This window comes from Rhodococcus sp. IEGM 1406 (assembly GCF_030056745.1).
GTDB lineage: Bacteria > Actinomycetota > Actinomycetes > Mycobacteriales > Mycobacteriaceae > Rhodococcus_F > Rhodococcus_F erythropolis.
The window spans coordinates 634,385-690,039 of sequence record NZ_JASHKO010000004.1 but is presented as its reverse complement, the minus strand read 5'-3'; the positions used below and the strand labels follow the sequence as shown (position 1 = coordinate 690,039).

At 63.9% G+C, this 55,655-nt stretch carries 44 protein-coding genes and 4 tRNA genes; 22 read left to right on the top strand and 26 right to left on the bottom strand.

Features of this window, described 5'->3' with window-relative positions; genetic code table 11:
* Positions 1-176 precede the first annotated feature (176 nt).
* Both QM596_RS21960 and QM596_RS21955 read left to right on the top strand, forming a co-directional pair.
* Positions 177-539 (top strand): DUF3817 domain-containing protein, encoded by a 363-nt coding sequence (locus QM596_RS21960; RefSeq protein ID WP_020908283.1) that lies wholly within the window; start codon positions 177-179, stop codon positions 537-539.
* Between the two features lie 105 nt (positions 540-644).
* Positions 645-1,541: a co-chaperone YbbN gene (locus QM596_RS21955; RefSeq protein ID WP_060939690.1), complete on the top strand. Its 897-nt coding sequence runs from the start codon at positions 645-647 to the stop codon at positions 1,539-1,541.
* Positions 1,542-1,559: 18 nt separating this feature from the next.
* On the opposite strand, the gene QM596_RS21950 is transcribed toward QM596_RS21955, so the two are convergent.
* The 3 genes from QM596_RS21950 to QM596_RS21940 are packed head-to-tail and all read right to left on the bottom strand — an operon-like array spanning position 1,560 to position 7,233.
* Positions 1,560-3,008, bottom strand: coding sequence for a neutral zinc metallopeptidase (locus QM596_RS21950; RefSeq protein WP_283309924.1), 1,449 nt, complete (start codon positions 3,006-3,008; stop codon positions 1,560-1,562).
* Complete coding sequence (gene glgB / locus QM596_RS21945; RefSeq protein WP_031331511.1) at positions 3,008-5,209, bottom strand: 1,4-alpha-glucan branching protein GlgB; 2,202 nt, start codon at positions 5,207-5,209, stop codon at positions 3,008-3,010. Before glgB ends, QM596_RS21950 begins: the two co-directional genes overlap by 1 nt.
* On the bottom strand, positions 5,209-7,233 hold the full coding sequence (locus tag QM596_RS21940; protein ID WP_020970040.1) for an alpha-1,4-glucan--maltose-1-phosphate maltosyltransferase: 2,025 nt from the start codon (positions 7,231-7,233) through the stop codon (positions 5,209-5,211). The genes glgB and QM596_RS21940 overlap by 1 nt, the downstream gene beginning before the upstream one ends.
* Before the next feature lie 177 nt (positions 7,234-7,410).
* Here QM596_RS21940 and glgP point away from each other — a divergent pair, with 177 nt between their 5' ends.
* Positions 7,411-10,011, top strand: a complete 2,601-nt coding sequence (glgP, locus tag QM596_RS21935) for an alpha-glucan family phosphorylase (RefSeq protein WP_283309923.1) — start codon at positions 7,411-7,413, stop codon at positions 10,009-10,011.
* A 68-nt stretch (positions 10,012-10,079) separates the two neighbouring features.
* Here glgP and QM596_RS21930 read toward each other — a convergent pair whose 3' ends face one another.
* The 3 genes from QM596_RS21930 to QM596_RS21920 are packed head-to-tail and all read right to left on the bottom strand — an operon-like array spanning position 10,080 to position 14,122.
* A complete protein-coding gene (locus QM596_RS21930; protein WP_019749155.1) occupies positions 10,080-12,128 on the bottom strand; it encodes an ATP-dependent DNA helicase in 2,049 nt (682 codons plus the stop codon).
* 9 nt (positions 12,129-12,137) lie between these two features.
* A complete protein-coding gene (locus QM596_RS21925; protein ID WP_021333460.1) occupies positions 12,138-12,785 on the bottom strand; it encodes an isochorismatase family protein in 648 nt (215 codons plus the stop codon).
* Entirely contained in the window at positions 12,782-14,122 is a 1,341-nt protein-coding gene (locus QM596_RS21920) for a nicotinate phosphoribosyltransferase (protein WP_021344775.1), read from the bottom strand. Before QM596_RS21920 ends, QM596_RS21925 begins: the two co-directional genes overlap by 4 nt.
* A gap of 121 nt (positions 14,123-14,243) precedes the next feature.
* On the opposite strand from QM596_RS21920, the gene clpS reads away from it, so the two are divergent.
* The 7 genes from clpS to rdgB all read left to right on the top strand — a co-directional run bounded on the left by clpS (position 14,244) and on the right by rdgB (position 19,325).
* Positions 14,244-14,555: an ATP-dependent Clp protease adapter ClpS gene (gene clpS, locus QM596_RS21915; RefSeq protein ID WP_029255695.1), complete on the top strand. Its 312-nt coding sequence runs from the start codon at positions 14,244-14,246 to the stop codon at positions 14,553-14,555.
* Positions 14,556-14,612: 57 nt separating this feature from the next.
* On the top strand, positions 14,613-15,203 hold the full coding sequence (gene aosR, locus QM596_RS21910; RefSeq protein ID WP_003945318.1) for an oxidative stress transcriptional regulator AosR: 591 nt from the start codon (positions 14,613-14,615) through the stop codon (positions 15,201-15,203).
* Positions 15,200-16,267, top strand: a complete 1,068-nt coding sequence (locus QM596_RS21905; protein WP_020970034.1) for a P1 family peptidase — start codon at positions 15,200-15,202, stop codon at positions 16,265-16,267. Before aosR ends, QM596_RS21905 begins: the two co-directional genes overlap by 4 nt.
* Positions 16,268-16,359: 92 nt before the next feature.
* The gene (locus QM596_RS21900) at positions 16,360-17,019 is read left to right on the top strand and encodes a rhomboid family intramembrane serine protease (RefSeq protein WP_283309922.1); all 660 of its coding nucleotides are present in this window, start codon (positions 16,360-16,362) and stop codon (positions 17,017-17,019) included.
* Between the two features lie 97 nt (positions 17,020-17,116).
* Positions 17,117-17,875 (top strand): cyclic nucleotide-degrading phosphodiesterase, encoded by a 759-nt coding sequence (locus tag QM596_RS21895; RefSeq protein ID WP_007733274.1) that lies wholly within the window; start codon positions 17,117-17,119, stop codon positions 17,873-17,875.
* A gap of 52 nt (positions 17,876-17,927) precedes the next feature.
* The gene (rph, locus tag QM596_RS21890) at positions 17,928-18,713 is read left to right on the top strand and encodes a ribonuclease PH (protein ID WP_003945332.1); all 786 of its coding nucleotides are present in this window, start codon (positions 17,928-17,930) and stop codon (positions 18,711-18,713) included.
* Between the two features lie 3 nt (positions 18,714-18,716).
* Positions 18,717-19,325: an RdgB/HAM1 family non-canonical purine NTP pyrophosphatase gene (gene rdgB / locus QM596_RS21885; RefSeq protein WP_019749148.1), complete on the top strand. Its 609-nt coding sequence runs from the start codon at positions 18,717-18,719 to the stop codon at positions 19,323-19,325.
* A gap of 61 nt (positions 19,326-19,386) precedes the next feature.
* On the opposite strand, the gene QM596_RS21880 is transcribed toward rdgB, so the two are convergent.
* Both QM596_RS21880 and QM596_RS21875 read right to left on the bottom strand, forming a co-directional pair.
* Complete coding sequence (locus QM596_RS21880) at positions 19,387-19,767, bottom strand: DUF3817 domain-containing protein (protein WP_003945334.1); 381 nt, start codon at positions 19,765-19,767, stop codon at positions 19,387-19,389.
* Positions 19,764-20,171, bottom strand: coding sequence for a hypothetical protein (locus QM596_RS21875; RefSeq protein ID WP_021333455.1), 408 nt, complete (start codon positions 20,169-20,171; stop codon positions 19,764-19,766). Before QM596_RS21875 ends, QM596_RS21880 begins: the two co-directional genes overlap by 4 nt.
* A gap of 232 nt (positions 20,172-20,403) precedes the next feature.
* On the opposite strand from QM596_RS21875, the gene QM596_RS21870 reads away from it, so the two are divergent.
* Positions 20,404-21,123, top strand: a complete 720-nt coding sequence (locus QM596_RS21870) for an aspartate/glutamate racemase family protein (RefSeq protein WP_019749146.1) — start codon at positions 20,404-20,406, stop codon at positions 21,121-21,123.
* Positions 21,124-21,181: 58 nt separating this feature from the next.
* Here QM596_RS21870 and QM596_RS21865 read toward each other — a convergent pair.
* A tRNA-Leu gene (locus QM596_RS21865) sits at positions 21,182-21,263 on the bottom strand.
* A gap of 73 nt (positions 21,264-21,336) precedes the next feature.
* Complete coding sequence (locus QM596_RS21860; protein WP_283309920.1) at positions 21,337-22,053, bottom strand: DUF8548 family protein; 717 nt, start codon at positions 22,051-22,053, stop codon at positions 21,337-21,339.
* Between the two features lie 419 nt (positions 22,054-22,472).
* Here QM596_RS21860 and QM596_RS21855 point away from each other — a divergent pair, with 419 nt between their 5' ends.
* Both QM596_RS21855 and acpS read left to right on the top strand, forming a co-directional pair.
* Entirely contained in the window at positions 22,473-31,784 is a 9,312-nt protein-coding gene (locus QM596_RS21855) for a type I polyketide synthase (protein ID WP_283309919.1), read from the top strand.
* A gap of 10 nt (positions 31,785-31,794) precedes the next feature.
* Positions 31,795-32,193 carry a holo-ACP synthase AcpS gene (gene acpS, locus QM596_RS21850; RefSeq protein ID WP_021333452.1) on the top strand — a complete coding sequence of 133 codons (399 nt, stop codon included), beginning with the start codon at positions 31,795-31,797 and terminating at the stop codon, positions 32,191-32,193.
* A 58-nt stretch (positions 32,194-32,251) separates the two neighbouring features.
* Here the strand turns inward: acpS and QM596_RS21845 are convergent, their stop codons facing one another.
* A complete protein-coding gene (locus QM596_RS21845) occupies positions 32,252-32,953 on the bottom strand; it encodes a TetR family transcriptional regulator (RefSeq protein ID WP_019749142.1) in 702 nt (233 codons plus the stop codon).
* A 290-nt stretch (positions 32,954-33,243) separates the two neighbouring features.
* Between QM596_RS21845 and QM596_RS21840 the strand changes: the two genes are divergently transcribed.
* Complete coding sequence (locus QM596_RS21840; protein WP_060939700.1) at positions 33,244-34,593, top strand: dipeptidase; 1,350 nt, start codon at positions 33,244-33,246, stop codon at positions 34,591-34,593.
* Here QM596_RS21840 and bcp read toward each other — a convergent pair.
* Positions 34,590-35,063 (bottom strand): thioredoxin-dependent thiol peroxidase, encoded by a 474-nt coding sequence (gene bcp / locus QM596_RS21835; protein WP_019749140.1) that lies wholly within the window; start codon positions 35,061-35,063, stop codon positions 34,590-34,592. The two genes, QM596_RS21840 and bcp, sit on opposite strands and share 4 nt — an antisense overlap.
* A 145-nt stretch (positions 35,064-35,208) precedes the next feature.
* On the opposite strand from bcp, the gene QM596_RS21830 reads away from it, so the two are divergent.
* A complete protein-coding gene (locus QM596_RS21830) occupies positions 35,209-35,430 on the top strand; it encodes a DUF3618 domain-containing protein (protein ID WP_003945299.1) in 222 nt (73 codons plus the stop codon).
* A 66-nt stretch (positions 35,431-35,496) separates the two neighbouring features.
* Here the strand turns inward: QM596_RS21830 and QM596_RS21825 are convergent.
* From QM596_RS21825 to QM596_RS21815, 3 genes are all read right to left on the bottom strand, one after another.
* A tRNA-Lys gene (locus QM596_RS21825) sits at positions 35,497-35,569 on the bottom strand.
* A 93-nt stretch (positions 35,570-35,662) separates the two neighbouring features.
* Complete coding sequence (locus tag QM596_RS21820; protein WP_283309918.1) at positions 35,663-37,093, bottom strand: amidase; 1,431 nt, start codon at positions 37,091-37,093, stop codon at positions 35,663-35,665.
* A gap of 111 nt (positions 37,094-37,204) precedes the next feature.
* Positions 37,205-37,277: transfer RNA gene (locus tag QM596_RS21815), tRNA-Lys, on the bottom strand.
* Between the two features lie 329 nt (positions 37,278-37,606).
* Here QM596_RS21815 and QM596_RS21810 point away from each other — a divergent pair.
* Positions 37,607-38,815, top strand: a complete 1,209-nt coding sequence (locus QM596_RS21810) for a L,D-transpeptidase (RefSeq protein WP_019749139.1) — start codon at positions 37,607-37,609, stop codon at positions 38,813-38,815.
* Positions 38,816-38,949: 134 nt separating this feature from the next.
* Here the strand turns inward: QM596_RS21810 and QM596_RS21805 are convergent, their stop codons facing one another.
* A complete protein-coding gene (locus QM596_RS21805; protein WP_195791256.1) occupies positions 38,950-39,912 on the bottom strand; it encodes an oxidoreductase in 963 nt (320 codons plus the stop codon).
* A 55-nt stretch (positions 39,913-39,967) separates the two neighbouring features.
* Here QM596_RS21805 and QM596_RS21800 point away from each other — a divergent pair, with 55 nt between their 5' ends.
* Positions 39,968-40,378 carry a MerR family transcriptional regulator gene (locus tag QM596_RS21800; RefSeq protein WP_019749137.1) on the top strand — a complete coding sequence of 137 codons (411 nt, stop codon included), beginning with the start codon at positions 39,968-39,970 and terminating at the stop codon, positions 40,376-40,378.
* Between the two features lie 221 nt (positions 40,379-40,599).
* Here QM596_RS21800 and QM596_RS21795 read toward each other — a convergent pair.
* Together QM596_RS21795 and orn are read right to left on the bottom strand one after the other, a co-directional pair.
* A tRNA-His gene (locus QM596_RS21795) sits at positions 40,600-40,672 on the bottom strand.
* An 84-nt stretch (positions 40,673-40,756) separates the two neighbouring features.
* Positions 40,757-41,356, bottom strand: coding sequence for an oligoribonuclease (gene orn / locus QM596_RS21790; protein ID WP_024487359.1), 600 nt, complete (start codon positions 41,354-41,356; stop codon positions 40,757-40,759).
* Between the two features lie 120 nt (positions 41,357-41,476).
* Between orn and QM596_RS21785 the strand changes: the two genes are divergently transcribed.
* The gene (locus QM596_RS21785) at positions 41,477-43,216 is read left to right on the top strand and encodes a helicase HerA-like domain-containing protein (RefSeq protein WP_020970020.1); all 1,740 of its coding nucleotides are present in this window, start codon (positions 41,477-41,479) and stop codon (positions 43,214-43,216) included.
* 19 nt (positions 43,217-43,235) lie between these two features.
* Here QM596_RS21785 and lysA read toward each other — a convergent pair whose 3' ends face one another.
* The 5 genes from lysA to QM596_RS21760 all read right to left on the bottom strand — a co-directional run bounded on the left by lysA (position 43,236) and on the right by QM596_RS21760 (position 48,807).
* Positions 43,236-44,579, bottom strand: coding sequence for a diaminopimelate decarboxylase (gene lysA / locus QM596_RS21780; protein WP_046378789.1), 1,344 nt, complete (start codon positions 44,577-44,579; stop codon positions 43,236-43,238).
* Between the two features lie 153 nt (positions 44,580-44,732).
* A complete protein-coding gene (locus tag QM596_RS21775) occupies positions 44,733-45,170 on the bottom strand; it encodes a hypothetical protein (protein ID WP_283309916.1) in 438 nt (145 codons plus the stop codon).
* Between the two features lie 172 nt (positions 45,171-45,342).
* Positions 45,343-46,146 carry a mycolate reductase gene (cmrA, locus tag QM596_RS21770; RefSeq protein WP_020970018.1) on the bottom strand — a complete coding sequence of 268 codons (804 nt, stop codon included), beginning with the start codon at positions 46,144-46,146 and terminating at the stop codon, positions 45,343-45,345.
* A 19-nt stretch (positions 46,147-46,165) separates the two neighbouring features.
* The gene (locus QM596_RS21765) at positions 46,166-48,196 is read right to left on the bottom strand and encodes an NADPH-dependent 2,4-dienoyl-CoA reductase (protein ID WP_021333446.1); all 2,031 of its coding nucleotides are present in this window, start codon (positions 48,194-48,196) and stop codon (positions 46,166-46,168) included.
* Complete coding sequence (locus tag QM596_RS21760; RefSeq protein WP_283309914.1) at positions 48,193-48,807, bottom strand: PadR family transcriptional regulator; 615 nt, start codon at positions 48,805-48,807, stop codon at positions 48,193-48,195. The genes QM596_RS21765 and QM596_RS21760 overlap by 4 nt, the downstream gene beginning before the upstream one ends.
* Positions 48,808-48,936: 129 nt before the next feature.
* On the opposite strand from QM596_RS21760, the gene QM596_RS21755 reads away from it, so the two are divergent.
* Entirely contained in the window at positions 48,937-50,298 is a 1,362-nt protein-coding gene (locus QM596_RS21755) for an MFS transporter (protein WP_283309913.1), read from the top strand.
* On the opposite strand, the gene QM596_RS21750 is transcribed toward QM596_RS21755, so the two are convergent.
* From QM596_RS21750 to QM596_RS21740, 3 genes are all read right to left on the bottom strand, one after another.
* Positions 50,288-51,109, bottom strand: coding sequence for an acyl-CoA thioesterase (locus QM596_RS21750; protein WP_283309912.1), 822 nt, complete (start codon positions 51,107-51,109; stop codon positions 50,288-50,290). The two genes, QM596_RS21755 and QM596_RS21750, sit on opposite strands and share 11 nt — an antisense overlap.
* Before the next feature lie 75 nt (positions 51,110-51,184).
* Positions 51,185-52,024, bottom strand: coding sequence for an alpha/beta fold hydrolase (locus QM596_RS21745; protein ID WP_003945355.1), 840 nt, complete (start codon positions 52,022-52,024; stop codon positions 51,185-51,187).
* 35 nt (positions 52,025-52,059) lie between these two features.
* Positions 52,060-52,755: a TetR family transcriptional regulator gene (locus tag QM596_RS21740; protein ID WP_003945327.1), complete on the bottom strand. Its 696-nt coding sequence runs from the start codon at positions 52,753-52,755 to the stop codon at positions 52,060-52,062.
* A gap of 168 nt (positions 52,756-52,923) precedes the next feature.
* On the opposite strand from QM596_RS21740, the gene QM596_RS21735 reads away from it, so the two are divergent.
* From QM596_RS21735 to QM596_RS21725, 3 genes are read left to right on the top strand one after another with little or no spacing between them, the layout of a single operon-like run.
* Positions 52,924-54,057, top strand: a complete 1,134-nt coding sequence (locus tag QM596_RS21735) for a ferredoxin reductase (protein ID WP_283309910.1) — start codon at positions 52,924-52,926, stop codon at positions 54,055-54,057.
* A gap of 35 nt (positions 54,058-54,092) precedes the next feature.
* Positions 54,093-55,265 carry a fatty acid desaturase family protein gene (locus QM596_RS21730; RefSeq protein ID WP_020908255.1) on the top strand — a complete coding sequence of 391 codons (1,173 nt, stop codon included), beginning with the start codon at positions 54,093-54,095 and terminating at the stop codon, positions 55,263-55,265.
* Between the two features lie 13 nt (positions 55,266-55,278).
* A complete protein-coding gene (locus tag QM596_RS21725) occupies positions 55,279-55,524 on the top strand; it encodes a hypothetical protein (RefSeq protein WP_019749125.1) in 246 nt (81 codons plus the stop codon).
* The last annotated feature ends 131 nt before the right edge of the window (positions 55,525-55,655 follow it).

Sequence of the window (55,655 nt, the reverse complement as noted above, 5' to 3'; positions counted from 1 at the left end):
CGGCATCGGCGCAGCCGCACTCTGCGGCGGCGGCGGACAAGGCGACGCACTCATCGTCCGCGTCCCCAAGGCTTGAGTGTCTAAATACACCTGAACGAGCGCTCTCGCTCTGCGACGCCCCGTGGTTTTGCTCACACAACTACGGGGCGTCGTAGTTGTTCGGGCACAATGGCCTCATGGCGAACATCTTTGACGTATCCACTCCCGCGAAACGCTTCCGTCTGGTGGCGTGGTGGGAAGCTGTGACCTGGGCGGCCTTGCTGGTTGCCATGTTCTTCAAGTGGGTCCTCGGACACGAAGAAGCGATTCGCATCCCCGGAATGGTCCACGGCACCGCGGGCTTCCTGGTGTTCATCGTTGTTGCTCTGCTGACTGCGTGGTCGCTCAAGTGGGATATCAAGACCACGATCCTTGCGCTGATCTCGAGCGTTCCCCCGTTCGGCACCGTCATATTCGAACGCTGGGCAGTGCGAAACGGCAAGCTCGGTGAGCTGTCCACGGAGTTCGAGGCGTCCAAGGGCAACGCGGCGCTCGTCTGAGTGCTGCATCCCTCTACGTAGCTTCGCGCAACTCGTGACAAACTGGGAGCCGTGACTCGACCAGGTTCCAGGCCCCCCGCGCGTTCGTCCGCAGTTGCTGCCGCCATGAGCGGCGCAGTCGACTTGTCCGCCTTCAAAGAGCGGGCCACGGCCCCACCACCGCCGCGTAACACCAGCGGCGACGGGGCCGTTTCTGCTGTCTCCGGGGCAGTGATCGAGGTGACCGAGGAGAACTTCGAAAGCGAAGTCCTGCTCAAGTCGAGCCAGGTGCCGGTCATCGTCAACATCGGTGGCCGCGCATACGAGCCCTCGGTCGTGTTCACCGAAGTTCTCGAATCATTGGCGGCGCGCGCCGGCGGCAAGTGGATTCTTGCCAACGTCGACGTCGACGTGAGTCCTCGCATCGCGCAGGCATTCGGTGTCCAGTCGGTGCCGACGGTTGTTGCCGTCGCAGCTGGTCAGCCGTTGGCCGATTTTCAGGGCGCTCAGCCAGAGGCGCAGCTCAGCCAGTGGTTCGACGCAGTGCTCCAAGCTGTCGAGGGCAAGTTGAGTGGGCCGGTGTCCGACGGGGACGAACCGGTGGAGGAGGTCGAGGATCCACGCTTCGTGGCCGCTGAAACCGCGCTGGACGGGGGCGATCTCGACGCCGCCATCGCTGCGTACCAGATGATTCTCGACGCCGAACCCAACAATGCGGAGGCCAAGAGCGCTGTCCGCCAGGTGAAGTTCATGGCTCGGGTTCAGGGCGTCGATCCCGAGTCGATCGCGGCCGCGGATGCTGATCCGTCCAATCTCGAACTGCAGTTCGCTGCGGCCGACCTGGAAATGTTCGCCCAGCAACCCGAGGCGGCGTTCGCGCGCTTGATCTCGGTGGTTTCGCGAACTGCCGGCGACGACAAGGCCGCAGCGCGGACGCGCCTGCTCGAGCTGTTCGAACTGTTCGACCCGGCAGAACCGATCGTCATCGCGGCCCGGCGTAAGTTGGCTTCCGCTCTCTACTGACGTGTGGACCGGCAGCCGCTACTCCGTGTAGCGGCTGTCGCACACTTCCCGGCCACCCAGTACGCCGGTCCGGAACGCGTCTACGCGTGCAAACCCGCTCGGCACCGTCTCACCGTTGACGTCACTGGCGGCGAGGCCATCGGTCAGCAGCCCCGATACGGCTTCGTCGAGGTCGCCGGGGGAGAGTGTGACTTGAGCTCCGGACGCCGCAGCGTTGGTGGGACTGAGCGCTGCGGTGATGACGCCGGACAGGCAGGCGGCGCGCAAGGCAGTCTGCGGAGTGTCGAGCGATTGGCCGTTCTCCTTCTGCATCGCGAGGGTGTACCTCGACGCGAGCAGGACGTAGGCGTTGTAGTCGCCGGTGATGTTGGTCTGGATCAACTCACGTCGACCGACGCGACCCGGCGTGCCGCGCTCGGCCAGGTCGTCGACGCTGATTCCGATGGTGTTCGTCGACGGGCAGTACGAGACGGGCTCGGTCGCAACGGCGTCGCTGCACCCGGTGTCTGCGCCGGTGAACACGACCTTCGGCGGCTCGGGTAGATCGAAGATCGCTTGGAATGTCTTCACGAACTCGTCGAGCGTTGCCTCGGTGACAGGCAGTTCTCCGGAGTCGTTGCCTTCGGCGAATTGCTGCGGGAGGTCTGCGCGTCGTGACTCGATTTCGTCGGCGTCCATCTTCGCGCAGGCGCCGGCGCCGTCGGTGAAGCCGATCTGAGTGGCGGTGACGCGCTCGAACGCCGAACCATGGTGGCTCTCAGGATCATTAGGGTCTTCGTCGCGGATGGCGACCGCCGAGGCCAACACCTTGTTGAGGCCGTCGGAGGTGTTCATCGTGAAGTGTGCGGCCTTGTCCTCGGCGACGTGCCGCAAGAAGGCGCCACCGAAACAGTCGGCTTGCTGTTCTCGCACCAGGGCCGCATCTCGTTTGCCGCCGACGATCCCGGCTTTGCGTTGAACGGCGTGGCCGTACTCGTGCGCGAAAATGAAGGCGACGGCCACTTCGCCGAACTTCTCTCGTACCTCGGGCAGTAGCAGTTCGCGATCCCAACCGATGGTGTGATCGATGCTGCAGTACCCGGCGTTGATGAGTTCTTCGGTGGTCTCTTCGCAGAAGTCCGGGCCGTTCGATTCGGTGGGGTCCCACGAGATCAGCTCGTCGACCGGCTCGAAGGGGTTGTCGAACAGAGCCGGGTACTCGGTGGCCCAGTAGGTTTCGATGTCGGTGATGGCGTTGGCCGCCAGGGCGTCGATGTCCCCGCCGTCGGTACCGGTGATTGCTCGGTCGGCATTGGGGGCTCCCGGGCGCAATCCGCTGGGGCCTGCTGTTGCGTCGAGTCCGGCGACGCGGAACGGATCGTGATAGATCGAGACGGCGTGCCCGTTCGTTCCGCTGGCACAACCGGCGAGCAGTGCGGCCACTGCGAACAGTGACGACGTGACAATGACTACTCGCCGGCCGACCATCAACGCTCCAGACTTATCCAAATCGCTCCAGCAGCTGGCAGCGCCACCTGTGCGGAGGCTGGCCGACCGTGCCACGAACGCGACGTTGCCGTGACCGCTCCGAGGTTCCCGACTCCGGAGCCGCCATACACCTCGGCATCGGTGTTGAGAATTTCCACCCATCGGCCGGGCTCTGGTAGCCCGACGCGGTAGCTCGAGTGCTCACTGCCCGAAAAGTTGAACAGGCAGGCGACAATCGAACCGTCAGTACCGTAACGCAGAAAACTGAGGACGTTGTTCTCGGTGTCGTTGGCGTCGATCCAGGAGTATCCGCCGGGGGAGGTGTCGAGGGTCCACATCGCCGGATGGCGTCGGTACGCGGAGTTGAGATCTCCGACCAGTCGCTGGACGCCGCGGTGGAGAGTGCCGGTGTACTGATCGTCGAGTTGCCACCAGTCGAGGCCGCGTTCTTCGGACCATTCCGCGCTCTGACCGAACTCCTGTCCCATGAACAGCAGTTGCTTGCCCGGATGCGCCCACATGTACGCAAGCAGTGAGCGCAGGCCGGAAGCCTTGGCGAAGTCGTTGCCGGGCATCCGGGTCCACAGAGTTCCCTTGCCGTGCACCACTTCGTCATGGCTGATCGGTAGCAGGTAGTTCTCACTCCACGCGTACATCAGCGAGAAAGTGATCTCGTGATGGTGGTAAGTCCGGTGCACCGGGTCGTGACCGAGGAACCCGAGGGTGTCGTGCATCCACCCCATGTTCCACTTCATGTTGAACCCGAGGCCACCGACATTGGTCGCCCGAGTGACTCCGGGCCACGCCGTCGACTCCTCGGCGACGGTGACGACTCCTCGGTGGTTCTTGTGGACGGTGGCGTTCATCTCCTGCAGGAACGCAACAGCTTCGAGATTCTCGCGGCCACCGTGAATGTTGGGAGTCCATCCACCTTCCGGACGTGAGTAGTCCAGGTACAGCATCGATGCGACGGCGTCGACGCGCAGTCCGTCGATGTGGAACTCCTCGAGCCAGAAGAGCGCGTTGGCGACGAGGAAGTTCCGGACCTCGCGGCGACCGAAGTCGAATACGTATGTGCCCCAGTCCAACTGCTCGCCGCGACGCGGATCGGCGTGCTCGTACAACGGCGTTCCGTCGAAACGGGCAAGCGCCCATTCGTCTTTGGGGAAGTGTGCAGGAACCCAGTCGACGATGACGCCTATCCCTGCGGCGTGCAGGTGGTCGACGAACCAGCGGAAGTCATCCGGGGTGCCGAAGCGGGAGGTCGGTGCGTAGTACGAGGTGACCTGGTACCCCCACGATCCACCGAACGGATGCTCGGAGACGGGCAGCAGTTCGACGTGGGTGAATCCGGTTTCGGTGACGTATACGGCGAGTTGCTCGGCCATCTGCCGGTAGTCGAGTCCCGGACGCCACGATCCGAGGTGCACCTCGTACACGCTCATCGGGGACTGCGAAGGGTCGACACCAGCGCGGGTTTCCAGCCAGGCCGCGTCGTTCCATTCGTGCGAACTGGTGGTCACTCGCGACGCCGTCGCCGGCGGTACCTCGGTACCGAATGCCATGGGATCGGCCTTGTCGCGAACCGAGCCGTCGTGGCCGTGGACCCGGAACTTGTACAGCGAACCGACTGCGATGTCGGGCAGGAAGAGTTCCCAGACCCCGGTGGAGCCGAGGACTCGCATGGGGGCGAATTGCCCACTCCACCCGTCGAAGTCGCCGACGACGGTCACGCCGCGGGCGGCCGGAGCCCAGACGGCGAACGAGGTGCCGTCGACGGGTCCGTCCGGTGTCTCGTACGAACGCGGATGTGCGCCGAGGATGTCCCACAGTCGTTCGTGCCGACCTTCGCCGAACAGGTGAAGGTCGAGTTCACCGAGAGTCGGCAGGAATCGGTAAGGGTCGGCTGCGAGAACTGTGTGGCCACCCGGGTACGTCACGGAATAGCGATAGTCGATCAGGTCTGGGTAGGGGACCAGGGCCGCGAATATTCCGTTCGAAACATGTTCGAGAGGAAAGGTTTTGCCGCCGATGACGGCACTGACGGACTCGGCGTTGGGACGCAACGCTCGGAGAACGGTGCCGTCGGCGTGGGGATGGGCGCCGAGGACACTGTGCGGATCGTGATGTTCACCGCGCGCCAACAGTTCCAGATCGTGATTGTCCGGCGCGATACCCGAAGGGGACTTTTCGGTTGGCATCACTTGCCTCCACCTGCGCGGTGCGCATTGCGAGCTTGGTAGGCCAGAGAGATCCGGGCCGGATACGGAACGGGTGGGAGCGCGAGGATGTGCGCCACCGAACGCCAGGGCTCGAGCCGGACGAAATTGGCCTGGCCCCAATTGAACTGCTCACCGGTAACCTCGTCGAGCACGGTCATGTGGTCGTGCCATTCGCGTCCGAGCGCCGGCATGTCCAACCAGACGGTGCCCTCTTCTGCCGCGAACGGGTTGAGGTTGATCACCGTCAGGACGGCGTCACCGGTCGAGGCGTCGAACTTCGAGTAGGCGATCAACGCGTCGTTGTCGATGTGGTGAAAGTGCAGGTTCCGCAACTGCTGCAGGGCCGGGTGTGCACGCCGGATGCGATTGAGTGCGGTGATCCACGGCTCGAGAGATTCGCCTCGCGCTGCCGCTTCGGCGAAACGGCGCGGACGAAGTTCGTACTTCTCGGAGTCGAGGTATTCCTCGCTGCCGGGGCGAACGGCTTGATGTTCGTAGAGTTCGTAACCGGAGTAGACGCCCCACGTCGGCGCCAGGGTGGCGGCGAGAGCTGCTCGCAGTGCAAACATTCCGGGCCCACCGTGCTGGAGGGACTCGTGCAGGATGTCCGGTGTGTTCACGAAGAGGTTCGGTCGGGCCTCGTCGGCCTTTGCCGCCAGCTCGTTACCGAATTCGGTGAGCTCCCACTTTGCAACTCGCCAGGTGAAGTACGTGTACGACTGCGTGAACCCGCGCCTGGCAAGGCCGTACATGCGCGCCGGACGAGTGAAAGCCTCGGCGAGGAACAAGACGTCGGGGTCGGTTTTCTTGACCTCCGAGATGAGTGTTTCCCAGAAGTTGGGCGGCTTGGTGTGCGGGTTGTCGACACGAAAGATCTTGACTCCGGCGTTGATCCAGTGACGGACCACGCGCAGGATTTCCTTGTCCAGACCGCGAGGATCGGTGTCGAAGTTGATCGGGTAGATGTCCTGATACTTCTTGGGCGGGTTCTCGGCGTAGGCGATGGTGCCGTCGGGAAGGACGTTGAACCACTCCGGATGCTTCTGAGCCCATGGATGATCCGGGGCGCACTGCAGCGCGAGATCCAGTGCCACTTCGAGATCCAGCTTGCGGGCCGCAGCGACGAAGGCCTTGAAGTCCTTGAGCGTGCCGAGTTGGGGGTGAACAGCGTCGTGCCCGCCGTCGGCAGAGCCGATCGCCCACGGCGAACCAACGTCGCCGGGTTCGGGGGTGAGGGTGTTGTTGCGTCCCTTGCGGTTGATCTCGCCGATGGGATGGATCGGCGGAAGGTAGACGACGTCGAAACCCATTGCGGCGATGCGGGGCAGATCTTCGGCCGAGGTACGGAACGTGCCGTGCTGCGGTACTCCGTTCTCGTCCCATCCACCGGTCGAACGGGGGAAGAACTCGTACCAGGAGCCGAACAGTGCACGGCTGCGATCGACGACGACAGGGTGGGACTCGCCCTTGGTGACCAGCTCGCGAAGCGGAGTGGCGCGGAGCAGTTCGGCGACGTCGGAGGCGAAGGCCGGAGCGACGCGAGCAGTCAGCGCCTGATCGCTGCGCAGCGACGCCGTGACGGCCTCGAGCCTGGACCTGTTGCCCCGCGGCACTTCGTGCGCGGCCTTTTCGAACAGGCGCGCACCGATTTCCAGGTCGTTGGCCAACTCGGCCGCCCCTTGCCCGACGGCGAGCTTTGCTTCCACGGCGTGCTTCCAGGTGGCGATGGGATCGCTCCACGCCTCGATCCGGAACGACCACATACCTTCGGCGGACGGCGTGAACACCGCGTCGACGGTGTCCGGTTCGGTCCCGGGATCCATCGGAATGCGCAGCGGCTTGGTACCGCGCGGACCACGCACGACAAGAGTGGCGGAAATGGCGTCGTGGCCTTCTCGCCACACGGTGGCGTGCACCGGGAAGACTTCACCGACCACGGCCTTTGCCGGATAGTTACCCGAGATCTCGGGTACCACGTCGTCGATACCGAGGCGTCCTGACACGGGAAGCTCCATTTCTGATGATGGATCGCGGTAAAACTTTCTTTCGCCGGGTTCAACCGTAGTGGGTGCGACGCTGGAGTGCTGATAACGACGAATTCGGGTCTGTCGGTGGTCAGGTCGGCTCGGGCGTTCGGTTCCACCGGACAGAGTGCAAGGAACTCGACTAGGGTTCGCGGGGTGAAAGCCTTGCGTCGGTTCACTGTCCGAGCCCACATTCCGGAGCGCCTCGCCGCGCTCGGCCCCCTGTCCACCAACCTTCGGTGGTCGTGGCATCCCGAGACACAGGATCTGTTCTCGCGACTCGACCCCGAACTCTGGCAAGCAGTCCAGTTCGATCCGGTCCGCATGCTCGGGGAAGTCAACCCCACCCGTCTCGACGAACTCAGCAGTGACGAGGCATTTCTCGGTGACCTCGACACTGCAGCAGCCGATCTCGATGCCTATCTGAGCACGCCGCGCTGGTATCAGTCCCAGCAGGCCAAGGGCACATCGTTGGCTGGCGGAATTGCGTACTTCTCCATGGAGTTCGGAGTCAGCGAAGTTCTGCCCAACTACTCCGGCGGATTGGGCATCCTCGCGGGCGATCACCTCAAGGCCGCGTCCGACCTCGGGCTGCCGCTCATCGGCGTCGGACTGCTCTACCGATCCGGCTACTTCCGCCAGTCACTGACTGCCGACGGTTGGCAGGCCGAGCACTACCCGCCGCACGACCCTCAAGGGTTGCCTCTTCGTTTGCTGACGGACGCAGGTCCGGCGTCCGACGACGGATCACCGGTTGTCATTCACGTCGCGATGCCCGGTGGACGAGTGCTGCGAGCGCGAGTGTGGATCGCTCAGGTCGGACGAGTGCCGTTGCTGCTGCTCGATTCCGACATCTCCGAGAACGACGCGGATCTGCGCGGCGTCACTGACCGTCTTTACGGTGGGGACCAGGATCACCGCATCAAGCAGGAGATCCTCGCAGGTATCGGCGGCGTCCGCGCGGTGCGTGCCTACACCGCGGCGTACGGATTGCCCGATCCCGAGGTTTTCCACATGAACGAGGGGCATGCCGGATTCCTCGGCATCGAACGGATTCGGGAACTTGTGACCACCAGCGGTCTGGACTTCGATTCGGCTCTGGCCGCGGTCCGCGCCGGAACGGTCTTCACGACGCATACTCCGGTTCCCGCCGGAATCGACCGCTTCCCGGCGGATCTGGTCCGTCACTACTTCGGCGGAGCGAACGGCGAGAACGAATCGAGTTTGCTTCCCGGACTGACCGTCGACCGCATAGTCGGGATGGGGCGCGAATCCGATCCGTCGATCTTCAACATGGCGCACATGGGTCTTCGCCTGGGCCAGCGAGCCAATGGCGTCTCGAAGTTGCACGGCATCGTCAGTCGCGACATGTTCAACGGACTCTGGCCGGGATTCGACGCCGACGAGGTGCCGATCGGATCGGTCACCAACGGTGTCCACGCTCCGACGTGGGCTGCGCCGGAGTGGATGGACGTGGCCAGGCGGATCGTGGGGCAGGAGCAACTCGAAGAAGCGCGAGGTTGGGAGCGCCTACACGAGTTGTCGGCCAACGAACTGTGGGAGACACGTAATGCGTTGCGCGGCAAGTTGGTCGACGAAGTCCGTCGTCGCGTCCGAGCGTCGTGGCTCGAACGCGGCGCGACCGAAGCTGAACTCGGCTGGACTACTGGAGTTTTCGATCCCAACGTCTTGACTGTCGGATTCGCCAGGCGCGTGCCTACGTACAAGCGGTTGACGCTGATGCTCCGTGATCCCGAGCGTCTGCGTGCGATGTTGCTCGACGAGAAGCGTGCGGTGCAGTTGGTGGTGGCCGGTAAGTCGCACCCCGCCGACGACGGCGGTAAGGCACTCATCCAGCAGGTCGTACGGTTCGCCGACGAAGCGGATGTGCGTCACCGCATCGTCTTCCTGCCCGACTACGACATGTCGATGGCCCGGTACCTCTACTGGGGCTGCGACGTGTGGCTCAACAACCCACTTCGCCCACTCGAGGCGTGCGGCACTTCCGGCATGAAGTCCGCGCTCAACGGTGGACTCAACCTCTCCATTCGCGACGGATGGTGGGACGAGATGTACGACGGCGAGAACGGGTGGGCCATTCCGACGGCCGACGGTGTTCTCGACGACGTGCGGCGTGACGATCTGGAAGCCAGCGCGCTCTACGAACTTCTCGAGCACGCGGTACTGCCGACGTTCTACGACCGTGATGCAGCCGATCTGCCGACGCGCTGGGTCGAGAGGGTTCGCCACACTCTCGAGAATCTGGGCCCGAAGGTGTTGGCATCACGCATGGTTCGTGACTACGCCGTCGACTACTACGCCCCTTCGGCGGAATCAGCTCGAGCGGTAGTGGCGGACGATTTTGCCGGCGCGCGTGAGGTGGCCGAGTTCCGTCGTCGCATCGAATCACAGTGGCCGTCGGTCGCCGTCGAGCAGGTGGACGGTTCCGGCTTGCCGGACACTCCGGAGATCGGTGCGACCATCTCGTTGAAGGCCAAGGTCCGCCTCGGCGGCTTGTCGGTCTCGGATGTCCAGGTCCAGGCAGTCCTGGGACGCGTCAGTCCGGGCGAGGAACTCACCGACGTGGTGACGTTCCCGATGACACACTTCGGCGCCGAGGAAGGAACCGAGATCTTCGAAGCCGAGGTTGCGCTTCCGGTCTCCGGTTCCGTGGGATACACCGTGCGGGTGCTGCCGCATCACCGGTTGTTGGTCGATGCGTCCGAACTCGGGTTGGTGACCACTCCGAGCGTCTGACGTATTGCATTCTGCCCCGGTCCGTTCGGTCGGTACCGGGGCAGAATTGTGTCCGCGTGAGAACTGGCTCAGGGACGTGAGTCGCGGATGCGGGTGAGCGCCTTGCGGACGACTTCGGGGTTGGTCGTCTCCCAGAAGGGCGGCAGCGATGCGCGAAGGTAACCCGCGTATCTCGCCGTGGCCAGACGCGGATCGAGCACGGCCACCACGCCCTTGTCGTCGGTGCTGCGAAGCAGGCGACCCACGCCCTGTGCCAGGAGCAGCGCCGCGTGATTGGCCGAGACGCTGAGAAAGCCGTTACCGCCATGGGATTCGATGGCTTGTTGGCGAGCCATCAACAGTGGATCGTCCGGGCGCGGGAACGGAATCCGGTCCAAGATGACGAGGCTCAGCGATGGGCCAGGGACATCGACGCCCTGCCACAGGGACAACGTGCCGAACAGTGACGTGGGTTCGTCCTTGGCGAAGGCCTTGACGAGGGTGCCGGTGGCGTCGTCGCCCTGGCACAGGATCGGGGTGTCGAGGCGTTCGCGCATCGCCTCCGACGCGGCTTTGGCGGCGCGCATCGAGGAGAACAAGCCGAGGGTGCGTCCGCCGGCGGCCTCGACGAGTTCGGCGATCTCGTCGAGATAGACCGGGGAGAGGCCGTCTCGGCCGGGCGTGGGCAGGTGGCGGGCGATGTAGATGATGCCGGCCTTGGCATGGTCGAAGGGCGACCCGACGTCGAGTGAGTTCCAGCGGAAAGCCGAAGCGTCAGAAGGTGCTTCGGTGCCGATGGCCGTACCCGAGTCAGGGCGCACCGACGATTCCGCAGGAAGGCCCCAGTTGACGGCGAGACCGTCGAACGATCCGCCGACGGTCAGCGTCGCGGAGGTGAGAACGACGGTGGATTCGGCGAACAGTCGCGAGCGCAGCAATCCGCCGACGGAGAGCGGAGCCATCCGGACGGAGCGCCGAACCGATCCGCGGAACTCGTCCGAGGACAGCCAGACGACGTCCTTGCGCTTGGCCGGGTCTGGTTCGTCGAAGGCGGTGAGAATACGCACGGCACTGTCGTGGACGTCGTCGACGGACGAGAGCGCAGCGTTGCGGGCTGCAGCGGCTTCGGGGTCTGCGGCTGCCATGCCCGGTTTGGCCGGACCGATCGCGGTGCGCAGCGACCAGGCCGCATCGCGTATCGCGGCCAGTGCGGGGGCTGCCCCGTCCGGGAGGCCTTCCCATCGACCTGGACGCAATTCCTCGAGGAGTCCCGCCCAACCCTCGCCGGCAGCTTCGAGTCGGTCGGCGTCCTGCTCTTCGGCGATCTTGCCGCAACGCCTGGCCGCGGCACTGATCGACGAAGCTGTGAGATCGGCCGTGGCAACGCCGGTGACGCGGTCGACCAACTCGTGGGCTTCGTCGATCACCACGACGTCATGGTCAGGGAGGATCTGGATGCCGGTGATGGCGTCGATAGCGAGCAGTGCGTGGTTGGTGACGACGACGTCGGCCTTAGACGCCTCGACGCGGGCGCGCTCGGCGAAGCAGTCCTCACCGACCGGGCACTGGTTCTTTCCGATGCACTCGCGGGAGGTGACGCTGACCTGCCGCCACGCCTGATCGGATACGCCCGGTACCAATTCGTCACGATCACCGGTTTCGGTGTCGGAGGACCATTCGGTGAGGCGGACGACCTCCCGGCCGAGACGCGAGACCGTGAACGGATCGAACAACTCGTCCTCGGGTGGCTGTTCGGACGCGCCGGTGTGGATCTTGTTCATGCACAGGTAGTTGTTGCGGCCCTTGAGGATTGCGAACTCGGCGCGCCGGCCGAGTGGCTTCTTCAGTGCATCGGCCAGCCGTGGCAGATCTCGATCGACGAGCTGGCGCTGAAGCGCGATGGTGGCGGTGGACACGACCACAGTGCGCCCAGACTCGACCGCATGGCGCAGGCTCGGAACGAGGTAGGCGAGTGACTTACCGGTACCGGTGCCGGCCTGGACGGCCAGATGCTCGCCCGTGTCGATCGAGTGCGCCACGGCCGACGCCATCGTCAGCTGACTGGTTCGTTCGGCACCGCCGAGCGACCGCACCGCTGTCTGGAGCAGTTCGGGAACGTTCGGGAGTTGATCGGCCACCCACGAAGGTTAATGGATCCCTACGTCAGAAACGTCCACGGATGATTCCCGGGGTAGTTCCCCGGCATTCGAGTCTTCTTCCGACGACGCCTCGTCTCGCCCGATCAGCTGCACTCCCGCCTCCTGCATCTGTACCAATGCCGACTCGATCGTGGCAGTCGACACACCTGCGGTGAAGGGGAGAAGGACCGTCGTGGCGAATCCCGCGCGCGCCGCGTCGATGGCCGTGGCCTTGACACAGTGATCTGTGGCAATGCCGATCACGTCGACGTCGGTGATCTTGTGGGCGCGGAGCCAGTCCTCGAGCGTCGTGCCGTCCTCGGCTGCTCCTTCGAAACCGGAATAGGCCGCGCTGTAGGCGCCCTTGGAGAAGATCGCCGAACCGGCGACGGAAGCGTCGAACGCCGGGTGGAACTCGGCGCCGGCCGTCCCGACGACGCAGTGAATCGGCCAACTGTCGACGAAGTCTGGGGTCTCGGAGAAATGCGCCCCAGGATCGATGTGGAAATCGCGAGTCGCGACTACGGCGTCGTACTCGTGGGAGTTGACGAAATCGTTGACGGCCGCCGCAACCGCAGCGCCGCCGTCGACCGCGAGAGCGCCACCTTCACAGAAATCGTTCTGAACGTCGACGACGATCAGTGCTTTAGCACTCACTGGTGCTCACCTCCGGAGAATCGAACGGGCACAGCCGAGTCTCCGCGCGAGAGCTTGAGTCCTTCCCACGGCAGGCTCACGAGCCCGGCCTTCAGAACTGCGCGGCTCTCTTCGAGCGTCGGTGCGCTCTCGACGACCTTGCCTTCGCGAACCAACGGGATCAGCAGTTCGGTCGCGCCGTCCGCCTCGGAAACCGGAGCGGGCGAGCCGGCAGGGTAGATGACTTCTTCGACGATCGTTCCGGTCGGGCGAACCACGCGCAGTGCTTTCTTGGCGCCGCCGCGAGATGCCTTGTTGGTACTTCTCTTCTCGACCGCGATTCCGTCGACCTCGACCAGCTTGTAAACCATGCCTGCCGTGGGCGCGCCCGATCCGGTGACCAGTGAAGTACCCACGCCGTACGAGTCGACGGGTTCGGCGCGCAGAGCCGCGATCGCGTACTCGTCCAGGTCGCCGGAGACGACGATGCGTGTCTTGGTAGCACCGAGATCGTCGAGTTGTTGGCGTACCTGACGAGCAAGAACGCCGAGATCGCCGGAGTCGATGCGAACCCCACCCAGCTCGGGACCGGCAACGGCGACAGCCGTTTTCACACCCTCGGTGATGTCGTAGGTATCGACGAGCAACGTGGTGGATACGCCGAGTGCCGCGACCTGACCGCGGAATGCCGCTGCCTCGTCCGGACCGTCTTCGGTGGTGTGCAGGAGAGTGAAGGCGTGCGCACTGGTACCTGCGCTGGGTACGTCGTGACGCCGCGCGGCTTCGAGGTTGGAGGTGGCGTCGAAGCCGGCGAGATACGCGGCACGTGAAGCGGCGACGGCGGCCTGTTCGTGTGTACGACGCGAGCCCATCTCGATCATCCGTCGACCGCCCGCTGCGCTCACCATGCGGGCTGCGGCCGAAGCGATCGCGCTGTCGTGGTTGAGGATCGAGAGAATCAAGGTTTCGAGGATGACGCACTCGGCGAACGTTCCGCGGACCGAGAGGATCGGTGAGCCGGGGAAGTAGAAGTCGCCCTCGCGGTAGCCGTCGATGTCACCGGAGAATCGATAGTTGCGCAGCCACTCGACGGTCGTGTCGTCGAGGAATCTCGCAACGATCGCCAGTTCCGGTTCACCGAACCGGAACTGCTCGAGTGCGTCGAGAAGGCGTTCGGTACCGGCGACGACGCCGTAGCGACGACCGTCTGGCAGCCGCCGTGCGAATACCTCGAAACTGCAGTTGCGGAAGGCAGATCCGTCGGCGAGAGCCGCCGAGAGCATGGTCAGTTCGTACTGATCGGTGAGCAGTGCGGTGCTGGCACCGGCGTCGCGGATGTCGGAAATTTGCGTAGGCACGCACACAACTCTATGCGCGAGACGACGTGGGTGGGTGTTGTCGCCTCTCGTCGCGCCGTACCCTGGATACATGGTTTTCGGCGGCGCGACCGTGTCCGGCACTTACTCGGCGAACGTAACGATGAGAGGCGCTACGGCTTCTTCTCCTCAAGCCACGCCCGAGCAGTCGGAGGCTGTTGCGACCATCGAAGCCGCAGATCGGCCCTGGGTGACCATCGTCTGGGACGACCCGGTCAATCTCATGCATTACGTGACTTACGTGTTCCAGAAGTTGTTCGGTTACAGCAAAGCCAAGGCCACCGACCTGATGATGCAGGTCCATTCGGAGGGCAAGGCCGTGGTCTCGAGCGGTTCGCGCGACAAGATGGAGGCCGATGTTCGTCGCCTCCACGCTGCCGGTCTATGGGCCACGATGCAACGCGACGACACCTGAGAAAAGCACTTTTTCGACCGATTTGTTCGCCTAAACTCGTAGACGGGAGTCCGACGCGTGCGGACGTGGAGTAGGAAGAGTTCACTCGGCGGAGTGAAGTTCAAGTCCGAGATGGACGGCCACGAGGCGGCGGTTCTGCGCTCGCTCGTGGAGTCGGTGACCGGGCTTCTCGACGAGCGCGCGTCTTCGGCGCCGCAAGACGAGCTCGCTGCCCTGACGGGCCTTCGTACCGGAAACTCGGAGACGCCCGACAATCCGGTGTTGGCGCGTTTGCTTCCCGACTTCCAGCGCACCGATCCGGACAAGGTCGCTCCGGACAGTGACGATCTCGACGACGCCGGCGCCAATGTCAACGGCGCGCTGCGTAGTTTGCACGAACCCGAGATCATCGACGCCAAGCGTGAGTCCGCTCGCATGTTGTTGGCTTCGCTTCCGGAGGCCGGCGGCAAGGTCGTTCTCACGCAGGAACAGGCCGATGCGTGGCTGTCCTCGCTCAACGACGTCCGTCTCGCGCTCGGAACCAATCTCGGCATCGACGCCGACACCCCGGAGAGCCTCGAACCCGACGACCCGCGCGCCCCGCATCTCGACGTCTATCACTGGTTGACGTGGATGCAGGACTCCCTCGTCCAGGCGCTCATGCCATGACCACGACGCGGACCGGGCCCACTGATTCACTGACAGATGTCGCCGGCCTCGCTGTCGGTCATCACCACAAGCTCGACGAGGGAGCCACTCTCGGAAGCGGCGCAGCCACCGGCTGCACGGTCGTGCTCGCGTCGGCCGGTGTGGTTGCCGGAGTCGACGTCCGCGGCGGCGGTCCGGGTACCCGCGAGACCGACCTACTCGACCCGAGCCATTCGGTCCAGCAGGTCAATGCCGTGCTGTTGACCGGCGGTAGTGCCTACGGACTTGCCGCGGCCGATGGAGTGATGCGCTGGCTCGAGGAACACGATCGCGGGATCGCGATGGGTGCTCCTGGTCAGGTGGTACCGATCGTGCCCGGCGCCGTGATCTTCGATCTGCCGGTGGGGGACTGGACCGTTCGTCCGACCGGAGACTTCGGATTCCTCGCTGCCGACACCGCTTCGCGCGAATTCGCCACGGGCACGGTCGGCGCCGGGGTAGGTGCCAGAGCCGGAGCGCTCAAGGGTGGGGTGGGAACGGCCAGCGTCGTGATCGCCGACGGCCCGGCCGAGGGTACGACGGTCTCCGCGTTGATCGTGGCGAACCCGGTGGGTTCGGTCTTCGATCCGAGAACAGGCTTGCCGTGGGGCGTCGGCTCGGACGGGGCGGAGTCGTTCGGGCTCAGGCTTCCCGACGCGTCCGAACTCGCGGCGGCCAACGCCGTTGCAGCCAAGGGAACAGTCCTCAACACCACGATCGGTGTGGTCGCCACTGACGCCGCCTTGACAAAAGCCGGGTGCCGACGCGTCGCCGTCGCAGGGCATGACGGTCTGGCTCGTGCGATTCGGCCCGCGCATTCGCCACTCGACGGCGACACGATCTTTGCGCTCGCCACCGGCGATCACACTCCGAATTCGGAGATCGCAGTTCCGGCCGCTTTCCCGAACGATCTGCCGATACTCGACGCGGTGTGTGCCGCCTCGGCGCAGGTTGTCGAACGTGCGATCGTCACAGCGATTCTCGACGCCACGTCAGTAGCCGGAATCCCGAGCTACCGCGAGCTCTTTCCGTCGGCATTTCTCTAGGCAGCACTCCTGGAATCGGCGGTAATCTCGAATTGAGCCTGGTCGCGAGTGACCGAATCAGAAAACCGGATCGACCGTGGAGGACGCACACGATGACGATGGATTTCAACAATCCGGACTTCGGCACCCGGACGCCGGCACCGAAATCCGGTCCGCCCTCGGTGTGGAAGCAGTCGGCCGTGTTGGTGGGCGGCTTCGCGATCCTGCTCTACGTGATCGAGATCGTGGATGTCATCTCCGGTCAGAACGCCCAGAACGCCGGCGTCACCCCGCGCACGCTCGACGGCCTGTGGGGAATCCTGTTCGCCCCGGTCCTGCACGACGACTGGGCTCACCTGATTGCCAACACCATTCCGGTCCTGATCCTCGGGTTCCTCGTGCTGGTGTCGGGAATTGCGCGCGGACTCGCGGCGACCGGCATCATCTGGGTGATCGGCGGTGTCGGGACCTGGTTGTTCGCCGGCTCGAACTCGAACCACGTCGGTGCGTCCGTGCTGATCTTCGGCTGGGTCACCTACTTGCTGGTGCGCGGGTTCTTCACGCGGAGCTTCACACAGATCCTGATCGGCGTTGCCGTCTTCGTCGTGTACGGCGGAGTGCTGTGGGGCGTTCTCCCGAGCGATCCACGGGTTTCCTGGCAAGGACATCTGTTCGGAGCGATCGGCGGCGTGGTGGCCGCCTGGGCGCTGACGTCGGGGGAGAGGGCCAAGCGCGCAGGGTCGGCGCCGGCCGTCCGACCACCGAGTTTCTGAACGGACGTGGGTCACACCCTCGCTGCGGTGTGACTTCGACGCGCCAAAACCACCAAGAGCTTTTTTCCAGACGGGTAGACGTGGCAGCATGACCGGTATGCGCATGACCGTCCTGGGGTGTTCCGGCAGCGTCACGGGTCCGGATTCACCGGCTTCGGGATACCTGCTCACGGCACCGGGAACTCCGCCGCTCGTGATCGACTTCGGCCCGGGAGTTCTTGGGGCGTTGCAGCGATACGCCGATCCGGGCGAGGTGACGATCCTGCTTTCGCACCTTCATGCGGACCACTGTCTCGACATGCCCGGCCTGCTCGTCTGGCGTCGCTATCACCCCAACCCACCGGTCGGGCGGGCTCTGGTTTACGGCCCCACCGACACGGCCTGCCGCATCGGAGTGTCCTCCGCCGAGTGCGCCGGCGAGATGGATGACATCTCCGACACCATCGACGTCCGGCTCTGGGCCGAGAACGAGCCGGTGACGTTCGGAGAACTGAGCGTCGTCGCCCGTCGGATGAATCATCCTCCCGAGGCTTACGGTTTCCGGATCACCGGCGCCGACGGCCGCGTGCTCGTCTACACCGGTGACACGGGTATGTGTGACAACGTCGTCGAACTCGCCCGTGGAGCGGACGTGTTGCTCTCCGAAGCTTCGTGGACCGACAGTCCGGATCGCCCCGAGGGAGTTCACCTCTCCGGTAAGGAAGCCGGCCGTGTGGCTGCCCTCGCCGGCGTCAAGGAACTTCTCCTCACGCACATCCCGCCGTGGACCTCCCGCGAAGACGTGATCGCCGAAGCGAAATCCGAATTCTCCGGACCAGTCCATGCCGTCTCCGCCGGAAGCGTCTACGACATCTGATTCCCCTCACATTCGATGCAGTGCCGACCGGGCGACCGCTAGGCTCACGAAGGTGACTACACGAGAAGACGGTAGGGCGGACGACGAGCTCCGCACGGTCAAGATCACCCGCGGGTTCACCAGTCATCCGGCCGGATCCGTTCTGGTCGAGTTCGGGAACACTCGCGTCATGTGCACGGCCAGCGTCGAAGAGGGTGTACCCCGCTGGCGCAAGGGCTCCGGCTTGGGTTGGCTGACAGCCGAATACGCGATGCTTCCCGCCGCCACGCACACACGCAGTGGCCGCGAATCGGTCAAGGGCAAGGTCGGCGGCCGTACGCAGGAGATCAGTCGACTCATCGGCCGATCACTTCGGGCCTGCATCGATCTCGCCGCGATCGGCGAGAACACCATCGCCCTGGACTGTGATGTCCTCCAGGCCGACGGCGGCACCCGCACCGCGGCAGTGACGGGGGCGTACGTGGCCCTGGTCGACGCCGTGACGTACCTGCGCGCCGCCGACCTGCTCTCCGACCCTCAGCCCATCTCGTGTGGCATAGCGGCCGTCAGCGTCGGCGTCGTGGACGGACGAGTGCGCCTCGATCTTCCGTACGAAGAGGATTCGCGCGCCGAGGTCGACATGAATGTCGTGGCCACCGATACCGGCACGCTGGTGGAAATCCAGGGAACCGGTGAGGGCGCCACGTTCCCACGCTCGACGCTGGACAAGCTGCTCGACTCCGCTCTGGCTGGTTGTGAGCAACTTTTCGAGATCCAGCGTCAAGCGTTGGCCGAGCCGTATCCCGGGGTGCTACCCGAACCGAAGAATCCGGAACCCAAAAAGAAGTTCGGTGCCTGAGCTGTGAGCGTACGAGTACTGGTTGCCAGCCGAAATGCCAAGAAACTGAAGGAACTTCACCGGGTGCTCGACGCCGCTGGAGTGAACGGAATCGAACTGGTCGGGCTCGACGAGGTGCCGCCGTTCCCCGAGGCCCCCGAGACCGGGGCGACGTTCGAGGAGAATGCACTCGCCAAGGCGCGTGACGGCGCGGCGGCAACCGGAATGCCTTGCATCGCAGATGATTCCGGTGTCGAGATCGATGCACTCAACGGTATGCCCGGCGTGCTGTCCGCGCGATGGTCGGGCACTCACGGAAACGACGGTGCCAACACGGCGCTTGTCCTGGCTCAGCTGGGAGACGTGCCAGACGAGCGGCGCGGCGCGGCATTCGTCTCCGCCTGTGCACTGGTGATCCCCGGCGGCGACGAGACTGTCGTGCGCGGCGAATGGCGCGGGGTGATCGGCCGAGAACCAGCCGGCGACGGGGGCTTCGGATACGACCCCATCTTCCGTCCGGACGGCGACACCCGCTCTGCCGCAGAACTCACCCCGGCCGAGAAGGATGCGGCGTCACATCGAGGGCGCGCGCTCGTGCAGCTCGTTCCGGCGCTGGCGGCACTGGCCGGCTGAACCGAATCCGAAAAGTAGAGCCCTGAACGCGTCGCGTTCAGGGCTCTACTTTTCGAAACTCTCAGAGCTGATAAGCCTGCTTCACCTGGGCGGTTCGCTTGTGCTCGAACACGAACGACAGGAACGGGATCGTGCCGGCGAGCGCGGTGGCAACCGTCGTACCGGGCTTCCACCGGGCCTTGATCGCCAAGTCGATCGTGAACACGAGATAGAGCATGTAGAACAGGCCGTGGATCTGACCGATGTAGAACAACCACGACGGTGCGTCCGCCGAATTGTCGAGAATCAGGTACTTGTAGACCATCTCACCGGTCAGGAACAGCAGCCAGAGGCCGGTGATCCAGGCGAGAACGCGGTATCGGACGAGCGCCGACGCAACCTTCTTCTGCTTTTCTGCGTTGACTGCGGGGGTAGCGATGCTCGCTTCCGAACCGGTACTCACGTCGTGCTCCTATCGGACTCGCGAGCGGCGAGCTGCGCAAGGTAGTCGTTGTATTCCAGCATTTGGCGGGCTTCAGGGTCGTCGACGTCGAGGTTCACATCGTCGAACTCGGCCTGCGGGCGTTGCGGCAAGAGGTCGGCGGGAATCTCACGCGGCTCCGCGGCGGCTTCCTCGGCTTCGGCCTCTTCGGGGTCCACGTCTTCGAGCTGAACGAACTTGCGATACGCGTACACGACAAACGCCGCGAACAGCGGCCACTGGAACGCGTACCCGAGATTCTGTCCCGAACCTCCGACGGCTTCGAAGCGCTCCCACTGCCACCAGCCGAGCGCGAGGCAGCCGGCAGCTGACACGATGACCAGCAGAATCAGCGCAGGTCGGCGTTTAGTAGCGTTCTTGGACACACTAAGACGGTACCTGAGAGCTATAGTGCCTCGCCCTGCGATCTCCGACACGGTGTCGTAGAAGCCGTGCCACGGCGTGTCGTAGAAGCCGTTCCACGGCGTGTCGTATAGGCCGTGCCACAGCGCCTGTGCGCTATGCCCATCCTCACCCGCAACGCCAGGCACTGAACACATTTTCCCAGCTGTGCTGCATCGATAACCTCGGGCGTATCCGAAAGCAGGGGAGTGTTTCATGCACATCAGAGTGATTCGCCCGGTCATCGACACCACACTGACTCCGGCGGTGACAGACGAGGTGGAGCACTGGGCGGCGCCCGGCACGACGGTCGATGTCGTGTCACTGCTCTCTGGCACGGCGAGCATCGAGTCCGAGTACGACGAGGCACTGGCCGGCCCCGGGATCGTGCAGCGGGTCGAAGAGGCGGCAGTCGACGGCGTCGACGGTGTATTCATCACGTGTTTCGCCGATCCCGGAGTGCATGCCGCCCGAGAGATCATCGACGCACCGGTGGTCGGCGGCTTCGAGCCGTCATTTCTGACAGCGATGAGTCTGGGCGATCGCGTCGGTGTCGTGACCATCCTGCCGAACGTCGTGCCGATGCTCCGATCGCTCACTCGGCGGTATGGGCTCGATAGTCGGCTGGGCAGTATTCGAGTCGTGGACATGCCGGTGCTGGGCCTCACCGATCGGGAGGAACTGATTGATCGACTGGCCGCTCAGGCGTCTGCGGCAGTGCAGAACGGCGAGGCCGATTCCGTCGTTCTCGGTTGCACCGGGATGCTCGGTGTGACCAGTGCAGTCCGAGACAGGCTGCATGGCAAAGGGATTCACGTTCCGGTTGTGGATCCGACGGCGTCGGCGATCACGTGGTTGGAGAGCTCGGTCCGTCTGGGGCTGACGCCGAGCCGGACGACGTACATGACCCCGCCGGTCAAGGCTCGAAAGCGCTGAGCCTGATCTAGAACCGAAAAAGCCCCGCCGGATCTGATCCGGCGGGGCTTTTTCGTTGTGCGCGAGGGGGGACTTGAACCCCCACGTCCTGAGACACTGGAACCTAAATCCAGCGCGTCTGCCAATTCCGCCACTCGCGCGCGGAATTCAAAGGATACGCGAGTGGAATCGCTCGCGGGCACACCACCCTGGTCGGGATGCGCCCGCCCGCTCTCAGGCCGTTTCGGCGAGTGGATCCGCTGCGGGCGGCGTGGTGGATTTCTTCGACCGGCGCGGTTGCTCGGCCGTGCGTTGATACCGCCACGCAGCGTGGGTGAGTGTTGGAACATCGACATCGAGATGTTCGGCAACCGCAACTAGCAACTCGGCTGCGTCGGTGCTCGACAACAATTCCTCGCTACTGCTTGCTTCGGTGGCGAACCGTGCAAGTAGATCTATCGAAGTTACCGTCAACTTCCCGGACAGGAACACCAGCGTCTCGAAGGTCCTGGGGCCCAGGCCTGGAACGGAGACGACTGCCGAACGGAGGCCTTCGGTGTCCTCGACGTCGGCACCGCACCGGCAACCGGCGTCGGCGAGCGCTTTGGCCGCACGAGCCGCACCCTCGGCTTTGGTGAAGTAGTTGCCCGGCACGCGCTGGCGATTGCCGAGAATCGTTGCGAGCTCGTCGCCACGGTCGGTGAAGGCGGCGAGAGCGGACAAGCTGTCGAGGTGTTCGCCTGCGGCTACCGAGCGGTGTGTGCGCCAACGGTCGAGGACGGCGCGGACTCCGGTCTTCGGTGTTCCGTAGGCGGCGCGCGACGAGAAGATCGCATCGAGAAGGGCGGCTTCGGACTCGCGCGGCCATCCCTGATTCCAATGCGGCCACGCCTCGCGCGGAAGCTCGGCGCCGATGAATTCGGCCGCTCTGACTACGTCTGTGTCTTTCATGATTTCTCCCCCTGAGAAGTCGTCCGGTGTGGACGCGCTGAACGTAGCGAGGGGGTCCGACAGATGGTGGCCCGGAACGCACGGGATCGACCGTCCGTCAAGGAGGTCACGAATTGGTAACAATAAATATGAGGGGTTCCTCAGGTTTCTGAAAATCCCGGTAACAGTCCCAGGCAGGGCGTTCGCGACCTACTCGCGAGTCACTTTCTCGAAGTCTCGTGAGGAAGATCACGGCCTCGAAAGTCCAGATTTCCAGGGTGCCGACAAACGTGAGGAAATCCTCATGATTCTGTGTAAACCTTGTCTTGCACGAACGCCCTGACTCCGTCGATTCTCTCGACGAATTCGCGAGCACTTCAGCCGGGCAGCACACCGCAAATCCCACCTCGCCGCAGAGGTGACCAGGAGAGGACGTACGCGTGACGATCGATGACACGACACCTACAGGAAACGGACGCGACTCGAAGGGTGGACGCCGTTTCGGCGTCGATGGGGGACAGTCCCGCACGACCAGCAAAGGTGCCCTCGTCGATTCGCTGAACAACGGCGTTTCCTACGCAATCGCTTTCGGTGGACAGGGCGCTCCCTGGCTCACCTCACTCGAGGAGCTCAGCCGTGACAACGGCCTGGAGCCCGTTCTGACCGATCTGGTCAATGACGCAGCCGCACGCCTCGCGCCCGTCGCACAGGATCTCCTCGTGGTTCGCCCGGTCGGATTCGATCCGATCGCGTGGATGCTCGAAGCCGAGATCGTCGACGAAGAAGAAGGTGAGAAGTCGGCCGGGCCTTCCGCTGCCGCGCTCACCGCAGCTCCGGTGTCACTCCCCGGCGTCTTCCTCACGCAGCTTGCGGCGTTGCGTGCACTCTCCGCTCAGGGTCTGGATGTAGCCGGTAACCCGCCTGCTGCCGTCATCGGCCACTCGCAGGGCCTGCTGGCCACCGCTGCCGTAGCCGCGCAGGGCAACGACGACGGTGAACTCCTCGCCGTCGCACAGCTCGTCGGTGCTGCTGCCAGCCTGGTCGGCCGTCGCCGCGGCGTCATCGCCGGCGCCTCCGCGAAGCCGATGGTTGCGGTCTCGGGCGTCGATCCCGAGCGTCTCGCCGCCATCGTCGCCGAGCTTGCCGAGGGTGTTGCCCCCGAACGCGCGGCTGTCCTCGCCATTCGCAACGGCCGTCGCCGCGTCGTTCTCGCCGGACCGCCCGCTCAGCTGGCACGCGTGCAAGAGCGTTGCGAGCAGATCGAAGCCGAAGAAGCTCGCGAGCGAGAGGGCAAGAAGCGTGGCGGTTCCGTCTTCGCTCCGTCCTTCGATCCGCTCGACACCGAAATCGGCTTCCATCACCCAGCATTGGCCGAGGCCGTCGAACTTGTCGGCAGCTGGGCAACCCGTTGCGGTCTCGATGCCGACCGTGCGCGTGAACTTGCACAGGGTGTCCTCGTCGATCCGGTCGACTGGGTGGAGGCTGTCGACGGCGCAATCTCCGCCGGCGCCAAGTGGATTCTCGATCTCGGGCCCAGCGATCAGCTGACCCGTATGACGTCCTCTTCGCTGCGTGGGCAGGGCATCGGCATCATCGCCGCCGCCACCCGCGGCGGACACCGCAATCTGCTCACCCCCGGTGCTGCGCCTGAGGTCTCACGTTCGTGGAGCGAATTCGCGCCGAAGCCTGTTTCGCTTCCCGGTGGCCGCATCGGCGTCGAGACGGCGTTCACGAAGCTGACCGGTCGTTCACCCATCCTGCTCGCAGGCATGACGCCGACGACGGTCGACGCCAAGATCGTTGCCGCGGCAGCCAATGCCGGTCACTGGGCTGAGCTCGCCGGTGGCGGACAGGTCACCGAGGAAATCTTCGAAGACCGTGTCGCAGAGCTGAAGATGCTGCTCGAGCCGGGCCGCGCGGTCCAGTTCAACTCCCTGTTCCTCGACCCGTACCTGTGGAAGCTGCAGCTCGGTGGCAAGCGCCTGGTGCAGCGTGCCCGTACTGCCGGCGCTCCCATCGACGGCGTCATCGTCACCGCCGGTATCCCGGAACTCGAAGAGGCCGTTGCCCTCATCGACGAGCTGTCCGAGATCGGCATCACCAACATCGCGTTCAAGCCCGGCACCGTGGCGCAGATCCGCTCCGTGATCCGCATCGCCAACGAGGTTCCGAACTTCCCGGTCATCGTCCACATCGAAGGCGGCCGCGCCGGCGGACACCACTCGTGGGAAGACCTCGACGACCTGCTCCTCGACACGTACGCCGAGCTGCGTACACGTCCGAACTTGGTCATCTGCGTCGGCGGCGGTATCGGAACACCCGAGCGCGCAGCCGATTACCTCACCGGTCGCTGGTCTGCCGCAGCCGGTTTCCCGGCCATGCCCGTCGACGGCATCCTGGTCGGCACGGCAGCCATGGCGACTCTAGAGGCCACCACCTCTCCTGAGGTCAAGCAGCTCCTCGTCGACACGCCCGGTACACCGGATTGGGTCGGTGCCGGTACCGCCGAAGGCGGAATGGCCTCTGGCCGTAGCCAGCTCGGTGCCGACATTCACGAGATCGACAACGCGGCTTCGCGCACCGGACGCCTCCTCGACGAGGTTGCCGGCGATTCCGAGGCAGTGGCAGAGCGCCGCGACGAGATCATCGCCGCCCTCGACGTCACCGCCAAGCCGTACTTCGGCGACGTCGAGACCATGACGTACGCACAGTGGCTGCGCCGCTACCTCGAGCTGACCGTCGGTATCGACGCGGCGAAGGAATTCGATTGCGGCGCAGATCTTCAGGACGCCATCGTCGAGGCGACCTCGAGCCCGTGGCTCGACATCACCTGGCGTGCTCGCTTCGGCGAGATGCTCCAGCGCACCGAGGCGCGTCTGCACCCGGTCGACCGTGGCCCGATCCCCACACTGTTCGGCGACGCCGAGACTCTCGAGCGCCCCGAGGCTGCGATCTGCGCACTGCAGGCGTCGTACCCGGACTACTCGACGACGGTTCTGCATCCCGCAGACGTCTCGTTCTTCACCTCGTTGTGCAAGACGCCGGGCAAGCCGGTCAACTTCGTTCCCGTCGTCGACGGCGACGTCCGCCGTTGGTGGCGCAGCGACTCCCTGTGGCAGGCACACGATCCCCGCTACACCGCCGATCAGGTTTGTGTCATCCCCGGCACCGTTGCCGTCGCCGGCATCACCCGTGTCGACGAGCCGGTCGGTGACCTGCTCGATCGCTTCGAGAAGGCGACCTACGACGAATTGGTTGCTGCCGGAACCGCTCCGGTTGCACTCGCGAGCCGCCGCCACCAGGATTCCGCACCCGGACTTCTCGACGCCGTCCTCTCGGCTCCCGACCTCCAGTGGGCAGGACGCCTGACCCAGAACCCCGTCCGTCGCCTCGGTGACCTCGACGAGTGGAACGCAGAGTCTGCCGACAAGGCAGTTCACGGCACCACGGGTTCCAGCTTGACCGTCGTCGATTCCTCGCACGTGCTGCTCTCGGTTCCGTTGGTGGCAGACAAGTCGGTCGACATCACGATCACCATCCCCGCGTCCGTCGTGGACGGCGGCGCTCCGGTTGTCACCGAGGCCGACGCCGAAGGTGCGATGTCCGCGCTCCTGGCAGTTGCTGCCGGACAAGAACTTCCGACAGTCAAGAACGGAAAGGCTCGCCTCAACGTCGCGTGGGTTCCCGATCGCATCGCCGATCACGCCGGTGTCACCGGTTCCGGTCTGCCCGCCACGCTCAGTGTCAGCAGCAAGGCTGTTCCGGACGTCGTCGTCGGAGCATGCTGGCCTGCAGTGTTCGCAGTCCTCGGCGCAGCCAAGCTCGACAGTCTTTCTGTCATCGAAGGCATGCTCGACCTGGTCCACCTCGACCACACCGTCGACTTCGTCGGTGAACTTCCCTCCGAGACAAGCATTCTCGTGGTCAATGCCGAGGTCGCCTCGGTTCTCGACACCGACCTCGGTCGCGTCGTCGAGGTCAAGGTCGAGGTCGGTGCCATGCTCGGCGAGGGCCTCGACGCCCCCGCAGTCGTCACCATGACCGAGCGTTTCGCGATCCGCGGACGCACCGGCGCTGGCGAACTCGCCGACCCGGCTCGCGCCGGTGGATCGATCAGCGATGCGGCTGTCGACACCTCGCGTCGTCGTCGCCGTGACGCGAAGATCCTCGCGCCGGTCAGCATGGGTGCGTTCGCTCAGGTTTCCGGTGACCACAACCCGATTCACACCTCCGACAACGCCGCTCTGCTGGCCGGCCTCGGAACCCCGATCGTGCACGGCATGTGGCTCTCCGCCGCAGCGCAACAGGTAGTCACCGCAGTCGACCCGGCCGAGACCCGCGTCCCGCCGCGCCGCCTGACCGCCTGGACCGCCCGCTTCCTCGGGATGGTTCGCCCCGGCGCCGAGATCGACGTCCGCGTCGACCGTGTCGGCATCGACCAGGGCGCAGAAATCGTCGAGGTCGGCTGCCGCATCGACGGCGAACTGGTGATGGTCGCCACCGGCCGCACTGCCGCACCGAAGACCGTCTACGCCTTCCCCGGCCAGGGCATCCAGCGCCCGGGCATGGGCCTCGACGCTCGTGCACGCTCCAAGGCCGCCCGCGACGTCTGGGAGCGTGCGGACAAGCACACCCGCAAGGCGCTCGGATTCTCGATTCTCGCTGTCGTGCGCGACAACCCGGTGACCGTCAAGGCGCGCGGTGTCGAGCACAAGCATCCTGACGGTGTCCTGCACCTGACTCAGTTCACCCAGGTGGCCATGGCCGTTCTCGGTGTTGCCCAGGTTGCCGAGCTGCGCGAATCCGGAACCTTCATCGAGGATTCCCTTCTGGCCGGTCACTCGGTCGGTGAGTACAACGCACTCGCTGCTGTCGCCGAGGTCTTCCCGCTCGAAGCACTTCTCGAGGTCGTCTTCCAGCGTGGCTCCGCCATGCACCAGCTCGTTCCCCGTGACGAAGCCGGACGCTCCGACTACCGCATGGCCGCTATTCGCCCGTCGCAGATCGGTGTTTCCGACGACGACGTGCAGGGCTTCGTCGCCGGTGTCGCCGAGACCTCCGGTGAGTTCCTCGAAATCGTCAACCTGAACCTGCGCGGCAGCCAGTACGCCATCGCCGGTTCGGTAGCCGGTCTCGACGCACTCGAGGTCGAAATCGATCGTCGCCGAGCAGAATTCGGTGGCAAGCGGGCATACATCCAGGTTCCCGGCATCGACGTGCCGTTCCACTCCACCGTCCTTCGTGGCGGCGTGGCGGACTTCCGCGTGTGCCTGCAGGACTTGCTCCCGCACGACATCGATCCGGACATCCTGATCGGCCGCTACATCCCGAACCTGGTTCCGAAGCCGTTCTCGCTGCGTCGTGACTTCGTTCAGGAAATCGCCGACCTGGTGCCGTCCGAGCCGCTGCAGGAAGTCCTTGCAGACTTCGACAGCTACGCAACGCGCACTCACGAGTTGTCCCGCATCATCCTGATCGAGCTGCTCGCTTGGCAGTTCGCCAGCCCGGTCCGTTGGATCGAGACGCAGGACCTGCTCTTCGGTGACGAGTCCGAAGGTGGACTCGGGGTCGAACGCTTCGTCGAGATCGGTCTCGGCGCTGCCCCGACCGTTGCAAACCTCGCGTCGCAGACCCTCAAGCTGCCGGGCCGCTTCGGCTACCCGGTCGAGGTTCTCAACGTCGAGCGCGAAGCTGCGATCGTCTACGGCACCGACGTCGACCCCGCCGTCGATGACGACGACGAGATCGAAGCGCCTGCCGCGCAGGCTGCATCGGTTGCCGCGGCCGCTGCTCCGGTTGCAGCTGCTGCGCCGGCTGCACCCTCGGGTGGACCGCGTCCGGACGACCTCACCTTCAAGGCGCCCGACGCCACGAAGGTCCTGATCAGCCTGTGGACCAAGCTCCGTCCCGATCAGGTCGGCCCCGCCGACACGATCGAGGCACTGTGCGACGGCGTCTCCTCGCGTCGTAACCAGCTTCTGGTCGACCTCGGCTCCGAGCTGTCCCTCGGCGCCATCGACGGTGCCGCGGATGCCGACATGGGCTCCTTGGGAGCAACCGTCGACAAGCTCGCCCGTACGTACAAGCCGTTCGGACCGGTGCTCTCCGATTCGATCAACGATCACCTGCGCAAGGTCTTCGGCCCCTCGGGCAAGCGTCCCGGCTACATCGCCGACCGCGTCAAGAAGGTCTGGGAACTGGGCGACGGCTGGGCGCACCACGTCACCGCAGCAGTGGCTCTCGGCACCCGTGACGGCGCCAGCATCCGCGGCGGCGACCTCGGTGGCCTGAGCTCCGGCGCACTGGCCGACGCCGCAGCGGTCGACGCAGTCATCGACAGCGCAGTTGCCTCGGTCGGCTCTGCACGCGGAGTCAGTGTCTCGTTGCCGGCTACCGGCGGCGGAAGCGGCGGAACCGTCGACGCAGCCGCCCTGGGTGAGTTCACCGAGAACATCACCGGGCGCAACGGCGTTCTGGCCTCGGCTGCACGCCTGGTGCTCGAGCAGCTCGGACTGAACGAAGAAGCGGCAGTCGCGACGGTCGAGGACACCGAACTGGTCGACCTGGTCTCGGCTGAACTCGGCTCCGACTGGCCGCGTCTGGTTGCTCCGGCATTCGACGCACAGAAAGCCGTGCTGCTCGACGACCGTTGGGCAAGTGCGCGTGAGGATCTCGCTCGTATTTGGCTCGGTGACACCGCGTTGTCGGTCGAGAACTTCATCGGTGCCGGTTCCACCGTCGCCGCACAGGCCAAGTGGTGGGCCACCCGTGCAACCGACGAGGGCCGCACGGCGCTCGCCGAGGTCTACACCCGCATCGTTGATGCAGCCGTGACGACAGAATCCGACGCACCCGAGTGGGCAGGCGAGGTCGCAGTAGTGACCGGCGCCAGCAAGGGTTCCATCGCGGCAGCGGTCACGGGCAAGCTCCTTGCCGGTGGCGCAACGGTATTCGTGACCACCTCACGACTCGACGGTCAGCGTTTGGGCTTCTACCGCGACCTGTACCGCGAGAACGCTCGCGCCGGTGCCGCCCTCTGGGTGGTTCCCGCGAACATGGCGTCGTACACCGACGTCGACGCACTGATCGACTGGATCGGCAACGAGGCCACCGAGAATGCAGGCGGCGCAAAGAAGCTCATCAAGCCGGCCATGACGCCGACGATGCTCTTCCCGTTCGCAGCTCCGCGTGTCGGCGGCGAACTCTCCGACGCCGGCGCTCGCGCCGAAATGGAAATGCGCGTGCTGCTCTGGTCGGTGGAGCGCCTCATCGGCGGTCTGTCGAAGATCGGTTACGACAGCGATGTCGACACGCACCTGCACGTAGTGCTGCCCGGTTCGCCGAACCGCGGAACGTTCGGCGGCGACGGTGCATACGGTGAGGCCAAGGCTTCGCTGATCGCCGTGGTCAACCGCTGGAAGGCCGAGCGCAACTGGGCCGAGCGGGTCACGTTGGCACACGCGGTCATCGGTTGGGTTCGCGGAACCGGACTCATGGGTCACAACGATCCGATCGTCGACGCGGTCGAAGCTGCGGGCGTCCGCACCTGGTCCACCCAGGAGATGGCGACCCAACTGCTGAAGACGGCAACCCGCGAGTCGCGGCGCGCTGCAGCAGAGGCTCCGCTCGAGGTCGACTTGACCGGCGGACTGTCCGAGGCCAACCTGGATCTGGGTGCTTTGGCCAAGGAAGCTGCCGAGGTTGCCGAGATCGCCGAGGCTGTCGACGAAGCAGTGGACGAGTCCAGCATCCTGGCGCTGCCCACGCCGGCTCGCATCGACGACTCGGTCAAGGCTCCGAGCTGGCCCGAACTGGACGTCACCCCCGCGGACCTCGTGGTCATCGTGGGTGCCGGAGAGCTCGGACCCTACGGTTCCTCGCGTACCCGCTTCGAGATGGAGGTCGACGAGCAGCTCTCTGCCGCAGGCGTTCTCGAATTGGCGTGGAACACCGGACTCATCGTCTGGGAGAACGACCCCAAGCCGGGCTGGTACGACGTCGAATCCGGTGACCTGGTACCCGAGGCGGAAATCGCCGACAAGTACCACGACGCAGTCGTCGAGCGTTGCGGCATCCGTCGCTACGTCGACGAGGGCGCGATGATCGACAACACCGCTCCGCTGCTCACCTCCGTGTTCCTGGACAAGGATCTGAGCTTCGTGGTCGGCAGTGAGGCAGAGGCTCAGGCCTTCGTCGAATCCGATCCGGAGAACACGACGGCGACGGTTTCCGCCGAGTCCGGAGACTGGACAGTCACTCGCCGCGCAGGCACCGAGATCCGCGTCCCGCGCAAGATGAAGCTGACTCGCAGTGTCGGCGGCCAGATCCCGACCAACTTCGACGTCACCAAGTGGGGCATCCCCGCCGACATGGCAGATTCGGTCGACCGCGTCGGACTCTGGAACATCGTCGCAACGGTGGACGCCTTCCTCACCGGCGGCTTCACTCCGAGCGAACTGCTTCGCTGGGTACACCCGAGCCTGGTCGCCAACACGCAGGGCACCGGCATGGGCGGCATGACCTCCATGCGGAGCCTGTACATCGACACGCTGCTCGGCGAGAACCGTCCGAACGACATCCTGCAGGAAGCGCTGCCGAACGTCATTGCAGCGCACGTCGTTCAGTCGTACGTCGGCGGTTACGGCGCGATGGTTCACCCCGTCGCCGCCTGCGCCACGGCAGCGGTATCCGTCGAAGAAGGCGTCGACAAGATCCGACTCGGCAAGGCGCAGTTGGTTGTTGCCGGTGGGTTCGACGATCTGAGCACGGAAGGCATCATCGGCTTCGGCGACATGTCCGCCACTGCGAAGACCGAGGACATGCACGCCAAGGGCATCGAGGATCGCCGCTTCTCGCGGGCCAACGATCGTCGCCGCGGCGGATTCGTCGAGTCGGCCGGTGGCGGAACGATTCTCCTCGCTCGCGGTGACCTGGCACTCGAGATGGGCTTGCCCGTCCTCGGTGTGGTCGCTTGGGCCGGATCGTTCGCCGACGGTGTCCACACCTCGATCCCGGCACCGGGACTCGGAGCACTGGGCGCCGGACGTGGGGGAGCGGATTCGCAGCTCGCACTCTCGCTCAACGCTCTCGGCGTGAGCGCCGACGACATCGCCGTGATCTCCAAGCACGACACCTCCACTGCCGCCAACGATCCCAACGAGGCAGAGCTGCACGAGCGCCTCGCCGGGGCATTGGGACGCAGTGAAGGTGCGCCGATGTTCGTGGTCTCGCAGAAGAGCCTGACCGGTCACGCCAAGGGTGGTGCCGCAGCCTTCCAGCTGATCGGGCTCTGCCAGGTACTGAGCCAGGGCATCGTCCCGCCGAACCGCAGCCTCGACTGCGTCGACGAGAAGATGGCCGAGTTCGAGCACCTCGTGTGGGCACGTCAGCCGCTCAAGTTCGGTGATCAGCTTCCGCTGCGTGCCGGCCTGCTGACCAGCCTCGGCTTCGGTCACGTCTCCGGCCTGATCGCAGTCGTGCACCCGCAGGCATTCGTCGAGTCGGTTCCGGCCGACAAGCGCGCCGACTATGTTGCTGCGGCGCAGCAGCGGACGATCGACGGTCAGCGCCGCCTCGCCAAGGCGATGTGCGGTGGCGACAGCCTTTACGAGCGCCCGGCGGATCGTCGCCTCGGTGCCGACGGAACGCCGGCCAAGGCGTCGCGTCAGCTCGAAGCGGACATGCTGCTGAGCGAGGACGCACGACTCGGCGCAGATCTGGTGTACCGCTCGAATCTGCCCGGCTGCAAGTAATAATCACGGTATGGGAGTTCTGGGTATCGGCTTCGACCTCGTGACGGTGTCGGAGTTCGCCGAGCAATTGAACAGGCCGGGAACGGCAATGCTCGACAACTTCACACCGGGCGAGCGTCGAGACGCCGCTACCCGGAGCTCCGAACCGGCACGGCATTTCGCCGCCCGGTGGGCAGCGAAGGAAGCAGTGATCAAGGCATGGTCAACTGCTCTCTTCGCCAGCCCGCCGGTGCTGGGGGAGATGATCCACAATCAGATCGAGGTCGTCTCGGACGCCTGGGGTCGCCCGGGCATACGGCTTCGCGGTGACGTGGCCAAACACCTCACCGGAGTGAAGATTCATATCTCGCTCACCCACGACGGGGACATGGCGGGCGCTTTCGCGGTCATCGAATCCGACCCGGAGTAACACTGCCCGACACGAAAGAGCCGGTCTCCCAAGGGGAGACCGGCTCTTTGTCGTTCGACTAGTCCTTCGTGCGGGATTCCTTCTCGGCGACGAGGAGATACGCGATCATCAACCTTTTCAGTTCGGCGACGGCGTCGGCATGCGACTGACCGTCCTGAACCGAGAAATTGAGCATCGAATACACCACGTGGACAAGAACTTCCGCCATCATCAGGCGACGATCTCGCCGCGTACGCGGCGTCAACGGACCGAGCATTTTCGCTACGGTCTCGGCGAATTGCTTTTCGTGAATGACTCCGGTGGCCCGCGTGGACGGCGTCGACTGCATCGCCAACCAGACCTCGCGGCGCGACGGATCGGACGTCCACAGTCCGGCCATGTGATCGACGAAACTGTTCAGGAACCGCAACCAGTCGAGTGACGGTACTTCGCCGCCGAACTGCGCAAGCTCGTGCTGGACTCCGACGAGGTCCTGGCGGTTCAATTCGCACACGATGACGTACTTGTTCGCGAAGAATTGGTAGAGCGTCCCGATCGGGACGTCAGCACGTGCCGCGACCTCTTCGCAGGTGAACGATTCGAAACCGACATCGGTGAGGAGTTCCCGTGACGCTGCCAGGAGTGCGTCGAATTTACGCTGGCTGCGCTCTTGCGTCGGACGCTTGCGCGGCAGCAGTTCCTGCGGTTCTTCGAGGCTCTGAGGATTCTCCAGTGCTGGGTCGACTCGTCGCCGCGCGCGGTTACGAGTCGTGGGCTGCACGTCTTCCAGGCTATCGGTGTTTTCTGTCGAATTTGGGACTTGTGCATTATCCGGTGTCATCGGCCACCTACTTCGGCGGTCGTGATCGGTCGAAACGCACCGCGCAGGTGCGCGCACACGAGTCCCGATGCTGTTGCCACACCTCGATACTAGGTGACCACCTGTCCAGTAGCTGAAGAGGTTGCTGCGCGGTGTGGCGCAACGGCGATCCTGCCGACTCCCTACGCCCGATTCGGGCACACTGAGATTCTTCGGGCACACCGAGGTTCGATGCCGAGGAGAGGGAGACGATGACGGAAGAACTGCGAACCGCGGTACGTGAACTCATGCCGCGTGCCCATGAGGATCTGAGTGCACTTGTGGCGATGAAGTCGGTCGCAGATGCAAGGCAATACCCGCCGGAAGAATGCGCGGCCGCGGCACATTGGGTCCTGGAGGCATTCCGCGATCAGGGTTTCGCCGATATCGAGGCGATCGAGACCCCCGACGGCTCGGCCGCCGTCGTCGGTCGTCGACCAGGTCCAGACGGTGCTCCGACCGTTCTGCTGTACTGCCACTACGACGTTCAGCCGCCGGGAAACGAAGAGCTCTGGGGCTCGCCGCCTTTCACACTCACCGAGCGGGGTGGACGGTGGTACGGACGCGGCGCTTCCGACTGCAAGGGCAACGTCGTCATGCATCTGACAGCTCTGCGAGCGCTCGCCGCTGCCGGTGTGGATCCGAGCGCCCATCTGACGATCGTCGCCGAAGGATCCGAGGAGATGGGCACTGGCGGTCTCGAGGATCTGGTGCGAGAGCGGCCCGAACTTTTTGCGGCCGACATGATCCTGATCGCCGATACCGGCAACACCGAGGTGGGGGAGCCGACGATCACGACATCACTGCGCGGGATCGCCAACGTGGTGGTCCACGTGTCGACGCTCGAGGGTGAGATTCACTCCGGTGTCTTCGGTGGACCGGCACCCGATGCGATCACCGCGCTGGTGCACATTCTCTCGACGCTGCACGACGGCGCCGGAAACACCACTGTCGAAGGCTTGACCAACGACCAGGAGTGGGAGGGAGTCAGTTACGACGGCGATCAGTTCCGCTCCGACGCCGGGGTACTCGAAGGGGTACAGCTGACTGGTTCCGGTTCGGTCGCCGAGCAGGTGTGGGCTCGTCCAGCGCTGACCATCCTGGGTATCGACTGCCCGCCGGTCGTGGGTTCTGCGGCGGCAATCACGCCCCGTGCATCCGCACGCCTGAATCTTCGTGTCCCGCCTGGCACGGATCCGGCGCAGGCACAGAAGTTGTTGACTGACCACCTCCGCGCAGCGGCGCCGTGGGGCGTCCACATCGAGGTCGTACCGGAATCGACGGGATCACCGTTCTCGTCGTCGACCGAAGGAGCGGGTTTCGCGCAGCTGAAGTCTGCGCTGACCGATGCCTACGGCCGCGAAGTGGGGTTTGCCGGCCAAGGGGGATCGATTCCGCTGTGCAGTGCGTTGGCCGAGCAGTTCCCCGACGCGGAGATCGCGCTGATCGGCGTCGAGGAACCGCAGTGCCGCATTCATGCACCTGACGAAAGCGTCGACCCGTCGGAGATCGAGAATCTCGCTTTCGCGGAGGCGCTGTTCTTGAGCAGGTACGGGAGTTAGACGGATAGATCGCGTCGTAGCTTGGCGACGTGGCCGGTGGCCCGGACGTTGTACTGGGCCACCTCGATCTTGCCTTCCTCGTCAACGAGGAACGTCGAGCGGATGACGCCCTGGACCGTCTTGCCGTACATCTTCTTCTCTCCGAATGCGCCCCAGGCTTCGAGCGTCGCCTTCTCGGGGTCGGAGAGCAGCGGGAAGGTCAGCTCTTCGGTATCGCGGAACTTCGCGAGTTTTGCTGGCTTGTCCGGCGAGATTCCGACGACCTCCAGCCCGGCGCCGTTCAATTCGGCGAGGCTGTCGCGGAAGTCGCAGGCCTGCTTGGTGCACCCCGGGGTGCTGGCCGCGGGGTAGAAGTACACGATGACCTTGCGGCCGCGGTAATCGTGAAGCGAAACCTCGTTGCCGTCGGCGTCTGGGAGCGTGAAATCCGGCGCGACGTCGCCGGCGGACAATCTACTGTTCTCGGTCACGGGAATCGAGGTTAGTCGAGAAATTGCGCGGCAGGTGGGCGCGAGGGCATTCTGCTCCTCTACGGTAGAGCGAAGTGTCGGCGCGCTGCGTCCGCACAGCAGACCCGCACACAGAGCAGCAGAACACAGACAAGTTGGAGGACACGTGCCCAGGGACACCGAGAGCATCGAACGCGAGATCGAGAAGGCGCGTAACCAGCTCGCGAGCACACTCGACGAACTGACGGTCCGCACCAACCCGAAGCGGCTGGTCGAGAACACCAAGAAGACGGTGCTCGCCAAGCTCAACGAGCCGGCCGTGAAGTACGCGCTGATCGCAGTTGGTTCAGTGGTGGGACTACTCGTGGTCCGGAAGATCATTCGCTGACCCGAGTTTTCGAAGGCAGAACATGAAGAAGGCCCCCACCTGGTGAGGTGGGGGCCTTCTTGCAAGTGCGCCCACAGGGACTCGAACCCCGGACCCAGTGATTAAGAGTCACTTGCTCTACCAACTGAGCTATAGGCGCTCGCTCTTGCGAGACAGAACATTAGCCGACAGGCTCAGGAGTTTGCAAAACGCGTGTTCATCGTGGTGACGATGGTTACATCGCTTCCGAAATTCACGAGTGTGGCGGGCGTGAATCCGGCCAGCGGACGGTGCTTTCCAACTGCTGTGCGACGGCGAGAATCGCCGATTCGCCACCGCTGCGCGCAACCAGTTGGACGCTCAGGGGGAGTCCGTGTTCGGAGAAGCCGGCGGGTACTGCGGCCGCCGGGTTGCCGCAGACATTCCAGATAGAACAGTAGGCGGCGATCGGCAACGCCTTGCGGACTGCGGACAGAAGGCCGGTTCCTTCGAGTTGTCCGATCGGGCGTGGCAGCGCGGGCGTCGTCGGCATCAGGACCAGGTCGAAGGTGTCGAAGACCTGGTTGACCGTCGCTGCAATTCGCTGACCTTTGCGGTAGGCGAATTTGCCGACGCGCGCGGGTGCAGCTATCCGGCCGATCGAGGCGAGCGCTCGCGTGCGCTTCTCGAGAAGCGCTGGATGATCGACACGAAGCGCTTCGTCGCGGACACCGCCGAGTACCTGCGGGAGAAAAGCGGCAGTGGCGTCCGGGTACTCGGGATCGTGTTCTTCGACGTGATGTCCCAACGCGCTCAACATCTCTGCGATCGAGAGCACCGCGGCAACGATCTCCGCTGACGGGCGGACGCCCCGGACCGGACTCCGGGTGGACACCGCGATGCGAAGCGGCCCGGGTGCCGACACGGCCGCGTCGGCAAAGCTGGTTCGGAGCGTTTCGGCTGTGTAGTCGTCGGTCTCGGTGGTGCCGGTGATTGCGTCGTATACGAGCGCGCTGTCCTCGACCGAACGAGTGAGAGGCCCGAGTGTGCCGAGTGCGCGCCAGAGGTTTCGGTTCGGCGCGGTGCTCACCCGACCGCGTTGCGGCTTGAGTCCGAACAACCCGCAGAACGCCGAAGGCAATCGTATGGAACCGCCGCCGTCGCCGCCTATTGCCGCCGCGACCATTCCCGACGCGACGGCCGACGCAGATCCTCCGCTCGATCCGCCGGTGGATATGCCGGTGTCCCAAGGGTTTCTCGTGTATCCGTTTGCGGCAGTCTCGGTGAAGGGCCAGATGCCGAACTCGGGCATCGTCGTCTTGCCGACGATCACCGCACCCGCTTCGCGCAACCTGCGGACAACCTCTGAATCGGCCGATGCGATGCGCGTGGCTGCCGCACCGCCGTACGTCGTCGGCGTTCCGGCGACGTCGTTCTCGTCCTTGATTGCAATCGGGACTCCGTGCAGTGGGCCCAGGGTTTTGCCGTCGGCCTGACGTTGATCGAGCCGTGTCGCCTCGTCGAGTGCTTCGTCCGCGAGAACTCGTACAAATGCGTTTAGCGTCGAATCGAGGCGCTCGATACGGCGAAGTGTGGTCTCGGTGAGTTCGCGGGCGGACAAAGCTCCGGACCGGATCAGAGCTGCCTGACCTGCCACCCCGGCAAATGCCAGTTCGCCGCCGGGCGTGAATTCGCGCTCAGTCATCAGACCTCCAGGCCGTGGTTCCGGTAACTGTGAAGTCTATTCACCACGACCTGTCCACCAAGCCACAAAGAAAAATCCCCACCTTCCGAAGAAGGTGGGGACCTTTGCAAGTGCGCCCACAGGGACTCGAACCCCGGACCCAGTGATTAAGAGTCACTTGCTCTACCAACTGAGCTATAGGCGCTCGCTCTTGCGAGACAGAACATTAGCCGAATCGCCGGTTCGGGAGCAAATCGCCAGGTGGCGGCCTCGCTGCCGTAGTCCAATCGGAGGAAATCCGCTGAAAGCGGTAACAAAACGGACGGTTCGGAGCGATTGATACTTGAATGTTACTGACGGCGTGGCCCTTCATGACCGTTGGTAACGAGCGCGCCTGGCATCATTGGTGCAGCGCAGTCATACCGCAAGTCCCACTTGCCTTCCGGTAAGTGGGATTCGCATGTGATGCGGAAGTTAGTCGGAGAAATTGTGAAGCGGAGTCGAACGATGAGTCGTCAAAGGTGGGGTCTGTCCGTGCGCGGGGGGAACGGTCGAGTGTCGAAGAGTGCGGCGATGATCGCGGTGTCTCTCGGTGCGCTCGTTCTGGTCACCGCGTGCACGTCGGGTGGCAAGGACGTCAGCACCGAGGGATCGGCGCCGATCGATTCCAATCCGCTCACCGAACTCATCAAGCCGAAGCTCACCTCGACCGCCGCCGACGGCGCTGTCGGCTTCTCGCCGGGCGACCCGGTCAAGATCAACGTCGCTGACGGCGCCCTGTCCGACGTGACGATGGTCAATCAGGACGGCAAGGCAGTTGCCGGCGCGATTGCTGCCGACGGTGCGTCGTGGACGACCACCGAACCGCTCGGCTACAACCGCAAGTACAAAATCGAAGCCCGCGCATTCGGATTGGGCGGCGCCAGTACGACGGTCACGTCCTTCACCACCAGCGCACCCGGCAACGTCACGAAGCCGTATGTCTTGCCGAACGAGGGCGATGTTGTCGGCATCGGTCAGCCCATCGCGGTGCAGTTCGACGAGAACATCCCCGATCGCAAGGCTGCCGAAGCTGCGATCACCGTCACCACGACTCCGACCGTCGAAGGTGCGTTCTACTGGGTCAACAATCGTGAGGTCCGTTGGCGTCCGGAGAACTACTGGGCACCCGGCACCAAAGTCGACGTGAGCGTCAACGTGTACGGGCGCAATCTCGGCAAGGGAGTCTTCGGGCAGGAAGACGCGAAGAGTTCCTTCACCATCGGTGATGCCGTCATCGCCACGGCGGACGACAACACCAAGCAGGTCACTTTCCAGGTCAACGGTGAGACCGTCATGACCATGCCCACCTCCATGGGCAAGGACAGCACTCCCACCGACAACGGCGTCTACATCATCGGTGACCGCTTCGCGAACATGATCATGGACTCGTCCACGTACGGCGTCCCGGTCACCTCGGCGCAGGGTTACAAGACCCCCGTCGACTGGGCGACCCGAATGTCCTACAGCGGCATCTTCTTCCACTCGGCGCCGTGGTCGGTCGGGCAGCAGGGGTACTCCAACACCAGTCACGGCTGCCTCAACCTGAGCCCGTCCAACGCCAAGTGGGTCTACGACAACACCAAGCGTGGGGACATCGTCGTCGTCAAGAACACCGTCGGCGGAACGCTCTCCGGCACGGACGGCCTCGGTGACTGGAACATTCCCTGGAGCGTCTGGAAGACCGGCAACGCGGACGTCTGATCGCGTCCCTGAAGCACTGAACGTCAGAATGCCCCCGACCGTCCGGTTGGGGGCATTTCTGCATCTGTATTCCTTTTGTGAGCGAAAGTGCCTCTCGGTCTATCTGAGGCGACGGGAGGTACGTTCGCTCGGCGTCAGCGCCGACCGAAGGCGTCCACTCCGGTCATTTCAGCGGACAGTGCCCACAATCTGCGTGCGTCGTCGCGATCGGTAGCCCAAGGCTTCACGCCGCCGACGCTCATGTCATCAGTCTGCGCGACGTCCGCGATGTTGCAGTCCTGGAGGTACGCGCCGGAGTGATCGGCGAGTATCGGTGCCGTCGCTGCCCACACCGTCGTAGCGGCGCCCTGGGAGCGAGTCTTGAATCCCGGCACGGCGTCGCCATTCGACGTCGTCCATCCGAGATCGTGTTTCTCCGATGCAGAAAAGTGACGTTGAAGGGGAGTGAGGATGCTCCCGGGATGGACGGAGAACGCAGTGATACCGCGTGAAGCACCGGAGCTCGCCAGCTGTACAGCGAATAGAGCATTTGCAGTCTTGGCTTGACCGTAAGCAAGCCAGCGGTCGTAACCGTTGCGGAAATGTATGTCATCCCAACGCACTCCCGACAGAAAATGTCCCGCCGACGAGACAGCGACTACGCGAGAACCGTTTGCGGGCATGGCTGGCACGAGCAGGTTCACCAGTACAAAGTGCCCGAGGTGATTGATCGCGAATTGTGATTCCCATCCGGAGCCGACACGGAGTTCCGGGCAGGCCATGACCCCCGCATTGCAGATGATGATGTCCGGAGTGATCCGGGATTCGAGAATTTCTCGCGCACACGATCTGACACTGCTCGGGTCCGACAGGTCGCACGCTCGCACTTCGATACCCGGAAGGTCGGCCACCTCGCTCCGTGCCTGTTCTGGTCGGCGGGCAAGAACTACAACTCGCGCCCCGACCGAAGAAAGTGACCGCGAAATCTCGTATCCGAGTCCGGAGTACCCGCCAGTGACCAAAGCAGTTGTGCCGGTTAAATCTTGTCCGGCAAGTACGTCGTCGGCAGTGGAGATTCGGGAGAATCCGGTGTTGATTTTGCGCTGAGTGGAATTCATGGCCGCGACCGTAAAATCTGGAGTGCACTCCAGGTCAAGGAAAGGTAGACGGGCAATGCGTGAACTATCAATCGGTGACGTAGCTGTCGAGACCGGAATCAGCATCGATTCCCTTCGATACTTCGAACGTGAGGAATTGCTCGTTCACGAGGTTGCGCGCTCGGCAGGTGGGCGTCGGGTCTACGCCGAAAACGATGTCGCTTGGTTGAAGCTGTGCAATCGATTCCGTGACTCGGGTATGCCGATAGCAACGATTCGCGAATTCGCCGCACTCGTCAGGTCAGGGCCGGGAAACGAGAAGGAACGGCTTTCACTTCTACAAAAGCATGAGGTGTTGATTCGATCCAGGATCTCTGCGCTGCAGGACAACCTGACCGTCATCCACGACAAGGTTTCGGCATACGAGCGACACGTTCGCGAGGGGACCGTCGCAGGTGTCTGGGAGCCGCAACCGTCGCCCGAGTGATCGACGGCTGGGCCATTTGCGGCGATTTCCAGCTACCCCGATGTGAGCGAAAGTGGCTTTCGGTCTCTCTGAGGCGACGAGAGGTACGTTCGCTCCGCCCGGGCACGGGTTGCTCGGGAGCGGGCGATTTGTCGCGGTCGCCACCCCACCCACTTCGGGCTGGCGCACAAACCAAAAGAACCCCCGAAAATGTCTTTCGACATCTTCGGGGGTTCCGCTTGGGTGAGCGACGGGACTCGAACCCGCGACAGCCAGGATCACAACCTGGTGCTCTACCAACTGAACTACGCCCACCATTGCCTCGGCCACCGGTTTGACCCGGCTGCTTTGACGAAAGAGATACTAGCGCGAAAGTCGGTCAGGAAGCCAATCGGCAGGTCAGGCGGGACCCAAGCCCTCTACGACGGCTGCGATCTCCGCGCTCGACGGTCCGGGCGCCGCGACGAATGCAGTGCCGCGGTAGTACTTGAGTTCGCGGATGGATTCCTTGATGTCGGCGAGTGCCCGGTGGGCGAGACCTTTTTCGGGCTGGCCGAAGTAGATTCGCGGGTACCAGCGGCGGGAGAGTTCCTTGATGGAGCTGACATCGATCATCCGGTAGTGCAGGTATGTGTCCAGCGCCGTCATGTCACGCGAGATGAATCCGCGGTCGGTGGCGATGGAATTACCTGCCAGGGGAGCCGTACCGGCGACGGGAACGTGCTTGCGGATGTACGCGAGCACCTCTTTCTCCGCCTCGGCGAGGGTGACCGTCGACTTACGAACCTCTTCGGTCAGTCCCGACTTCGCGTGCATCTTCTTCACGACGTCGGGCATTGCAGCCAACGCGTCGTCGTCGGCGTGGATGACGATGTCCACACCTTCGCCCAAGATGTTCAAGTCGCTGTCGGTCACCAGAGCCGCAATCTCGATGAGTTTGTCCGACTCGAGTCGCAGCCCGGTCATTTCACAATCGATCCATACCAATTTGTCCTGCACCAGGAACACAGTAGTGCGCGCGGGCGCGGGATAAGGTCTGCGGTGGAAACTCGACGTGTGTAAGACGGCGTTCGGGTGATGACAAGAACTTCGCCGCATTGCAACGAGGAGGGCTTTTCGATGACCGTGGATCCGAAGGACGGAGCCGCGCCGCTGACGCCGGCGGAGAAGGCGAAAGCTGCCAAGGCTGCCGCTGCCGAAGCCGCTCGGATTGCAGCTGAAGCCGCTGCGGCAGCTGAGGAAGCCGAGAAGGAAGCGGCTGCCGCTGAAGCCGAAGCATCGGCCGGAGCCACCCCCGCTGCTCAGGCGCCGTCGGGTGCTGCAGCTGAAATCGCGGCGGGCTATTCATCCGAGGGGCGGGCACTCGAGCTCGGCTCGGTGGTGATCGACGGAGTGGCAGATCCCACCGCGCGGGTGCGGATTCCATTGGCGACGATCAACCGTCACGGTCTGATTGCCGGTGCGACGGGTACCGGCAAGACCAAGACGTTGCAGGGCATCGCCGAGCAGCTGTCCGCCGCGGGTGTGCCGGTAGTGATGGCCGACGTCAAGGGCGACCTCTCGGGTCTGTCGAAGGCGGGGGATCCGAGCGAGAAGATGAAGGCTCGCGCAGTCGAGACGGGCGACGATTCGTGGACTCCCGCTGGGATGCCAGTCGAGTTCTTGTCGTTGGGTACTGACGGAATCGGTATCCCGGTGCGCGCGACCATCACCAGTTTCGGGCCGATCCTGCTCAGCAAAGTGTTGGGCCTCAACGAGACCCAGGAATCGACTCTCGGACTGATCTTCCACTGGGCCGACACTCAGGGCCTGGCCCTGCTGGACCTCAAGGATCTGCGTTCGGTCATCGCCCACCTGACTAGCGCTGAGGGCAAAGCGGATCTGAAGGGTATCGGCGGAGTTTCCTCCGCGACGGCGGGAGTGATTCTGCGCGCGTTGGTCAACCTCGAAGCCGACGGCGGTGACACCTTCTTCGGCGAACCGGAACTCGAAACCGAGGACCTGCTGCGTGTCGTCGGCGGTGCCGGTGTGATCACGCTGTTCGAACTCGGTGCCCAGGCCGCGCGTCCGGCAATGTTCTCCACCTTCCTGATGTGGGTGCTCGCGGACCTGTTCCAGACGCTGCCCGAAGAGGGAGATCTTGACAAGCCGAAGCTGGTGTTCATCTTCGACGAGGCGCACCTTCTGTTCGCGGACGCGTCGAAGGCTTTCCTGCAGCAGGTCGAACAGACGGTCAAGCTGATTCGCTCCAAAGGTGTCGGCGTGTTCTTCTGCACGCAGCTTCCGACCGACATTCCCAATTCGGTGCTGTCACAGTTGGGCGCGCGCGTCCAGCACGCCCTACGCGCATTCACGCCCGACGATCAGAAGGCGCTCAACAAGACCGTCCGCACGTACCCGAAGACCGAGCACTACGACCTGGAAAAGGCACTGACTTCACTCGGCATCGGTGAAGCCATCGTGACTGTGCTCTCGGAAAAGGGTGCGCCGACGCCGGTGGCCTGGACCAAGATTCGTCCTCCGAGGTCGCTGATGGACACCATCGGCAACGACGCGATCAAGGCGGCAGCGTCGTCGAGTCCGCTGAATCAGAAGTACGGCCAGACCATCGACCGCGAGTCGGCGTACGAAAAGTTGACGGCGAAGGTGGCCGGTGCTCCGACGGCGGATCAGTCCTTGGATCTTCCGTCGCTGCCCGATCTGCCGCCACCGCCGCCGGCCGAACCTGAGGGCCCCAACATCGCCGAGCAGATCTTGGGTAACTCGGCCGTGAAGAGCTTCCTGCGTTCTGCGGCTTCGGCTGCAGGGCGGGAGATTTCGCGAAACATCTTCGGTACCGGTAGCCGTCGCAAGCGCTGAGGCTTAGGCGCCCGCGAGGTCAGATGCCGACCTCGCGGGCCAGCAGGTCGTTGATCGATTCGCGCCTGATCAACGGCCGCGCAATCCCGCCCAGCACAGCCACGACCGGTGGCCGGCCGACGCTGTTGTAGGTGGAGGCCATGCTGTGGTGGTATGCGCCCGTACACGGCACTGCCAACAGGTCACCTTCATGTAGGTCGGCGGGAAGCCTTGCTCCGACGGCGATTTCGTCGCCCGATTCGCAGTGCCGCCCGGCGACGGTGACTTCCTGGAGCGGTGCGCTCGAATGTCGGTTCACCAGTTCGACGTCGTAGTGGCTGTCGTACAACGACACCCGAGGGTTGTCGCTCATCCCACCGTCGACGGAAACGAAGGTTCGACCGCCGCTGATCGACTTGATGTTCTGTACGCGATAGAGCGTGACTCCGGCGCGCGCGGCGATCGCTCGGCCAGGCTCGAGCACGATTTCGGGGCGAGGGAAGCGGTTTCGGGTGCACGCGTCGTCGAGAGTTTCGTCGATGACGTGAGCGAGGCGGGTCAGATCCAGTTGGGCGTCTCCCGGCATGTATGCGATCCCATGGCCACCGCCGAGATCGAGTTCGGTGAGGATGATTCGATGCGTGCGTCGTATGTCGTCCATCTGTGCGATCATCGTCTCGATCGCGGGGCGGAAGAGTTCGGGATCGGTGATCTGGGAGCCGAGATGGCAATGCAGGCCGATGAGTTGCAGGTGCGTCGCGTTGGCGACGACGGATACCGTACGTTCCAGTTCTTCGGAAAACGCTGGTAGGCCGAACTTTTGGTCCAAGATGCCTGTGGACACTGCCTTGTGTCCGTGTATGTCGATGCCGGGTGTGACTCTGATCAACACCTTCTGTCGGTGGGTACACACCGACGCGAGCCGTACCGCTTCGCTGGGGGAGTCGAGGACGATCCGGCCCACACCCGCGTTGACCGCCGCCCTCAGTTCGGAAACCGATTTGGCATTGCCGTGCAGGATGATTCGGTGGGGGTCCACGCCCGCGGCGAGCGCGACGGCGAGTTCACCGGCGGAACAGACATCCACCCCGAGTCCCTCGTCGGAGACCCAGGTAGCCATCGCTCGAATCATCAGTGCCTTGCCGGCGTACACGATCTCCGAGTCGGGGAAGATCTCTCGATACGTGCGGCAGCGGTGCCGCACGTCCGCCTCGTCGACGACGTACGTCGGTGTGCCGTACTGGTCCGCGATCTCTTCGAGGGAGACGTCGCCGATGCAGACACGCCCGCTGTGGTCGTGGCGAGTGCTGATGGGCCACAACGCAGGATCCATACGTGGTGTCATTGCGCCGCGTAGGGAGGGGAAGATTTCGAGTAGCGTCACGTCGATCTCCTGAAGGTGACCCGCCGTGTTGCGGGCTACCTTCAGATCTACTCCCGAAGATCACCGGTGGGGCGGATCTTGACGCTTACTTGACGCGCCGCCGAACGAGGTTGACGCGGCCCTGACGGGGCTCGAATCACTGTGCCTGTCGAATCACTGTGCTCGCCGGCGCTTCCATCCGAACCAACCGAGCACCGCGAGCAATGCCACCGCGGTGCCTCCGCCGATGACCGCCGATCTGTCGGCGGACACACCAACGGACGGAGTTCCGCCGGGGCTCGGGGCGTAACCGGCGCCGTACACGGACTCGACCGCCGCTTGGATGTCGAACCCGGTTTCGGTAGCCGGCCCGCAGCTGTGCCCCTCGTGCTCGGCGTCGACGTCGTACGGCGCAGAAACGAACATCAGCTGCTCGGTGCCGAGCACGTAGCTTGTGCCACAACCGTTCCCGTTCGCGAGTGTCCCCACCGACGTCACCGATGCCAGATCGCCTTTGTAGACCCGGCTGACGTCGAACAGGTAGGTGTCCTCGAACCCGTCCGAAGTTTTCTCCGTCGGAGTCCCGAGGAAAACGGTGCTGGAGACGCTCACGGCTTCTTCCGGGGTAGCCGATGATGCGCACGAACATGCATTCGCTGCCGTGGGCAGCAGTAAGGGCAACCCTCCGGTCAAAAGAAGGATTGCCCCGACTGCCAGTGTTCTTCGCATCGCCATTAACCGACTATATGGTCTGCTATGGCCTGCTCTGAGAAGTTTGCGTGAATCAGCCGCCGAGCTTCTTGTAGAACGTGCCCACGATGGGCGCAACGACGGCACGCGGGCTGTAACCGCCCGCGACGGACATCGCCTTGCTCAAGATGCCCGGTACGACGCGCATCTTGTTCTCGGCCAGGCCGTCGAGCGAGACCTTGGCGGTGTACTCGCTCGAGATCCAGAAGAAGTCCGGGACGAGTTTGTCGACGATCGACGCTTCGGCCGGGTCCGGGGTTTCGGTGCGTACTGGGCCTGGGGCGAGCAGGGTGACGTTCACTCCGGTGCCCTTGAGTTCACCTCGCAACGATTCCGCGAAGGTGTTCACGAACGCCTTCGTGGCGGCGTACGTCGCGTTGTTGGGGATCGGCATGTTTCCGGCCGCGGACCCGACCATCAGGATGGCTCCGGACTTGCGTGCGAGCATGCCGGGCAGCACGGCCAGCGTGAGATCGTGCACTGCAACGGCGTTGAGCTCGACCTGGTCGCGCTCGTATGCCGGGTCCAGCTCGGCGATCGGCCCGAAGGTGGCGATACCGGCGTTGTTGCACAGGATGCTGATGTCGCGGCCACCGAGTTCCTCGACCAGAACGGCACGCGCCGCGCTGTCGGAGAGGTCCGATGCACGGACCTCCACCTCGACGCCGTGCGCGGCGCGAAGCTTCTCGGCGAGGACCTCCATGACCTCGCCACGACGGGCAACGAGGATCAGGGAATGTCCGCGTGATGCCAGATCAGCGGCCAGTGCCTCTCCGATGCCGGAGGAGGCGCCGGTCACTACGGCGCGGGCTGTGGGTGTGGGTGTCGGCAGGCTCACGATCAGTCAGCGTAGCCGGTCAGATCTTCGCGGCCAGTCGTGTGCCCTGTTCGATGGCACGCTTGGCGTCGAGTTCTCCTGCCACGTCGGCGCCGCCGATGATGTGGGTCACCACGCCCGCGACGGTCAGTTCGTCCACGAGATCGCGAACCGACTCCTGCCCGGCGCAGATGACGATGGTGTCGACCTCGAGAAGTCGGGGCTTCTCGTGCTTCTCACCGAAGGTGATGTGCAGGCCGGCGTCGTCGATGCGCTCGTAGTTGACACCCGAGAGCTCGTGGACGCCCTTGTTCTTGAGGGCCGCCCGGTGGACCCAGCCCGTGGTCTTCGCGAGGCCGGCGCCGATGCGTCCTGGCTTGCGTTGGAGGAGGTAGACCTCCCGCTCGGAGAGCTCCGGTACCGGAGTGGTGAGAGCGCCCGGGGCCATTTCGGGTTCGGTGACGCCCCATTCCTGCTTCCACTCCTTGAGATGAAGAGTGGGGGAAGTGGGGTGCGTGAGGAATTCGCTCACGTCGACGCCGATGCCGCCGGCACCGATGACGGCGACGGACTTGCCGACGGGCTTGCCCTCTCGGACGACCTCGGCGTAGGTCAGCACCTTCGAGTTCTCGATGCCGGGGATCTTGGGAACGCGCGGCGTCACGCCGGTGGCAACCACCACTTCGTCGAAGGAGCCGATGAGATCTGCCGGTGCGACGCGGGTTTCGAGCTTGACCGTCACTCCGGCCACGTCCAGCATGCGGGTGTAGTAGCGAATGGTTTCGGCGAACTCTTCCTTACCCGGAATGAGCTGTGCGATCCCGAACTGTCCGCCGATCTTGTCCGAAGCCTCGAACAACGTGACCGAATGACCACGCTGAGCAAGATTGAGTGCTGCGGAAAGTCCGGCAGGACCGGCACCGACAACGGCGAGGTTCTTGGTCCGCCGAGTGGGGGAGAGGATCAGCGTGGTCTCACGGCCCGCGCGCGGGTTGAGCAGGCAGGAGACCTGCTTGTGAACGAAGGCGTGGTCGAGGCAGGCCTGGTTGCAGGCAATGCACGTGTTGATCTCGTCGGACGCTCCACGTTCTGCTTTGTTCACCCAGTCGGGATCGGCGAGCATCGGCCTGGCCATCGAAATCAATTGTGCGTCACCGCGGTTGAGGATCTCTTCGGCAGTCTCGGGCATGTTGATCCGATTCGAGGCGGCTACCGGAATGTCGACGTGCTTCTCGAGTTTGCCGGTGATGTCGACGAAGGCTGCTCGGGGAACCGAGGTGACGATGGTAGGCACCCGTGACTCGTGCCACCCGATGTCGGTGTTGATGATCGTGGCGCCGGCGGCTTCGACTTCCTTTGCCAGTGAGACGATTTCATCCCAGGTCTGACCGCCCTCGACCAGGTCTGCCATCGACAGCCGGAACACGATGATGAAGTTCGGGCCGACAGCCTTGCGTGTGCGTCGCACGATTTCGACTGCCATGCGTCGACGGTTCTCGGAACTGCCGCCCCACTGGTCGGTGCGCTTGTTCGTGCGCTCGCAGAGGAACTGGTTGATGAAGTAGCCCTCACCGCCCATGATTTCGACGCCGTCGTAACCCGCGGACTTGGCCAGGCGCGCGCAGCGAACGTAGTTGCGGATCTGCCAACGCACCCCACGGCCGGTCAGCTTGCGCGGACGGAACGGGTTGATGGGCGCCTTGATCGACGACGCGGAGACACTGAAAGGTTGGTAGCTGTAGCGGCCGGCGTGCAGGATCTGCATGGCGATCTTTCCGCCCGCGTCGTGAACCGCCTTGGTGATCCGGCGGTGACGGCGCGCTTCGATGCGGTTGGTCAGCTTGGCACCGAAGGGCAAGAGCCAACCGGTGCGGTTGGGCGCGTAGCCGCCGGTGATGATCAAGCCGACACCGCCACGAGCACGTTCGGCGAAGTACTCGGCCAAGCGGTCGGTGTCCTTCGCGCGATCTTCGAGGCCGGTGTGGATCGATCCCATGACGACGCGGTTCTTCAGCGTCGTGAATCCGAGGTCGAGCGGTTCGAGTAGGCGGGGGAACTGCGTATCCGTCATGACTGGGGATGTCCTTCCGTGGCGTACTCGCCAGTGGCTTCGGTGGCGTAATCGCCAGTGTCTTCGATGGCATACTCGCCAGTGGGCAATGCGTCCAGAACTTCCTGGCACCAGTCGGTGAATCCTTCTTCGACGCGGATGCCGCCGCGAAGTACCAGATACTGGTGCAGTGAAGAGCCGGAAAGTGCTGCTGGATTGGGGAAGTCACGCTTTTCGATGAGTCGGTAGACGTCGAGGCGGGCGGCGTGGCCGTCGCGGTGGCGAGCGACTTCGCGTCGTAGAGCGGGGAGATCGGCGTGCGCTGCTGCCCTGATCTTGATGGCCAACTCGTTGCGCAGGTGGTTCGGTTCGGACGGCTCGGCGATCCATCGGGTCAGTTCGGCGCGGCCGGCATCGCTGACGCGGTACATCTTCTTGTCCGGGCGGCCGTCCTGCGCGATGGCCTCCACCTCCACCCAGCCTGCCTCGTCCATTCGCTTGAGGACTCGGTAGATCTGCTGGTGCGTCGCGCTGTGGAAGAAGCCGATCGACTTGTCGAACCGGCGTGTGAGGTCGTATCCCGACGCATCCTGTTCGGACAGGGAGACGAGCAACGCATGTTCGAGTGCCATGGAAAAAGTATCTATGCACTCAGGTGCGTATGCAACTAAGTGCGTACTAACTTGGGTGCATAGGACGTCTTGTATGTCGACTCTCGGAGAGAGGCGCCGAGTCGCCCGCGCGCAGTTAGGCTTCGCCGTATGAGCGCCGAGTCCACGAGCATGCAGGCCGAGCCACCCGCAGGCATCGGTGGTGCGGCCACGAAGAGTCAAGTGTTCGCGTGGGGGCTGTGGGATTGGGGATCGGCAGCATTCAACGCCGTGATCCTCACGTTCGTCTTCTCGGTCTATCTCACCGACGCGGTCGGCGACGACCTGCCCGGCACGATTTCGGCAACTACGTGGCTCAGTTGGGCTCTCGGAATCGCCGGCTTCTTCATCGCGATACTCGCCCCGATCACCGGACAGCGTTTCGATGCGTCGGGTAAACGCAAACTCTCGCTCGCGATACTCACCGGCATCACCGTGCTCTCGATGGCGGGTCTCTATTTCGTCGAAGACAACTACCGCTACCTGTGGCTCGGATTGGTTCTGCTCGCAATCGGTTCGGTGATTTTCGAACTGGCCGGCGTGCCGTACAACGCCATGATGCGGCAGGTGTCGACACCGGAGAATCTGGGACGAGTCTCCGGCTTCGGCTGGGCCATGGGATATTTCGGCGGAATCGTGCTGCTGTTGCTGTGTTACTTCGGGTTCATCGTCGGCGACGGCGACACTCGGGGATTCCTGGGATTGACCACCGACGGCGGCATGAACATCCGGATGGTGGCACTGCTGGCTGCAGTGTGGTTCGCGGTCTTCGCGATTCCGGTGTTCTTCAAGGTTCCCGAGTTGCCCAGCCCCGCGGTCGATCCGGGAGCGTCCAAGGCCGGGTTCCTCGACTCCTATCGGGTGTTGTGGCGCGATCTGCGCGAACTCTGGAACGTCGACAGGCGCACGATCTGGTACCTGATAGCGAGCGCACTCTTTCGTGACGGTCTGGCGGGCGTGTTCACCTTCGGAGCCGTGTTGGCTGTCAACGTCTACGGAATCAGTGCGGCCGACGTCCTGCTGTTCGGTGTTGCCGCCAACGTGATTTCCGCAATCGGTGCATTGGTGGCCGGACGCTTCGACGATCGGATCGGACCCAAACAGGTCATCACCGTCTCGCTGGCGTCGATGATCGTGGTCGGCGCGATATTGATCGCGGTGTCCGGGCCGGTGATGTTCTGGATCTTCGGTCTCGCGCTCTGCCTGTTCGTCGGGCCCGCTCAGTCTTCGGCACGAACCTTCTTGGCACGCATCACCCCGCCTGGGCGTGAAGGTCAGATGTTCGGCCTGTATGCGACCACAGGCCGAGCAGTGTCGTTCTTGGCGCCGACACTGTTCGGCCTGTTCGCTTGGCTCTTCGGTGCAGACCGTGCCGGCATCATCGGACTGCTGGTGGTTCTCGGCGTCGGCCTTGCCGCATTGTCGATGGTGAAGGCGCCGGAAGGGGACAGTGCGCTCCCCGTCAATCCTTGAAGTAGACCAACTGGTGTGTCGTAGCGAGCAATGCGCCGTCACTGCCCCAAATTTCGGCCGACTGATCGAAGTATCCGTTTCCGAACCGTTGGGTCCGCGCCGTTCCCAGGACGGAATTGCCTGCCTGTTCGGTCAGCGTCTGAGCGTCGGCGTGGAAGTAGATGGTCATCGAGACCGTTCCGGCCGGAGCCATCTTGCCTCGGCGCAAGAAGACTCGTGGGAAGAAGACATCGCACAGTGCGGTCAGCGACGTGAAGTCGAGAGCGCGTGCCGGTTGATCGCGCACCCAGAGTGTCGTGGTCGAGTCGGGATGCTCGCCCGACTCCAGATCGGGGATCGCACCTTCGACAAAGCGCATCTCGTAGTTCTGTGCCCAGGCGATGAACTCGGGGAACGGCAGCAGCGCAACGTTTTCGGCCGACGGAACTTCCGGCATCGTGATCTCGGTAGACGACCAGGTTTCACGCCTGGTACCGAACACAGCCGTCGCGGTAGTGGCGACGGTTCCGTCCTGAGACAGTTCGATGGACCAGTGCTGCGTCGAGCGGTTGGTACGCACCGGCCGGGCGGAGATCTCGAAGGCGCCCTCGGTGATCGGACCGGCAAAGTTGACGGTCAACGACAGCGGATCGCCGAGGCGTTCGGGGTGCTTCAGTACAGATTCGAGCAACGTGGCAGCGGTGACGCCGCCGAACGGCCCGACCATGTTGTTGTATGCCGGATTGGTTTCGCCGGTCGACAAGCCGGCGGTGAGTGGCGTCAATCCGACAGCGGTGTCGAACGGATGGGGTGGTGCAACGGTCTCGGTCATCGCAGAACTCCTGGTGGTGGAATCAATTCGGCTCTATGTATGACAACATACATAGAGCCGAATTCGTCGCGACGATCAGGATCCTGCACGTGCGAGGATTGCCTCGGCCAACTCTTCGGCTCGCTCTTCCGGAATCCAGTGACTTCCGCCGTCGAGCACGACGAACTCGTAGGGAGCGTCCACGAATTCACCACAGCGTTCTGCGCCTGCGCGGCCGAGCGCTGTGTCGCCGGTGCTCCAGACATACGTGGTCGGCACGGTGGTGCGATCGATGTCGCCGAAGTCGCGAGTCATCGCGCGGTACCAGTTCAAGGCGCCGGTGAGCGCGCCCTCCCCGCTCAGGACACGAATGTGCTCGTCGGCGAATTCAGGATCGATCTGGCCGTCGAACATGGCGCGCAGCCGGCGGAAGTTGTCCTCCGACAACACTTCCTCGGCTTTGCCCTCCTGTCGGAGAAGTCCGATGTACGACGAGCGTTGCTTCTGGTCCTCGTCCTCGCGGAGTGCCCAACCGAAGGCGGTGGGGTGGGGGACCGAGATCGCCGTCAGGCTGCGGATCCGGTTCGGATGGCGACCGGCGACCTGCCAGGCGACCGCCGAACCCCAGTCGTGGCCGACCAGATGCGCGTCGGACAGGCCGAGTGCGTCGAGCAATCCGACGACGTCGGCTACCAGATGCTCGATCTTGTAGGCATCCACCCCTTCGGGGCGCGCGCCGGCGGAGTATCCGCGCTGATTCGGTGCGATCACACGGTATCCCGCCGCGGTGAGCAGTGGTGTGACCTTGCCCCAGGATGCGGCGCTCTCCGGGAAGCCGTGCAGCGCTACCAGCGGAATGCCGTCGTCCGGGCCCGAGATCAGTACGTCGAAGGTGAGGTCGCCAACGGGGATTTCGTATGTACTCGTGGAAGACATGACTCTCACCGTACGTCGAAAAGGTGAACCCGAGGTCAGTTTCGAGGTGGATTCCAGGTGGCCATTCCGAGCATGATGACTCGCAGTTGCTTCTCGGCTCGTGTGATGACGGCGGCTTCGTCGCGATACCCGGCCGTCCCGGCGTCCAGCAGTTCGACGACAGCGCTGAACATCGTCGAGACGATCAGGTCGGCAGCCATTTCCAGATCGTCCGACGACCAGCTTTCCAGTCCGGCAATCCTGGAGAGGTCGATGGTCAGTTCGCTGACGAACAACCGCATTTCAGTGGCTATCGCACGTCGTACCTCACTGACGCCGCTGTAGCGTTCGCGGCAGAGGAACCGAAACTGTCGCTCGTGTGTATGCACTTGTCGCACAAGGATGCCCAGTGACGTAGCGGCGTCCTTGGTGCTGGGATTACGCCTTGCGTCGCGCAGCATCTGGCGCAACATGCGCATGCTCTCTTCGACGAGGACGACACCGACGTCCTCCAGTGAAGCGAAGTGGCGGTAGAACGCCGTCGGAACGATCCCGGCTTCCCTGGCTACCTCTCGCAAGCTGATTCCGGCGAAGCCGCGATCGGCCGAGAGGTCCATGGCAGTGTCCAGGAGCGCTTGGCGTGTGCGTTCCTTCTTTGCAGCACGACTTTCCGGTTCCCTGTTGTCGGGTTCCCTGCGCTCTGGGTTCACCGGTCCGGCCTTCGTCACGACGTCGAGTGTAGGTACAGGCATTCCGGCTCCTTTCGGCAACTCGTGTAACTCGGATCACATTCTTGTTGACATGTACTTGTGTGCACCTGTCACACTATCTTCGGTGAACATTTGTACACTGAATTCACGCAGTCGGGGGAAGCTAGCCCAGCAATCGGTACACCCGGCAATCGAAGTACGAGGAGGGTCATGACAATCGCATCTGCTCCTGAGAACACGACACCGAAGTCCACACCTCGGCGCGGACTGTCCTTGGTGGGACTGATCGAAGCCATGGCTGCTCCACATCAGATCGATCGGTACCTCGAGTTGGTCAACCCGATGGCGACCGTTCGTGACATCCGCGCGCAGGTTGTCGCCGTCGACCATCCGACCGCTGACTCCGTCACTCTGACGCTGCGCCCGACTCGCCAGTGGCGCGGTTTTCAGGCGGGCCAGTTCGTGCAGTTGGGCGTGGTGATCGACGGTGTTCGTCACACTCGCTGCTACTCGCCGGCCGGCGGCGCGTCTACGCGCAACGGTCTGATCGAGCTCACCGTGAAAGCGCATCCCGGTGGCCTGGTGTCGCAGTATCTGTACGCCAACGCGGCGCCCGGACTCGTTGTCAGCCTCTCGCAGGCAGACGGTGTGTTCTCCCTTCCCGTCGACCGCCCGCGTCGGGTGTTGTTGATCAGTGGCGGCAGTGGAATCACCCCGGTCATGTCGATGCTTCGGACGCTGGTGGAGGAGGAGCACTCGGACGAGATCGTGTTCGTGCACTACGCGAACACCGATGCCGACGTGGCATACACGCGCGCGCTGAAGACCATCGCCGAGCAGAACCCGAACGTGAAACTGGTACTCGTGTACACCGAAAGCGGTGGAGGTGACCTCGAAGGTTTCTTCGATCGCGGGCACCTCGACGCCGTGGCTCCGTGGATCGCCGATCCGGACACGATCGACGCCCAGGCTTATCTCTGCGGGCCTCCCGGTCTGATGCGGGGAGTGCGTGAGGTGTTCCGTGAGGTCGACGTCGAGCACTTGCTCAATACCGAGGAGTTCGCGCCGGCGGTGGCCGAGCCGGGTGAGGCCGGCGGCGAGGTGTCATTCACCAAAAGTGGGGTGGCGGCCGAGAACTCCGGCGAAACACTTCTCGAACAAGCAGAAGCTGCGGGCCTCAATCCCGAATACGGATGCCGGATGGGAATCTGCTTCTCCTGCACCTCCGTCAAGAAGGCGGGTCGTACCCGAAACGTGCGCACCGGTGAGACAGACGACGAGCCGGACAAGAAGATCCAGCTGTGCGTCAGCGCTCCCGTCGGCGACGTCACCGTCGACATCTGAAGTCCCATTTTCCACACGACTGTCTGGAGACCGACATGTTTGGACTTTCACTTCCCACCCTCCCGTTCCTCGGCAACGGTTCCGATGCGAAGGACGACGCTCCCGTCGTCCTGACGTACGAGCAGGTCGAGGAGATCGGCCGTGAGTTGGACGCATTGCGTGATCGCACCGTCGCTTCGCTTGGGGCCGAAGACCGGGAGTACATCTACAAGATCATCAAGGCTCAGCGCGGGTTCGAGGTCGCAGGTCGCGGCTTGATGTACCTCGGATTCCTACCGCCGGTGTGGCTCGCGGCAGTCGGTGCGCTGAGTGTGTCGAAGATTCTCGACAACATGGAGATCGGCCACAACGTCATGCACGGTCAATATGACTGGATGCGGGAACCCGGGCTCAATTCCGAAGTCTTCGAATGGGATACGGTGTGCCCGGCCGACCAGTGGCGCCACTCGCACAACTACATGCACCACACGTACACCAATATTCTCGGCAAAGACCGTGACATCGGATACGGCATCCTGCGTATCGACGACGCGCAGAAGTGGAACCCCTATTACCTCGGTAATCCGGTCTGGGCCTTTGCCTTGATGATGCTCTTCGAGTGGGGTGTGATGATGCACGATCTCGAGATCGAGAACGTCATCCAGGGCAAACGCAAGTGGCACGACGTCAAGCCGCTTCTGAAGGGCTGGTGGAACAAGGCGGGCAAGCAGGTCCTCAAGGACTACGTCATCTTCCCGGTTCTGACGGGGCCGCTGTTCGTGACCACTCTCGCGGGGAACGTCACCGCCAACCTGGTCCGAAACGTGTGGACGTACTCGATCATCTTCTGTGGCCATTTCCCCACCGGCGTACAGAGCTTCACCGAGGACGAGACGGCCGACGAGACTCGTGGTCAGTGGTACGTGCGTCAGATGCTCGGCAGCGCCAACATCGAGGGAAGCCCGCTCTTCCACATCATGTCCGGCAACCTCTCGCACCAGATCGAGCACCACCTGTTCCCGGACCTGCCTGCGCATCGTTATCCGGAACTCGCTCCCCAGGTGAAAGAATTGTGTGGGAAGTACGGTTTGCCGTACAACACCGGTGGGTTCTTCAAGCAGATCGGTTCGGTATGGGGCAAGATCTTCAAGCTCGCTCTTCCGCCCGGTTTGGTCAAGTCGAAGACCCCTCCCGGTGTTATCGTCGAGCGCCAGCGAACTGCAGCCTGAGAGGCACACACTGATGGTCGGGAAATTCGAACGCCGCAAGGACACGGTCCAGGAACTGACCGAAAGTGCAGCCAACCACGTGGGCTCCATCGCGATGATCATCGCCGGGGCTGTTCGAGACGTGACGCGCGAGATCGGTGACTGGGTGTCCGACGGAATCGAGATGCGTGAAGCAGCGAAAAAGGCTGCGGCTGACGATCGTTCGGAGTCCGTGACCATCGAGCACGACGAGACCGATCCACCGGAAGATTGGCGTTGATTCCAACTCTTCGATCGCCGAGACAGTAAGGCCGACGGCCGGATCGCCCAACTGCGAGCCGTTTCGCCTGAACGGCCACGTTGCCCTCCGTCACAGATGACGGAGGGCAACGTGGGTTTCGTGGACTGTTT

Coding starts and splice junctions, on each gene's coding strand:
- QM596_RS21960 (WP_020908283.1), top strand. CDS start 177: ATGGCGAACATCTTTGACGTATCCACTCCCGCGAAACGCTTCCGTCTG.
- QM596_RS21955 (WP_060939690.1), top strand. CDS start 645: ATGAGCGGCGCAGTCGACTTGTCCGCCTTCAAAGAGCGGGCCACGGCC.
- QM596_RS21950 (WP_283309924.1), bottom strand. CDS start 3,008: ATGGTCGGCCGGCGAGTAGTCATTGTCACGTCGTCACTGTTCGCAGTG.
- glgB (WP_031331511.1), bottom strand. CDS start 5,209: ATGCCAACCGAAAAGTCCCCTTCGGGTATCGCGCCGGACAATCACGAT.
- clpS (WP_029255695.1), top strand. CDS start 14,244: ATGAGAGGCGCTACGGCTTCTTCTCCTCAAGCCACGCCCGAGCAGTCG.
- QM596_RS21905 (WP_020970034.1), top strand. CDS start 15,200: ATGACCACGACGCGGACCGGGCCCACTGATTCACTGACAGATGTCGCC.
- QM596_RS21900 (WP_283309922.1), top strand. CDS start 16,360: ATGACGATGGATTTCAACAATCCGGACTTCGGCACCCGGACGCCGGCA.
- QM596_RS21895 (WP_007733274.1), top strand. CDS start 17,117: ATGCGCATGACCGTCCTGGGGTGTTCCGGCAGCGTCACGGGTCCGGAT.
- QM596_RS21870 (WP_019749146.1), top strand. CDS start 20,404: ATGCACATCAGAGTGATTCGCCCGGTCATCGACACCACACTGACTCCG.
- QM596_RS21860 (WP_283309920.1), bottom strand. CDS start 22,053: ATGAAAGACACAGACGTAGTCAGAGCGGCCGAATTCATCGGCGCCGAG.
- acpS (WP_021333452.1), top strand. CDS start 31,795: ATGGGAGTTCTGGGTATCGGCTTCGACCTCGTGACGGTGTCGGAGTTC.
- QM596_RS21840 (WP_060939700.1), top strand. CDS start 33,244: ATGACGGAAGAACTGCGAACCGCGGTACGTGAACTCATGCCGCGTGCC.
- QM596_RS21820 (WP_283309918.1), bottom strand. CDS start 37,093: ATGACTGAGCGCGAATTCACGCCCGGCGGCGAACTGGCATTTGCCGGG.
- QM596_RS21805 (WP_195791256.1), bottom strand. CDS start 39,912: ATGAATTCCACTCAGCGCAAAATCAACACCGGATTCTCCCGAATCTCC.
- QM596_RS21800 (WP_019749137.1), top strand. CDS start 39,968: ATGCGTGAACTATCAATCGGTGACGTAGCTGTCGAGACCGGAATCAGC.
- QM596_RS21785 (WP_020970020.1), top strand. CDS start 41,477: ATGACCGTGGATCCGAAGGACGGAGCCGCGCCGCTGACGCCGGCGGAG.
- QM596_RS21765 (WP_021333446.1), bottom strand. CDS start 48,196: ATGACGGATACGCAGTTCCCCCGCCTACTCGAACCGCTCGACCTCGGA.
- QM596_RS21760 (WP_283309914.1), bottom strand. CDS start 48,807: ATGGCACTCGAACATGCGTTGCTCGTCTCCCTGTCCGAACAGGATGCG.
- QM596_RS21755 (WP_283309913.1), top strand. CDS start 48,937: ATGAGCGCCGAGTCCACGAGCATGCAGGCCGAGCCACCCGCAGGCATC.
- QM596_RS21750 (WP_283309912.1), bottom strand. CDS start 51,109: ATGACCGAGACCGTTGCACCACCCCATCCGTTCGACACCGCTGTCGGA.
- QM596_RS21745 (WP_003945355.1), bottom strand. CDS start 52,024: ATGTCTTCCACGAGTACATACGAAATCCCCGTTGGCGACCTCACCTTC.
- QM596_RS21740 (WP_003945327.1), bottom strand. CDS start 52,755: ATGCCTGTACCTACACTCGACGTCGTGACGAAGGCCGGACCGGTGAAC.
- QM596_RS21735 (WP_283309910.1), top strand. CDS start 52,924: ATGACAATCGCATCTGCTCCTGAGAACACGACACCGAAGTCCACACCT.
- QM596_RS21730 (WP_020908255.1), top strand. CDS start 54,093: ATGTTTGGACTTTCACTTCCCACCCTCCCGTTCCTCGGCAACGGTTCC.
- QM596_RS21725 (WP_019749125.1), top strand. CDS start 55,279: ATGGTCGGGAAATTCGAACGCCGCAAGGACACGGTCCAGGAACTGACC.